Raw genomic sequence first — 55,792 nt, forward strand, 5'->3', positions numbered from 1 at the left:
GAAACGCGCGTTCGTCGAGCGTTGGCTCGAACGGCTGGACAGCGGTATCGGCGGCCTCGGCCGCCGTTTCCGGCGAGAATTCGTGTGCCGCTGCGGTCAGCAGTTTCGTGTCGCCGTCCAGACGCGCGTGTTCGACGAGGCTGCCGCCCCACCGCTGGCGCGACAGTTCGTACACGTCGCCCGGCTCGACGTCGAGGCAGTTGGCCGCCATCGGCAAGTCGCGTTTGGCTCCGACGTGGGCCAGTACCTCCTGTCCGCGGTCAGTCCCCGGTGCGACGACCGCCTCTGGATCAGTCGCGTCGAGCAACTGGACGATACTTTCCGCCCAGGCCTCGGGTGCGTAGGTATCCAGTCGCTCGTCGCCGACGCGGTGGACCGTCTCGACGCCGTACTCTCCGAGGTGGTCCTCGAGCGCCGACGCTTCAGCGCCGAACGCGACGGCGTCTACTGCTGTGTCGGTCGCCGTCGCCAGTTCCCGGGCCAGCGTGAGCGACTCCAGCGAGGCCTCTTCGGGGCTGCCGCCAGCGTGTTCGACAAAGCTCAGTATCACGGTCAGACCACCTCCAGGTCGTCACGAAGCAGGTCGACGACCGCGGGCACGGCGTCCGTTCCCTCGCCGAGAACCTCGGCTGCGCCGTCCGTGTCCGCCGGCGCTTCCAGCCGGACTTTCTCGATACCCCCGTCGAACTCACCGGCGACCGGGTCTCTGTGCTCGATGGATTGCTTGCGCGCCTGCATCTTGGCGCGCATGGAGGCGTAGCGGGGTTCGTTCATCCCTTCCTTCACCCCGACGGCCGCCGGGAGGTCGAGTTCGTACACCTCGGTCCCGCCGGTCACGTCGCGCTCGGCGACGGCTTTCCCGTCCGCAATCGTCAGATCCGTCACGCCCGCGACGAACGGGATGTCCAACTGTTCTGCGACGCGAATCCCCACCTGGTGGTTCGCCACGTCGGCCGACTCGTTGCCGAACAAGATGAGGTCGAAGTCAGGGTCGGTGTCGGAGTCACCACTCAGGGTGTCAGCGAGCGCGGCCGCCGTTTCGCGGGGCCGCCACTCCTCACCGTCGGTTTCTAGCAGCGTCGCCTCGTCGGCTGTCATCGCGAGCCCGGTCCGGAGCTGTTCCTCGGCATCCGCCGGTCCGAGCGACAGCACGGTTGCCGTGCCGTCGTGGTCGTCGGCCACCTGAATCGCTTCCTCGACGGCACACTCCTCGTGGGGCGATATCGTGAACCCCAGATGGCTCGTGTCTATGTGCTGTTCGTCGTCGGTCAGCGTTAGTTTCGCGCCGGTGTCCGGCACGCGCTTGATGCAAGCTACGGTGTCCATGTCCTGTCTCTCTTGATTGGGTGTGGTCGGTTCACTGGCTGTACTAGCTTCTGATACGTTCGTTCTCCGGATCGAACAGCGGCCGGCTCCCGACGACTTCGACCGTCACCGGATACTGCTGGCCCATGTATTCGACCTGGAGGCTCTTCCCCTCCTCGGCGTGGGACTGTGGGAGGTACGCCATGAGGAGGTGTTTGCCGACGCTCGGACCGGTCCCGGCGCTGGTCACGTAAGATCGACGGCCTTCGTCGTCGACAAGGACATCCCCGTTCTGGTCGAGGACCGGCTCGTTGCCGAGCATGAAGCGGCGCTCGCCGCCATCCGGGGCGTGATCGTCGACGGACAGCGTACACAGCGTGGCCACGTTCTCCTCGTCAAGTGCCTCGGCGTAAGCTTCTTTACCGATGAAATCAGCGTCCTTGACGCCGTGGAACGTCAGCCCGGCCTCTGCGGGGTTGTAGTCCAGTTCCAGTTCGTGTCCGAACAGGCGGTACCCCTTCTCGAGCCGTCCGGTGGTCCCGTAGACGCCCATGCCGGCCGGCCGGACATTGTGGTCCTGCCCGGCCTCCCAGAGCACGTCCCAGAGGCGTCGACCCTGGCCCATCGGGGCGTAGATCTCCCAGCCCTGCTCGCCGATGTAAGAGAGTCGCATCGCCCAGGCGTCGACCTCTCCGACCGTGATTTCCTGTGCCGTGTACGGTTCGAACGCTTCGTGGGACATGTCCTCCTCGGTGACGCTATCCACCATCTCACGGGCGTTCGGCCCCCAGACGCCGAGCGTACACAGCGATTCGGACTGGTCGATGAGGGTCACGTCGGCGTCGTCCGGAATGTGTTCGCCGAACCAGGCCCGGTCGCTCCCGCCCGCCGCGCCGCCGGTGATGACCCGGTAGTGTTCCGGGCCGAGGCGAGCGATGGTCAGGTCCGAGACGAAGCCGCCGTTCTCGGCGAGTATCGGGGTGTAGACGGTCTTTCCGACCTCGACGTCGACGCGCCCCACGGCCATCCGTTCGAGGTAGTCGACGACGTCCGACCCCCGGAAGTCGAAGATGCTGAAGCCCATGTCGCCGATCATCGACACGTGCTCGCGGGTGTGGAGATGCTCCGCGAGGATAATCGGCGACCACCACCGCGAGTCCCACTCGTTGGGCCGCTGGAACTCGGCGAGTTCGACCTCGTACCGGTCCAGCAGGTCGCTGTTTGACTCGTACCACTGTGGCCGCTCCCAGCCGGCCGCCTCGAAGAATTCCGCGTCGAGATCGGCCTGTTTCTCGTAGAACGGGCTCGTCCGGATCTCCCTCGCCGACTGGTACTGCTCGGCCGGGTGGACGATGTCGTATATCTTCTGGAACCCCTCGCTCGCCCGGTCTTTGACGAACGAGCGGGAGTTCCCGTACTCGTAGAACCGGTTCACGTCGGCCCCGTGGAGGTCGATGTCCGACCACCCACGCGTCATCCACTGGGCGACCGCCTCGCCGATGGCCGGGGCCTCCTTGATCCAGACCGCGGCGCACGACCACAGCCCGTCGACGTCCTGCAGCGGTCCCAGAAGCGGCCCACCGTCGGGTGTCTGGGAAAGCAGGCCGTCGATTTCGTGGCGGATACCGGCTTCTGGGTCGTCGAGGAGTTCCGGGACGATCTCCAGCGCATCGGCCATCGACTGCTCGAAGGCGTCCTCTGTCAGCGGTGGCTGCGTCGGCGACAGCGGCGCTTCGTCGATGGACGGGATATCCTCCACGTCCCAGAGTATCGGTCGGTGCTGGTACGATCCCACTTCGAGGTCGTTCCCGTGCTGGCGCTCGTACATCTGCGTGTCCATATCGCGGACGACCGGGAACGAGATCTCGCCCTCGTAGTCCTCGAAGAAGGAGATCGGCCCGACGCTGACCATCTGGTGAACCGCCGGTGTCAGTGGGATTTCCACGCCGGCCATCTCGGCGATTTTCGGACTCCAGAGACCGGCCGCGATGACTACGTCGTCGGCCCTGACAGTCCCGCGGTCGGTCTCGACCGCCTGTATCGAGTCGTTTTCGACGTGGAGGTCGAGCACTTCGGTGTTGGGCGAGACGTGCAGTCCGCCGTCGGTGTACTCGTCTGCCCGCGCCCGCATCACTTCGCCGGCCCGGAGCGGGTCACAGGTCCCCGCACCGGTGCTGTAGAACCCGGCTTCGATGAGGTCAGTGTTGACGTACGGGACGAGGTCTTCGACTTCCTCGGGAGTCAACAGCTCCGCCGGTTCGCCCCAGGCCTTCGCTGACTGGACACGCCGTTTCAGCTCCTCGACCCGTTCCTCGGTGCGTGCCACCTCGATGCCGCCGCTGTTGGTGAACGTGTCCATATCTTTGTACTGCTCGATACTCCGCTGGGTGAGGTGGGTCATCTCTTTCGAGTGTTCCACCGGCATCAGGAAGTTCGAGGCGTGACCCGTAGAGCCACCAGGGTCGGGTAACGGCCCCTTGTCCACAATCGCGATGTCATCTCGTCCCATCCGGGCGAGGTGATACGCGAGGCTGTTCCCGACGATACCGCCACCGATGATTACGGTACTGACCTGTGACGGCAGCGAGTTCGAACTCATCGTAGTCTCACCCGCGTGCTGGTGTCCCGAACCGTGCCCGCTACTTTCGTGCTAATAGCTCTCAACATCGTATCGTACGTGTTGAGGGTGGCGTGATTCCGGAATGAAGCAGCGTCCACAGTTCTGGGGTGGTTTAAGTATACCCACCCCGGTTTACACCTACTGGGTGGTCGCTACCCGGAAAGTAGCAACCTCGAAAGTCCTCGCTCGAACGTTGACCAAGCCGACTGGCCCAAGTTCGCGTTCCATGGCTGATGGTCCCGAAACAGTATCCTCAAAATATCGTGTTTCTAATATGTTGTGTTTTGTGCTGTCCAGTGATGACAAGCACTAGGTGGCAAAGGAGATACTGTGAGGGGTAGATCACTCGACTCGGCAACTGTGCCCACCGGGATACAGTTACTGGCACTCAGCGGCCGCTGGACCCACCGGCGTCCCGTCGAATTGCCTCCCGAAACTGCGTGCGGTCTTCCTCGCTGATCGTTCCGACGAGTTCTCTCGTGGTCGTTTTCGTCTCCGTTTCGACGCCTCGCATTACTTCACAGAGGTGGGTCGCCGTCACCTGGACGGCGACGCCGTGTGCGTCGAGTTCGTCGGCCAGGCCGACTGCGATGTCCCGCGTGAGCGTCTCCTGTGTCGTCAGCTGGCGCGATTGCCATCGGACGTACCGAATGAGCTTTGACAGCCCAACCATCTCCTCTCCGGGCAGGTACGCCACGTGTGCGACTCCGTGAAACGGGAGCATGTGATGTTCGCACATGCTGTGAAGTGCAATTCCCGTTTTGACGACGAGTCCGTCAGTCTCCGCATCGAAGGTCCGCATCACCGGCTTGGATTCGGAGCGGGAGCCTTCGGTCAGCGTCTGGAGCATATCCGGGACGCGGCGGCTCCACGTGTCCGAGATCCCCGCCGAGTCGGGATCACGTCCAGCCGCTTCGAGCAGGAGACGAGCACCGCGTCGCGCCTTCTCTTCGTCAAAGCTCTCTGTGGGTTGAGTCGCGGTATCGTGGTGGTGTGTATGCTCTTGCTCGCGTGAATCCATTGTGATTCTACAGGAGAACTGGTGCTAAAAATCCTCTGTCCCTTCCCCTCGTACGAGGCTCCCACCGATGAGATCGGTAATTCTTCCCTCAAAGTATCATCTGACCATACTATTGTGTTCGACAGTTGCTGATCTGGTGCAGGGACAGGGAAAACCAACAGAAGTGCGCCCGGATCGGCCACAGAGTCGGTTCGAAGGAAAAGTCAGTCCAACGTGGTTGCAGTTTCCGCTGCAATACCTGGGCGCTCCTGGACCAACTAACGTCTGTACATTTGTTATCGGTATGAACAACTATCCATTACTCGGCGACGGTTCGAGCGTACTGACGATGACGTGATCGGGTTTCGCTACGAGTGACTCAGGGCCGGCGTGGTGGGCGTCCCTCTGTGGCGGTTCGACCGATCGGCCTCTGGTGGACGGCGCTTCGCAATCGAAAAAACGTGACAGTCAGTGCCCAGCGCTCGCGGAGACCCGAGGCGGCCCCCGACCGCCAGAGCAATTGGTAGCAGACAGGAGTGGGCACCCGCTCGAGTGACCGCTTCAGTGCCGAGGTGCCGAGAACGCGGCCCGGTCCACCCACAACGGACCGTGAACTCGACTCATCAGGGATATCCTAATATAAGTATGCCGAACCAGCGATTGAAAAATAAGGTTTAATATTCAATGCTCCCAAAATAAATCTCCATGTTAACTTTATCTTCGTGTATTACTGATTGTGTTCGTATTCATCGAGGTTCGAGCTTCTTCTCGACCCGAACATCCGTCTGATGAGCTGAGACGGGAGACCTGGATGGGCCGTGCAGCCTCGGAGCACTACTGCTCGAAACGGTACCGCAACAGTCCCTCGACCCCCGCAGAACAGGACACCACGGTGGTGACGCTGGTGTGCTATCGTAACAGTTGGAACGAGTTACACACTGCTCGAACCGCCATCGTGTGATCATGCACAGGGATTCGAAGGCTACGAGACGCGTGCCGTCGGGCAGTGGATCGAATGGGCGCAGACGCGGGGAGCGATCCACAGCTGGCCGCGGACACCGACGACACTCGTCAGTCGAACGCGATTCTGCTCCTCGATGCGGACTGGTCTTAGTCTTCGCGTGCCTTCGCGATCGCGTCCCGCGGCGCACCGCAGTTCGGGCAATCGTCGGGCCGTCCGCCGTCGAGGTCGCCCATCTCGCCGCACTCGCTACAGCGCCACATGAGGTACCCCTCACCGAACTCGCTGCCGGGGACGTTCTCGTCGCTGTCGAACGATCCGTCGACGGTCGTCACCTCGTCGACGATGTCCACGGTGAACGTCCCAGAAGAGACGCTCTGGACGACGCCAACCACAGTGCCGTCTTCGTCGTGAATCGTTTCACCAGCTTCGACTGTCGGGCCGTCGGTTTCGGTCGGAATTTCGTTCGTCATGTTCGTGGGGTCGGACCGCGAGGCTTCCACGACTGTTGCTTGCCTGTGCAACGTCGCGGGGACGGCCGAACACGGGGACGTGGTCCGGGCGGAGTGCTCCGGCGAACCAGCTCGGACGGGAGCCCTTCTGCGATTCCGGGTCGGAGAGACCAGTTGTCGGCTTGAAATTATTATAAGGGTGGCTTCCGCACGTAGTGGTATGATAGACGAGACGGTGCGACAGATCGAGGAGATGGAGACACAGAGCTCCTCTATCGTCGCCGTCAAGGCCGCGAGGGCACTGCAGGAACTGACCGACCGCGAGTGCCACACGGTCGAAGACTTCGTCCGCCTCGTCGAGCGAAACAGCAGCGCGCTCCAGCGAGCGAACCGCTCGCACGCGCCGCTGTACACGACCCAACAGCGCATCGTCTCCGACCTGAAAGACGCCGACCCTGACACCGTCGAAGCGGCCAGGACGGCGTTGCTCGCCGCGATCGACGAGGTCGTGACGGAGGTGGAATCGAGCAAGGAACGGGCCGCAGAGCGCGCCGCGACGCTGATCGACGACGGGGACACGCTCCTGGTCCACGAGAACTCCTCGACGGTGATGGCGACGCTCACGCAGGCGCTCGACGACGGCAAGGTGTTCGACGTGTACGCGACGGAGTCCCGGCCGCACTTCCTCGGGCGACGGACCGCCCGGCAACTGGGAGCGCGCGAGGGCGTCGACGTGACGCTCATCGTCGACGGCGCGGCGGGCCACTACCTCCCCGAGTGCGACCGGGTGTTCACGGGCATGAACTGCCTCATCGAGGACACGGTGTACAACCGCATCGGGACCTACCCCATCGTGGCGACGGCCAACGACGTGGGCGTGCCGGCCACCGTCGTCGGGTCGTCGTCGAAGTTCATCGGCGGCGGGTTCACGTTCACGAACTCGTATCGCTCGGCCTCGGAGGTGATGCTCGAACCGGCAGAGGGGTTCGAGGTCGCGAATCCCGGCTACGACGCGACGCCGACGCGACTGCTCGACACTGTCGTCACGGAGAACGGCATCCTGGAGTTCTGAGCGCCGAAGCCGGGCATCGAGGATGAGGGCGTTCGGTCGGGCCGTCGCCGCGATAGAGAAAGGCGGGCAGGTCAAGTACGAGTACCGCAAGGATATCCCTGGCTTCATACTCGATCGCGCGCGCTACAGCTCGGTCACCTACCCGGGTGACTACGGCTTTTTCACGCAGACGGCTGGCGGCGACGGCGACCCGCTCGATTGCCTGGCACTGACCGAGGACGGGCTGTTCACCGGCTGCATCCTCGCCCTCCGACCGGTCGCGGTCATTCGTATGACCGACACGGGCGAGAAAGACGACAAGATCGTCGGCGTTCCGGCCGACGACCCGCGATTCGATCACATCGAGGCTCGAGAGGACATTCCCGCACACCAGCAGGACGTGATCGAGGAGTTCTTCCGCACCTACAAGAACCTCGAACCCGGCGACGCAGAGATCGTGATCGAGGGGTGGGACTCGCGTCAGGCCGCTCACGATATCCTCGAAGAAGGCCACCAGAACTGGGAGCGCCTCCAGCAGGGGAACGGCAACGGTAACGCCAGCTGAGCCACTGTAGAACAGTCCCGACGGTATCGGTTTCGGCGTGTCCAGGCGCGGCTGTCGGCCGAGTCCACACGAGAGACTCGAGGAGACGGCCCTCGCCGTGGTGCACCCATGGTATTGGCAGCCGCTACTGTCGCCAGCAGCCAGGTCACCGACCGGCGTCGAGGTGCACCGCTCCCTGCTGAACGCACGTCCTGGAGGCGTCCATGCTTCACCACGGTGCAATCACAATTTGACCGTCCACGGGATACTTATCCACACTCCGCGATAGTCGTGATATGAATCGCTCGCTCTCCCTCACGCAGGCCCACCGTGCTCTCAGTGTCACCGAGGGCGTCGAACACGTCACCACTCACCGCCGTTCCCCACGGGGAGTCGAGAGAAACCGCTGCCGTTCGGTGGGGCAGTGACTCACTCCCTCCGTCCACTCTTGCTCGCCGCCGCAGATCTCGGTATCGGCGGCCTGCTCTTCCAGCAGGTCTCTGCGGCCCTCGGCGTCGTGCTAGTCATCGTTGGGCTGTTGGTACTGTGTCGGGTCGTGTACCAGGCGCTGAGCCATGGTGGCTCAGTGCTCTGGCGTCACGTTCAGAGAGCACTCCCCAGCACGCTCTGATACGCATGTCTGGCCACGCTGTCCTCTTTCTGATGGTCGCATTCGTCTGGGGAATGGTGGCGTTCGCCATCGGCATCGACGCGAGCAGACGGGGACGGCACAGCGGCCTCTGGGCCGTGCTGACGTTTGTGACCGGTCTGTTCGGGGCCGTTCTGTACGGGGTGGTCGTCCTGACTACGAGCGACCCGTCCGACGGCGGGCAGTCCGACGACGAAACAGACTCGGCGGTGGTCCGCGTCTGTCCGTCCTGCTCGTCACAGTGCGACGCCGCGCAGAACTACTGCGGCGAGTGCGGGGCTGAACTTGGTCCCGAGGACGAATACCCGGTCGGACGGCGGCTCAAGTCCGGATCGAAACAGTACTGTAGCAACTGCAAGTCCGAGATCGATCGCGAGGCGAACACCTGCCCGAATTGCGGGGCCGTTTTCTAATCGGTTCGGGTGGCTTCGCCACTGCCTTCTACAATTCAGATCGACATTACCGGTCGGCAGCGGGCGAACGGGCCCTCGCCCCGCGCTCGGGGCGGTCGGGAACCGTCCGTCAGCGAATCGTTCTGTCGGTGACCTGTCGCAGGCGCTCTGCGATATCGGCGTCGAGACCGTCCTCGGTCACGCGCCACTGCCAGTTCCCCGTCGCCGTGCCCGGGACGTTGAACCGGGCGTCGCTGCCGAGCCCGAGCAGGTCCTGGACCGTCGTCATGGCGACGCCGGCGTTGGAGTTCCAGACGGCCTCGATGAGGTCCCAGTGGATCTCGCTCCCGTCGGTGCCGAGGTTGTAGTGGAGGCAGTCGCGCTGGCGGTCCGAGAGGTCCCGATAGTAGCCGACGACGGTGTCGGTGTCGTGTGTCGACGTGTAGCCGACGGACTGCTCGGGGTAGTGCATCGGCTGGTACATGTGGCCCTCCTCGCACCAGTCGGCGTACTGCGGGACTCGCATCCCGGGGAAGTCGAAGCGGTCGCGGAGCGCGACGATGCCCTCGTCGAGGAAGCCGAGGTCCTCGACGAGGAACGGGAGGTCGCCCAGTTCGGCCTCGACCGCCTCGAAGAACTGCGCGCCAGGGCCGTCGCGCCACTGCCCGGCGGCCGGGTCGTCGGCCTCGGCGGGGATCGACCAGAACTCGTCGAACCCCTTGAAGTGGTCGATGCGGGCGATGTCGACCAGGTCGAACAGTCGCTCGAAGCGGTCGAGCCACCAGCCGTAGTCGTCCTCGCGCAGAGCGTCCCAGTCGTACACCGGGTTCCCCCAGCGCTGGCCCTCGTCGCCCGTGTTCGGCGGGACGCCGGCCACCTCCGTCGGTCGTCGGTCGTCGCCGAGGCGGAACACCTCGGGGTTGGCCCACACGTCCGCGGAGTCGAAGCCGACGTAGATGGGCAGGTCGCCGACGAGGCCGACCCCGCGCTCGTGGGCGTAGTCGGCGAGGTCGCGCCACTGCTCGTCGAAGCACCACTGAACGAACGCGTGGTATCGGACTTCGTCGGCCAGTTCCTCGCGGTATCGCGCCATCGCATCCGGGTCGCGGGTCTGCACGTCGTCGGGCCACTCGACCCAGGCCGCGTCGTCGAACGCCGACTTCAGGGCAGTGAACAGCGCATAGTCCTCGAGCCAGCCCGACTCCCGTTCGCGGAACCGCTCGAAAGCGTCCTGGTCGGCGTCGCTCGCGCGTTCCTCGAAGCCCTCGAAGGCAGACCTGAGCCGGGCCGTCTTGAACTCGGTGACCCGGTCGTAGCGCACCTGATGGTCCGAGAGGTCCGCCGGCGGTTCCACCGCCGCGTCGTCGAGATAGCCGCGGTCGACCAGGTCGCGGAGGTCGACGAGCAGCGGGTTGCCCGCGAAGGCAGAGGCGGACTGATACGGCGAGTTCCCGTGGACGCTCGACGTGGGCCCGAGCGGGCAGAACTGCCACAGCGACTGGTCGGCCCGGTCGAGGAAGTCGACGAACGCCCGCGCTCCCGAGCCGAGGTCGCCGATGCCGTGGGGGCTCGGCAGCGACGTGTGGTGGAGAAAGACGCCACTCTGTCGTTGGAATCGCATACGCCACTGTTGCCCTGTCAGCTATTTCAAGACACGGGTGGACGCAAGGCCGGCGCGGCTACCGGGGTCACTACGTCCACACGAGCCGCAAACGCCGGACGCGCGGATCCGGGGCCACACAAACATATATACCGCCTCCTTCCGACGTTCGCGTAGGAGTGCCAGCCAGAGAGATGCCACCGAACGTCCTGATGCTCGGATGGGGATTCCCGCCGAACGTCACCGGCGGGCTCGACACCGCCGTCGGGGAACTGTTCGATCAGCTCGAACCGAGAGACGACGTGGAGTTCGAACTGGTACTGCCCGACGAGTACGCCCCGCCGGACAGGGAGGGCATCCACGGCGTCCCGACAGGGAACGGCGACATCATCACCCGGATCGGTCGGCTCGCCGGGGAGTTCGCCGACAGGGCGGCTGACGCCGACATCATCCACACGAACGACTGGTTCGGTTACAACCCCGGCTCGCGGGCCACGTCCGCCCACGACGTGGAGTGGGTGAGCACCTTCCACTCGCTGTCGGCCGACCGGAACGTCTCGCCGCCCCAGCGAGAGGTGGAGACGGAACAGCGGGTCGCCAACCGATCGGACCACGTCGTCGCCGTGAGCAAGTTCACCCAGCGCCGGATCCGCGAGCAGTACGGGGTCGACTCGACGGTCATCTACAACGGCTTCTCGTCCGTCGAGCCGACCGACAGGGACGTGAAGGCCGAACTCGGCATCGACGGGCCGATGCTGTTCTTCGTCGGCCGACACACCGACCAGAAGGGGATCTCGTACCTGCTGTACGCGCTCTCGAAGCTCCGCCGGGACGACATCACGCTCGTCCTCGGCGGGTCGGGACACCTCACCGACCAGCTCAAGCGATTCGCGGAGCTGCTCGGCATCGACGACCAGGTCGTCTTCCCGGGCTATCTCCCCCAGGAGGAACTCGGGGACTACTACGAGAGCGCCGACCTGTTCGTCTCGCCGTCGCTGGCCGAGCCCTTCGGCATCACCATCGTCGAGGCGCTGTCGGTCGGCACACGCGTCGTCGCCTGCGAGAGCGGGGCCGCGGAGCTACTCAACGAGGACTGCGTCACCGAGGTCGAACCCAACTCGGACTCCATCGCCGACGGCATCGAACACGCGCTGTCGCTGGAGACGCCCATCGAGTACGAGGTTCGGACGTGGGAAGACGTGGCCGACGAACACGTCGATTTCTACCACCAGGTGGTAGACGAGGCCTGAGTCCGGCGGCCGCCTCAGCGGAGAAAGCGCACGTCCGTGACCGGTTCCGGGTGGACGACGAGATAGCCGTCGGCGGTCGGTTCCATGCCCGTCACCGCGGTCGCGTCGGGATGGGTCTGGTACGGACTGTCGGCGGTCTGGCTGGCGGGCTGGTAGGGGCTGTCGTACGGCGACTGGCGGTCTTCGGGCTCGCGATCGAAGTCCTCCGGCGGCAGGTAGATCTTCTCGCCCGACGCGGACTCGACGACGACAGCCGTATCGCGGTCGCCGGTCACCTCGATCCTGGTCCGGCCGTCGTCGATAGTCATGTCGAAATCGACGGGTCTGGACTCCGAATCCGGCTCGTTGTCGGGTGCGCCGCTCATGTCGGACCCACGGCGGTATCGAACTTAATCCTTGGCCAGCGCCCGGTGCGACGCGTCGAACCCGCGTGTCAGCGGCCGGCTGACCGGCCGCGTCGGGACGTGTGTCCGTGACTGTCCGAACCGAGCACGACGGTCCCCACCTGACAACAAAAGCATACGTCGGTGGAACTATCAGCTAGGTATTAAATCTTGTAACAGCAGTACTGCTGTTAGACGTTACGCGGTATACGACCCGGAACGCCGCTTACACCCTGATATTCTCGTCACGGAAATCCCGCGAAGGTGCCCGACATTCGAGCGGTCGTCCCGAATACGGTTACATGTTGCATGGTATCACAGGACGCCATCGGTGTGCGCCGATCGCACCCGGTGGGCGCACCCGACAGCCGCCCGGTCACTTCTCGATGACGAGCGAGCGGGCCATGTCCAGGCCCTCGAGGGTCACGTTCTCGCCGAGGATCGTCTCGTCGAGGGCGCAGTCGCGCACCGTCGCGTCCGGGAAGATGATCGCCCGGTCGAGACTGGTGTCGACCACCTCCGCGCCGGCCATCACGTGGACGGTGTCGCCGATGTCGCAGTTCTCGACGGTCGCGTCGGGGTGGACGAGCGAGCCGCCGTCGAGCTTCCACTCGACCGTCTCGAAGTACGACTCCGGCGTTCCGATGTCGAACCAGACGTCGTCGAAGGTGAAGGCGTACACCGGCTCCTGAGCCTGGAGCCACTGGATGAACCAGCCGGGCTCGTCGGGGTTGTTGTCGTCCGAGAGGTACTCCTCGAAGCGGATCGAATCGGCCGGGAAGGCGTAGCAGGCGATGGAGACGAGCGTGCTGTTGGGGTGGTCGGGCTTCTCCTGGAAGTCGACGACCTGCTCGCCGTCGAGTTCGACCAGCCCGTAGGATTTGGCCTTCTCGCGGGAGCCCACGTCGTAGGCGGCGAGCGCCGGGGCGTCTCGCGCCTCGAAGAAGTCGAGGAACTCCGAGGGGTCGAAGCCGATGAGGTTGTCGCCGCCGATGACGAACAGGTCGTCGTCGATGCCCTCACGCTCGACGAGCTGGGCCAGCGCGCCGACGACGCCGAACTTCTCGGCCTCGCCGGACGTGTCCTCGACGGAGAGTCTGACCTTCTCGTAGCCCATCTCCTCGACGTGGGCCCTGAAGTCGTCGGCGAAGGCCTCGTTCGTACTCAGGTAGGTCGTCTCGACGCGCTCGTCGTCTTCGAGCGACTGGAGAACGCCGTCGATGACCGTCGTCTCGCCGATCGGCAGCAGCATCTTCGGACGACGACGGGTGATCGGCCACAGTCGCGTCGCGTATCCGCCGGCCAAGACTATCGCGTCCATACCCCCTCGTTCGGCGGTGATTGATAAAGTGGTATGGGACGATTACAGCCGAAGCCGCCAGACGGTCGTCCCGGCAACCTCCAGGTCCTCGTCGTCGGCGGCGGCGACGATGACCTGGTTCTCCCCGGGCTCGACGTCGAGCGCGACGCTGAACTCGCGGTCGTCGACGGTGACGAACGCGCTGTCGGCGGGCGTCTTGATGACGACGCAGACGCCGGTGGTCTCGCCGGAGACGACCAGTTCGTTGCCGCGGAACTGCGTGTCGACGCGCAGCGCCGGACTGCGGTCGGGCTGGTGGACGCCGTCCTCGCGGTAGCGCTCGCGGACGAACGCCGGCGTCTCGACCGGCTCGCCCGCGCTGACGCCGTGGGCCAGGCGGACGTACTGCGCCATCGACCACGCCAGCGGCGTCGCCGACCCGGTCCCCTCGGCGAACTCCCAGTCGTACTCGGTCGTGTGCTCGCGGTCCCAGATCTGCTCTGCGATCATCCGCCCGGAGTTCGCGACCTGCTGCATCATGCGGAGGCAGTCCTCGGGGCGGTCGTCCGGGTCGTCGCGGTGGAGTTCGTACTCGCCGCGCTCGCCGGTCAGCAGCGGCCAGAGGCGTCCCTTCCCCTTGTTCTCGACCGACCAGGGCGCGCCCTGGTCCTCCCGGTCGCGCTCGCCGTAGCCGTCGCCGTTGTACCGGTAGAACCCGGGGCCCCACTCGGTTTCGACGCGGATGGTCTCGTCGACCTCGGCGAGTGAGTTTCGGATCACCGCGTCCGCGTCGGGCTTGATGCCCAGGCGGACGAGTTCGAGGAAGCCGCCGTCGATGATGTTGCGCTCGTCGAGCGTCGGCCCGTCGTTGGCGAGCGTCCGGAGGTGGCCGGCCTCGGGGTCGCCGTCGAGCGTGATTCGCGGGTAGTACGGCGTGTTAGTGTGGCGCTCGGTCCCGGTCTCGGTCGCCGTCCAGTCGTCGACGTTGTTGGCCCAGTGGTCCGCGAGCGCGAGCCAGACCAGCGCGTCGTCGTCGTGGCCGGTGTCAATCGCGAGCTTCGCCGCACAGGCCAGCCCGGCGATCTCCGCCGCGATGGACGACGGCGAGAAGCCCGCTTCCTCCTCCCAGCGTTCCTGGGCGGTCTCGGGGCCGTTGCGGACGACGTAGTCGGCCGACCGGCGGACGTTCTCGTAGCCGTAGTCCACGTCCTCGAAGTCGACGCCGGCCTCGGCGAGGTGGTAGGCCATCACCTGCGGGAACGAGATGTTGTCCATCTGCTCGCCGCCCCAGCGCGTCGTGCCGTTCACGTAGGTGTTCTGCGGGATGAAGCCGGTCTCGTCTTGCTGGTAGCGGTAGATGTACTCCAGTTGCCCGGCAGCGATGTCGAGCGAGCCGATGGCGTCGAAGACCGTGAACACCTGATAGAGGTCCCGCGACCAGACGAAGTTGTAGCCGTACCCCTTTGGCTGCTCGGCGTTGACGGCCTCGCCCCACGGCACGGACGGCGAGGCGATGGACGCCCCGTGGTAGGTCTTGTCCTCGACGGCCAGGAGCGTCATGAGCGCGCTCCGGTACTGATTGGCGAGCCCTTCGTCGTCGGCCACCGAATCGGGCAACTGCTTGTCGTCGAGGAAGTCGTGCCAGCTCGCCGCGTACTCCGACTGGACGGTCTCGTAGCCGCGGTCGAGCGCGCCGTCGGCCTCGCCGAGCGCCGCGGCGGTGTCCGCGTGGCGCGCGAACCCGAGCGCCAGCGTCTCGCTGGTCCGGGTCCCGGTCCCGAGGCGACCGACGAGGACGACGTTCGTCCCGTCGACCGACTCCACCGGGTCGGGGAGGTCGCCCTTCGAGTACAGCGCGTCGAGTCGGTCGCTCCCGGCCGCGCCGACCGTCGCCCAGTCGAAGCGGCCGTCCGAGGCCAGCGCCACGGCGATGGAGTAGGCGTCGCCGTTCTCGTCGACCAGGAGGTCGTTGTCCGTTGCGTCGGTGTAGGCCCGCGGATTGCGGGCGACGAGGTGGTAGCTGCCAGGCTTCCCGTACCTGATGCCGCGGTCGTGGCGGTCGGTGCTGGTGAGGGCGATGTCGGCGACCGAGAACACGTCGTAGAGCTTGTCGTCCTCGGCCTCGAACGCTACGTCGGCGACAATGGCGTCGTGCTCGGGGTCGGTGGCGTAGTCGACGGTCAGCGTCCACCGGTGGCCCCGGCCGTCGCCCGTCTCGGTGAAGACGTGCCGGAACAGGAGCGACTCGTCGTCGACCGGTTCGACCCGGCGCTCGACGGTGTCGTCGACCCGGCGGTTCTCCCGGTGGGTCCGGACCGCGTAGTCGGTCTCGTCGACGCACCTGACGAGGAAATCCAGCGTCCGGAGGTTCAGCAGGTCGACCTGCGGGTACCGGGCCTCCGTCAGCGCCCCCTCGGTGAGGGTGAACCACACGCGGGAGGGGTCCGTCTCGCCGTGGTCGGCGACGGTGCCGACGCCGTACTTCTCGCCGGTGGTCCACGTCGGGTGCGCGCTCGGCCCCTCGGTCACCGACGAGGTCGTCGGGAGCGCGTTCAGGTCGTCGAGCAGCGCGGTCGCGTGGAGCCTGAGCGCGTGTGACCACCCGAGCGGCGCGGCGCTGTCGAGGGCGCCGTCGTCGAAGGCCTGCTCGGCGAGGTAGCCCGCCCCGGTCGTGAGCGGCCCGTCTTCCGAGAGCAGTTCGTACAGGTCGCTCGCGCGGTCGAGGTAGGCGTCGCCGCGCCGGCCGCGGTCGTTCAGCATCGACCCGACCCGGGCGGCGGCGAGCGCGCCCATCGCCGTCGTCACGGACCAGACCTTCTCTGTGTCCTGGTGAGCAGTTCGCCAGCGGTCGCCCTCGTAGCGGACGAGGCCCGCGACCTGACTCCCCGGGGGGTTCCGAAACAGGGTGTCGAGCGTCGTGCTCACGTGGTCGGCCAGCCGGGTGAGCTGTTCGTAGTCGAGCGACGCCGTCTCGATGCCGAGGTACTCGTCCATGGCGTCGGCGAGGTGCAGCCCCGCCGCGTCGATGCGGTGGTCGGGGTCGCCGTCGTGCAGCGCCATCAGATACACCTCCATGTCCTCGTCCCAGAGGTGGTCGAGCCCGTCGATCACGCGGTCGGCGGCGTCGCGGCCGCGCTCCCGAACCTCGTCCCGGAGCGGGGCGCGAGCCACCGCAGAGAAGGCCTCGATGAACGTCGCGGCGGTGTGGGTAAACTGCCCGACCGAGTCCTCCCAGACGTTCTGGCAGGGCGCGGGCAGGTCGTTGTCCGCGATGTCCGCGACGAGGGAGTCGACGGCCGTCTCGATAGTGCCGCGGATCTCGGCCGTCAGGTCGTCGTCCAGGTCGGCGCGGTGGGTCCGCAACAGGGCCGCGAGGAAGGCGGTGACGGTCGCGGTCTGGTCGGCCTGGTACTCCGGGGAGTCGTCGTGCTCGACCCTGGCGTTGGCCCAGCCCGGGGCGATCGAGCCGTCGTCCGCCCAGACGCGGTGTGGCCAGGTGCCGTCCGGTAGCTGGCTGTCACAGAGAAAGCGCGCGCTCTCGGCGAGGACGCCGAGCGTCTCGATGTCGATGCGGTTGCCTGCTTCGAGGAGGTGCCGGGAGACGGAGGCGTCGTCGCGGAACCAGACGTAGCCGTAGCCCCCGGAGTTGGCGTAGAACGGGTCGAACTCGGGAGCGGCGATGCGACCGCCCATCGGCGACGACAGCAGTTCCATCACCCGCAGGTCCGTCCGGACCGACTCCCAGCGCGGGGCCGACTCGGGCACAGTGACCCGGGTCCGATCGCGGGCGGCCCGTCGGAGGTCGTCTGCGCTCGCGTGCTCGCGCGCGCATGCCGTGAGATCGAGCAACGCCGTCTCGCGGTCCACCTCGTCGTGGTCGGAGAGCTGGCTGATGAGCGTCGTGCTGTTGCTCCGCCCGGAGCGCTCCAGGGGGGCGGTCACGAGGAAATCGCCGGTGAGCCGCGTCTGGTCGCGGCGCTCGGTCGGGGCGGACCGGGGGAAGGTCACCGGCTCGTCGGCCAGGATCTCGGCGAGGCGTTCCGGTCGCTGGCCGTCGACGCTGTCGAGCCCCGTGGAGGCGGCGAGGTAGTCGTGCTCGCGGCGGTGGAACACTTCGAGCACGCGCGAGTCCGCCGGCCCGCCGTCCTCGTGGATGAGCGAGCCGACGCCGCTCTCGGAAGCCTCGGGCGCCATCGTGACGAACGCGACGAGCTTCGCGTCCTGGGGCACGGCCCCGCGCATCTCGACGTGTGTCACGTGCGCCCGCCCGAGTGTCAGATCGTACTGATGGACGGTGAACGAGCCGGCGTCGTACTCGGTCTCGACGAGGCGCGTGTCGCGATAGTAGTGCTGTCTGATGGTCTCCAGATCGTAGAACCAGCGCGTCTCGTCGCCGATGAGGATGCCGAGCTGGGACCGGTCGATACCGGAGAGCCCCGAGAGGGAGTCGGAGTAGTCTCTCAGCGTGCCGTTCTCGCCGACGTGGACCAGGCGGTCGCCGTGTCCGGAGAACGAGCCCGAAATAGTTCGCCGTTCCTCCGGGAAGCGCTCGCGACGAGTCTTGAACTCGTTGAGCGCCGTCGTAAGCCGCATACATATCAAATCAGACCAATCTCTATAAACACCTGTGATTTCTGCAAATTAGTCGACCGCACCGGATCGACGGCCGGTATTTCCCAGATTTCCACTGTGAACGCCTGACACGGGGCTCGGCGACCGTTACCGGTCGATCCCGTCGGCGGCCGCCGGGAGCACGGCGACGCTGTCGACGGTCACCGCGCCGTCGTCGGCCGCGACGGACTCGCTCGAGACGGCGTCAGTCTCGCCCGCGACATCGGGCACCTCGACCGTCGCCGGGTCGGCCCCGAAGTTGAGGACTACCACGGCCGCGTCCGTCTCGGTCGCCCTGGCGAACGCGACCACGCGGTCGGACGCCCCCTCGCGCACGTCGTAGGGGACGCGGACGAGGTCGGCGTCGGTCGACAGTTGGGGCAGACCGTGCCTGGCAGCCGAGAGGTCCCTGACGAACGCCTGGAGCGACTCGTCGGCGTGGTCCCACGCGAGGGCGTCGCGGCGGCCGCGCTGGCCGAACTCCTGGCCGGCGTACAGCAGCGGCGACCCCGGCAGGGTGAACAGCGCGCCGGCGGCGGCCTCGGCGGCCGGCCGGCCGTAGTCGACGAGATAGCGCGTCTCGTCGTGGTTCTCGGCGTAGAGCATGAACGACGCGTGCTCCGGGAAGCCGATCCGCGCCCGCTCGTCGATGGCGTCGAGGACGGTCTCGGCGTCGTCGCCGCCGCCGGCGCGCCGGAGCGCCGCGTAGGTCGTCGAGTCGAAGTGCATGTCGAACAGGCCGGCCTGGAAGTCCGGGATGTACGGGATGGTCTCGTCGAGCAGGAGGAACTCGCTGTCGCGGTCCTTGCAGTAGTCGTGGATCTCGCGCCAGAAGCCGTCGGGCACGGCCCACGCCATGTCACACCGGAAGCCGTCGACCAGTTCGGCCCACTGGGCGACCGCGTCGAGCAAGTGCCGGCGGACCGGGAGGTGGTCGAAGTCGAAGTTCGCGATGTGCTCCCACTCGAAGTACGTCTCCGGTTCGGTCTCGGTGCGCCACTCGTACCAGTCGCGGTACTCGCTGTCCGGGTCGTCGCGGGCGGCCTCGAAGTACGGGTGGGTGCGCGCCGAGTGGTTACAGACGAGGTCGAACAGGACCCTGAAACCGCGGTCGCGCGCGGCCTCGACGAACCGCTCGTAGTCCTCGCGGGTGCCCAGGTCCGACGCGATGGCGAAGAAGTCCGTGATGTTGTAGCCGTGGGGCGCGTGGTCGTTCTGCAGGACCGGCGTGAGCCAGAGCACGTCGACGCCGAGCGAGTCGAGGTAGTCCAGTCGGTCGACGATGGCGTCGAACGGCGATTCCTCGCCGTCGCCGGCGAACGTGCGGACGTAGATCTCGTAGATGAGCGCGTCCTCGGCCCACTCCGGCGCGTCGTAGGGTCGCCCCGGAACGACCGCGCTCCCGCCGTCGGTGGCGGTGCGGGTGAACTCGGCCTGGTCGGGCACGCTGTAGCCGTCCGCGCCGACTGCCACGGCGTGGACGCGGGTGCGGTCAGGGAGCGCGTCCAGCGGAATCCGGAGTTCGCGCTCGCCCTCCGTCACCGCGTCGGGATCCACGTCGTCGCGGTCGTCGAGCAGGAACTCGACATCGAGGTCGCTCGCCGTCTCGCTCGCGTCAGGATGCGGGCTCACGTCGGCCCGGACCACGGCCTCGTCGCCCTCGACGGCGGGCCGGAGAGTGAGCCGTGGCCGGCCGCCGCCGTCGCCGGACTCGGTGCCCGTCCCGCGCCCGCTCCCGCCGAGGCCGGACCCGCTCCGTCCGCCCGAGCCGCCGGGGCCGCTCCGCCCGCCGGACGCACCGGAGCGCCCCGAGCGCCCCGATGTGTGGGCGTCGCTCGCCCGGAGCGCGCCCGGGAACGCGCGGACCGTGGTGTCGTGCTCGCCGTCCGGCGTGGAGAGCCGGGCGACGTATCTGCCCGGCGCGTCGGGGACGAGGTGTTCCACTGGATCGTCCCCGAGCGTCGCGGTCGAGCCGTCCGGGACGCGCGTCAGTCGCCAGGAGTAGGTCGCCGACGGGTCGGGGTCGCGAGGCGCGAGTTCGACCTCGTCCCCCGTCGCGACGAACTTCGGCGGACCAGGGTGCTGCATAGGGTCACTGCGATTGACACTGCCTTGATAGTTGTGGTGGCCGTGATATTCGGTCCACGGCGGACCTGGAATCGCAGTGCGCGTCTCCATCAGAGAGAGCCGATTCCAGCGGCATCGAAACGTAGTTAGGTGCGTTTCAGTCGTGGATAGAGTCCATTTGGCTTCGATAGTCGGCGGGTGGATCAATATCTCTGAGAGTGGTTCTCTCACCGACCGTGTTGCGATTCGTTCGTGAGATGGATCGGTATCTCGGGCGTTCCAGAGCTATCGGTCGCCACACTGTGCGGGCAATACCGTTATGTCGTCGGGCCGTGCAGCCATTCGCCAACGGGAGATTCATGGAAGACTCGGAGGACCCGACGGCCGCCGACCGACTCGCCGCCCTCGTCGAGCGGGGCGACCACGAATCGGCGGCCGAGCGCATTGCCGACCTCGACGCGGCGTCGGCCGACGAGCGGAAAGCGGCGCTGCGGTCGCTGCGGACCCTCGCCGACGCGACGCCTGCGGCAGTCTCTCCGCTGATCGAGTCGCTCGCGCCCTTCCTGACCGACGCGGAGCGGTCGGTGCGGCTCTCGACCGCGAAGTTGTTCGTCGCCGTGGCCGAGCGCGACCCCGACGCCGTCGTGCCGGCGGTTCGCGCCCTCGCGTCTCGACTGGGAGACGACGAGGAGTTCTACTACGTCCGCGCCCGGGCGGCCGAGGCGCTCGGCTACGTCGCCGTCGAGCGCCCCGACGAGGTGGCGTCGCCAGAGGTGCTCGCCGACCTGCGCGTCGGGCTGGCGTTCGACGAGCCGGAGGTCCGTGAGAAACTGGCGAAGGCCCTCGAATGCGTGGCGCTCGGCGACCCGGACAGGCTTCGCCACCGGGTGGCGGACATCGCCGATCACCTGACGGACGACCGGGAGCTCGTCCGGTATCACCTGGCGACGGCGCTCGTCGCCGTCGGCTGTGAGCACCCCGACCGGCTCCGAGACGCGCAGGATGCGCTCCGCGAGCGCCTCGACGACGAGAGCGCGCACGTCCGAGGGCGAGCGGTGGAGGCGCTCGGGCTGGCGGCCCGCGCCGCTTCAGAGGAAGGAATGGCCGCCGACGCGCTGCCCGCCCGCGACGACGCGGACCCGTTCGTGGCCGAGCGCGTCCGGTTCGCCACTCGCTCGGACGGGAACGCGCCAGCGCCCGACGGCGAACCGGCCACGGAGGACAGCGACGACGACAGCGACCGGAGCGTCGGGACCCTGGCGACGGTCCGCGCGACGACAGAGGAGGCGGCGGCCGACATCGCGTCGGGCGGCGACGCCGAGTGTTCCAACTGCGGCCTCGGACTGCCGGCCGACGGCCCGCCGATGTGCCCGCGCTGTGGCGCGCCGCGAGATTTTTAGGCCCGCCGAAATATCGTAACCGCTATATTCCTTTAGGCGGGCCTAATCCGCATGGATGACGATCGAAGCGGCGATTCGACGCGGCGACAGTTCATCGCGACCGGCCTCGGAGCGGCAGCGACCGGCGCGCTCGCGGGCTGTTCAAGTTCCGGCGGGAACGAACCGTCGGAGACGACGACGCGAGAACCGACCGACGCCGGACCGACCACCGACGCGACCGACGGGCCCCAGACGCCGACCGACGGCGAGCGCTACACGGTTTCGATGCAGCCGATGGGCGAGGTGGCCTTCGAGTCGGTCCCCGAGCGGTGGCTGGCGTACTTCAGCACGTACGGCGACATGGGAATCGCGCTCGGCCAACTGGACGGGCTGCAAGGGCTCGTCTTCACCGAGAACTGGCCGCTCGCGTTCTACGATTACCTCCCCGGCGTCGACGTGTCCTTCGACGGCGTCACCCAGCTCATGGGCGAGAACGGGCTGGACAAGGAGACGTTCTACGAACTGGGCTGTGACGTGCACCTGTTCGATCCGAACTTCCTGGGCCGCCTCGCCGACGGTATGGACGTGGCGGACTTCGAGGAGGTCGACGCGAACGTCGGCCCCGTCGTCGGCAACTCGATCCGGCGTCGCGGCGGCGACTGGCACGACTACCGCTACTACTCGCTGTACGAGGCCTTCGAGAAGGTCGCGGCGGTGTTCCAGGAGCGCGAGCGCTACGAGGCGCTGAAGGCGGTCCACGACGACTTGCTGGCGACGATTCGGGCCGACCTCCCGCCGGCTGACGAGCGCCCGACCGTCGGGCTGCTCTCGGTCAACTCCGACTTCGAGAACGGGGCGTTCTACGCGTACCCGGTCCACGACGGCAACGGGCACAAGCAGTACCGCGACCTCGGGATGCGCGGGGCGTTCGACGACCACATCGACGGCAGCTACGCCGAGTGGGATTACGAGACGATCCTCGAAATCGACCCCGACGCACTGGTGTTCCAGTACGGCTTCTCGCACGTCTCGACCGAGGAGTTCGAGCGGCGGATGGACGCGATGCGCGAGGACCCCGTCGGCCAGCAGCTCTCGGCCGTCGAGAACGACCGGCTGTACCGCGGCGGGACCTCCTATCAGGGGCCGATCGTCAATCTGTTCCAGACCGAGGCCGCCGCCAAGCAGTTCTACCCCGAGGCGTTCGGGGCCTGGGACGGACTGGACACGCTCGCCGACGCGGACGCGCGGCTGTTCGACTACCAGCGCGTCGCCGACGCCGTCAACGGGGCGCTCTGACATGGCCGAGAGGGACGGGCCCGGCGACTCGGCTGACGCGGAGGAGCGCGGCGACTCGGGCGGCGCGTTCGACTACGACGTGGCCGTCGTCGGCGGCGGCCCGGCCGGCTGTTCGGCCGGCGTCTTCACCGCCCGCGAGGGGCTGTCGACGGTCGTCTTCGACCGCGGGCGCTCCTCGCTCAAACGATGTGCCCACCTGGAGAACTACCTCGGCTTCCCCGCCGGCATCGACGTGGAGACGCTGTACAACCTGTTCCACGCTCACGCCGAGACGGCGGGCTGTACGCTCGTCTCAGACATGGTGACGACGGTCGACCGGGCCGACGGCGCGGGGTTCGCGGTGGAGTTGCAGGAGGGGGACCCGGTCACCGCCCGCCGGGTGGTCGCGGCGACGCGCTACGACGGGACGTACCTCCAGGGCCTCGACGGCGATGCGATGATCGAGACGAACGAGCACCACGGGGAAGAACACGAGCGCTTCGCCCGGGACTACGCCGACCGCGACGGGACGACGCCGGTCGACGGGCTGTACGTCGCCTCGCCGTCCGCGGGTGCGGATAGGCAGGCCATCCTCGCGGCGGCCCGCGGCGCGCGCGCCGGCCGCAGAATCGTCGCCGACGCCCGCCGTGGCGACGGCTGGTGGGAGAGCGTCGCCGAGGACGTGGACTGGGTCCGGCGCGAGGCCGAACTCGACGACGAGTGGACCGACCGCGAGCGGTGGGTGGAGTGGTTCGACGAGCGCTACGCCGCGGATGCGCCCGTCGACACGGACTCGGAGCGGTATCGGCAGGTCCGGGAGGCGGCCGTCGAGCACGTCCGATCGGCGTACATCGACCCGGACGAAATCGAGGAGCGAGCGGAGCAAGGACAGGAAGCGCTGGCCGCGCACCTCGACGCCGAAGCGGTGGTCGACGGCGTCGGCGAACGCGCCCTGCTGGAAGCGATAGACGACGACGCGATTCGCAGCCACGTCGAGGCCGGTGAGACACCGAGCGGCGACGGCGTTTAGGGCGGCCAAAACATCGAAGCGTTTAGGTAGTGTTAGGGCGGCCTAAACCACATGGTACCAGAACCGACGCGACGTGACGGACCGACGAGGCGAGAGTACGTGAAGTACGGCGGCGCGCTCGTCGGCGGCGGCCTGCTCGCCGGCTGTGCCGGTGACAGCGAGGGCGGGTCGGCGTCGACGGCCACCGACGCGGGACCGACCGAGACGGAGGCGGAGAGAGCGACGGAAACGGACTCCGAGACGGCGACGGCGACCGACGACGGCCCGTACTCGGTGTCGATGGAACCGGTCGGCGAGGTGACCTTCGAGTCGGCCCCAGAGCGATGGGTCGCGTACTGCGGCGAGTACGCCGACATGGCCGTCGCGCTGGGCCAGGCCGACGGCTTCGCCGGCATCGGCGGCGCGGACCGGTTCTACACTTACGTGTACGACGACCTCCCGGGCGTCGATATCGACGAAGCGACCCTCGAACAGTACGGGGAAGTGCGGACGAAAGAGGTATTCTACGAACTCGATGCCGACGTGCACTTCTACGACCCGGAGATGCTCAAAAACTGGTTCGACTGGGGGCAAGAGGACGTCGACGAGATCGCGTCGAACGTCGCGCCCTTCTTCGGGAACCTCCTCTTTCGGCGCTCGGACACGTGGCACGACTACCAGTTTTACACCCTCTACGAGGCCTTCGAGAAGGTGGCGCAGGTGTTCCAGGAACAGGCGCGCTTCGAGGCGTTCCAGTCACTTCACGACGAGTTCATCGGCGGCCTGCAGGAGCGGCTCCCGCCGGAAGACGAGCGCCCAGAGGTCTTCCTGACCTTCGAGGGGACGAACGAGCCGGCGACGTTCTCGCCGTATCGGCTCAGCGACAAGGGGACGAGCAAGAAGCAGTGGCGGGATCTCGGCGCGAAAGACGCCCTCATCGGCACCGACATCGAGAACCTCAGCACGACGAACCGCGGCGAACTCGACTACGAGAACCTCCTCGAAATCGACCCCGAGGTCATCCTCGTGCGCGGCCACGAGCGCAAGTCCGCCACGGAGTTCCGCGACGTTGTGCTCGGGTACATGCGGGACCACTCCGTCGCGAGCGAACTCACGGCCGTCCAGAACGGCCGGGTGTACCGCGGCGGCTACCTCCACCAGGGGCCGATTCACAACCTCTTCCTGACCGAGCGGGCGGCGAAGCAGCTCTACCCCGACGAGTTCGGTGAGGTGACCGGCGACGAGGAGCTGTTCGACCGCCAGCGCGTCGCCGACATCGTCACGGGGGCGTTCGACGAATGAGCGGCGACGGCCCGACCGAGAGCGGGGGCCCGACGCGCCGGGACGCGCTCAAGTTCGGCGGCGCGCTCGTCGGCGGCGGCCTGCTCGCCGGCTGTACCGGTGACGGCGACAGCGCGACGCCCGCGGCGACGGACGACGAGTCCGGAACTGCGACGACGACAGAGACGGACGCCGCGGCGACCGAATCGGCCACTGGCGACGGCTCCTACGCGGTGACGATGGAGCCCGTCGGAACCGTCCAGTTCGACGCTGTGCCGGAGACGATCGCGCCGTTCACTGCCGACTACATCGACATGCTGGTCGCGCTGGGCCACGGCGACGCGGCCCAGTCCATCTGGTACCGCGGGCGGTACAAGACGACCCACTACGAGGAGCTCGACGGCGTCTCCATCGACCTCTCGCGGCTCACCCAGCTCTGGAACGACGGCATCTCGAAGGAGCCGTTCTACGAGATGGACGCCGACCTGCACCTCATCGACCCCAACGCCCTGACGGACTGGTTCCAGGCGTGGTCAGAGCAGGACGTCGACGAGATCCGCGAGAACGTCGCGCCCTTCCTCGGGAACGTCATCTTCCGGCAGACCGACTCGTGGCACGACTACCGCTACTACTCGCTGTACGAGGCCTTCGAGAAGGTGGCCCAGGTGGTTCAGGAGCAGGCACGCTTCGAGGCCATCCGGGCCATCCACGATGACCTCGTCGCGACGGTCCAGTCTCGGCTCCCCGCCCCGGACGAGCGTCCGAACGCGGCGCTCATGTTCGCCGGCGAGGAGCCCGAGGAGTTCACGCCCTACCGCCTCTCCGGCACCGGCGCGAACAAGGAGCACTTCCACACGCTCGGGCTCTCGGACGCCTTCGCCGACAGCGGCGTCGAGGGGCTCTCGACGAGCGAGTCGGGGACCGTCGACTACGAGACGCTGCTGGAGATCGACCCCGACTCGCTGCTCCTTCGCTACCACCGGGAGGGCAAGACCCGCGAGGAGTTCGAGGCGTCGGTGCTCGACTATATGAAGGACCACGAGGTGGGCAGTCAGCTGACCGCCGTCCAGAACGACATGGTGTTCCGCGGCGGTCCCATCTACGCCGGGCCGCTGCACAACCTCTTCATGATCGAGCGGTACGCCACGGCGTACTTCCCCGACGCGTTCTCGGCGGACCGGCTGTTCGACCGCGAGCGCCTCGCCTCGATCATCACGGAGGGGGTCGAGGAATGACCGACGACGCGGACTCGCGACGCTCGCCGACGCGGCGGGACGCGCTCAGATTCGGCGGCGCGCTGCTGGGCGGCGGTCTGCTCGCCGGCTGTTCCGGGAGCGGAGACAGCGCGACGCCGTCTTCCCAGTCGACGGCCGACGGCGACGGGGCGTCCACCTCGACCGCGGACGCATCCGGCGACGGACAGCCGACCACGGCCGAGGGCTACTCGGTGTCGCTGTCACCCGCCGGGGAGGTGACCCTCGACGCCGTCCCGGAAGACGTGTTCACCGTCTACCCGCAGTACCTCGACATGGCCGTCGCGCTGGGCCACGGCGAGGCCGTGAACTCGGTGTACGTCCCCGAGATGTCGGGGACGACGATGAACCACTACTACCACCACTTAGACGGCGTCTCGCTCGACTGGGAGGGACTACACGACCCGCTCACCGACGGCTTCTCGAAGGAGTCGCTCTACGAGCGCGACAGCGACGTGCACCTCGTCGACCCCGCGTGGGTGTCGACACAGGAGGGGTGGAGCGCCGACGACGTGGCCGAGGTGGCCTCGACGCTCGCCCCCTGGGTCGGGAACTTCTACAGCGGGACCCACGACGACCCGCCGGAGGGCTACGCCGACTACGAGTACTACACCCTCTGGGAACTGTTCGGCAACGTCGCCGAGGTGTTCCAGGAGCAGGCTCGCTACGAGGCGCTCGCGCAGGTCCACTCGGACCTGGTCTCGCACGTCCAGTCGAACCTCCCGCCGCGGGAGGAGCGCCCGACCGCGGTGCGCGCGACGCTGTCGAGCGACGGCTCGAAGTTCTGGACGTACCACCTCAACGAGCCCGGCTACTGGCTCGCGGACACGCGGCCGCTGGGGGCGACCGACGCGTTCGGCGACGAGGAGTGGAACGGGCTCTGGGGCACGGTCGACTACGAGGTGATGCTGGAGGCCGACCCGGACGTGTTCCTCCACCTCTGGGGGCTCACCCCGAGCTACAGCATGGCCGACACCCGCTCGACGCTCGAAGCCAACGCCGCCGGCAGCCAGCTGACCGCGGTGAAAGAGGGGCGCGTCTACCCCGCCGGGATGCGCTATCAGGGTCCCATCATGAACCTCTTTCAGATCGAAATGGGCGCGAAGCAGCTCTACCCCGACATCTTCGGCGCGTGGCCCGGCTACGAGGACGGGGACCACTACCCCGAGATTCCCGAAGACGAACGGCTGTTCGACCGCCAGCGCGTCGCCGACATCGTCACCGGAGGGAGCTGACCATGGACGACACCACCGCGTCACCGACCCGCAGAGACTACATCAAGTACGGCGGCGCTGTCGTCGGCGGCGGTCTCCTCGCTGGCTGTGCCGACAGCGGACCTCAGTCGTCACCGACCGACGGACACCCGGCGACCGACAGCCAGACGGACCGCGCGACGACCGACGACGGGTACTCGGTGACGATGTCGCCGATGGGCGAGGTGACCTTCGACGCCGTCCCGGAGGACGTGTTCACGATACTGACCCACCACGCGGGCATGGCGCTCGCGCTGGGTCGCGCCGACGCGATCAACGCGATGCACGCGCCGGAGTACTACCAGTCGCTGTGGAACAAGTTCCTGCACCGCCTCGACGGCGTCGCCGTCGACTGGACCGGCCTGTACTCCTCGTGGCCGCCGTCGAAGGAGAAGCTCTACGAACTCGACAGCGACGTGCACCTCGCCGACCCGGCGAAGGTCGACTCGGCTGAAGGGTGGAGCACCGACGACGTGGCCGAGGTCACGGCGAACGTCGCGCCGTTCTTCGGCAACACTTTCAGCGCGACCCACCAGCAACCCCCCGAGGCGTGGGCCGACGGCTACGAGTACTACACGCTCTGGGAGATATTCGAGAAGGTCGCGCAGGTGTTCCAGGAGCAGGCCCGCTACGAGGCGCTCGCCGAGGTGCGCGCCTCGATGCTCGACCGTATCGAGTCGGGGCTTCCGCCCGAGAGCGAGCGCCCGAGCGCGGCGCTGGTGCTCTTTTCGACCTCCGACGACCAGATGTGGGGGTACAAGCTGAACTATCCGGGATACTACGCCGCGCACACGCGGCCGCTCGGCGCGACTGACGCGCTGGCGGCGGCCGTCGGCGAGGGCTACGGTGACGACGGCCGGAATCTCACGCTTGACTTCGAACTGCTCCTCGACGCCGATCCCGACGTGCTCCTCGTCCTCGGCCCGATGACGGACTACCACGACATCGACGAGATCCGATCGACACTCGCTGACCACGACGTGGCCAGCGCGATGACCGCCGTCGAAGAAGGGCGGGCCTACACCCAGGGGACGCGAAACCAGGGCCCCATCGTGAACCTCTTCCAGACGGAGATGGCCGCGAAACAGCTCTATCCCGACGCCTTCGGCGAGTGGCCGGGCTACGAGGACGGCGAGCCCTACCCGAAGATACCGGAAGACGAACAGCTGTTCGACCGCCAGCGCGTCGCCGACATCGTCAATGGAGCGTTCGAACAGTGAGTGACGACACCACACCGACGCGACGGGAGTGCCTGAAGTACGGCGGCGCGGTCGTCGGCGGCGGCCTCCTCGCGGGCTGTACGGGGGGCGAAGCGGACACCGAAGCACAGCGCACCAGCGCGGGCGGGACAGCGACAGCGAGCGAGGCGGAACCGACACCGACAACGCCGAAGACGACCACCGACACGGCGTACGACGTGACGATCGAGCCCGCGGGGACGGTCACGTTCCCGTCCGTTCCGGACATCTGGGTCGCCGAGAACGCGAGCTGGGCCGACATGGGCGTCGCACTCGGGCTCGGAAAGCCGAGCGCCGTGGTCCTCACCGGAGAGTACCGGACGTGGCACTACGAGGACGTTCCGGGGCTTTCGGCGAGCAAGGACGGGATGACCTCGCTGTGGCAGGACGGCATCGCGAAGGAGTTGCTGTACGACATCGACGCCGACGTACACTTCATCGACCCGAACTACCTGGTGAATCTCATCCCGAACTGGGAGCGCGCCGACGTCAAGGAGATCGCCGAGAACGTCGGCCCCGTCTGTGGGAACACCAGCTTCTCCACCTATCCCTGGCACGAGGGGTACCCGTACTACGACCTGTACGAGGCCACCGAGAAGGTCGCACAGGTGTTCCACCGAACAGATCGGTATCGAGCCCTCAAGACCCTGCACGACGAGACCATCTCGGGAATCCGGGACCGGCTTCCGCCGGAAGGCGACCGGCCAGAGGTCGCGCTGCTCTCGCCCGGCTCCCCCGAGCCCGAGAAGTTCTATCCCTATCGAATCGGCGAGACGACGGCCTACAAGCACTGGCGCGACCTCGGCGTGAGCGACGCGCTCGCCGACACCGACATCCAGAGCTTCACGTCCGACCGCGGGACAATCGATTTCGAAGCGCTGCTGGAAATCGACCCGGAAGTGCTGCTGTTTTACACCGACAGGCACCGGACGCCCGCTGCGTTCCGGGAGACGTATCTCTCTCACCTCCAGGGGCACGATACCGGACAGACCCTCACCGCGGTCCAGAACGGCGAGGTACACCCGGCCGGTGGGATGTATCAGGGCCCGATACTCAATCTCTCGAAGACCGAGCGCGCCGCGAAGCAGCTCTACCCCGGGGAGTTCGACGCGGACGAACAGCTCTACGACCGCCAGCGCGTCGCGGACATCGTCGCCGGGAATATCTGAGGGGTACCCGGGACAGCACAACGGATTTACCGCGGTCGCCCCATCTATCGACGATGGGGTCAGACGGGTCGAACAGCGGGAGGCGGTCGAAGGTCGCGCAACTCATCGAGTCGTACGAACTGGGCGCGATGGGCTCTGAGCTAGAGGCCGCGTGGCTCGGCGACGGCCAGGAACGCCAGGGCCTGCGAACGCTGGCCGACCGCTTCAACCGGGCGCTGCTCATCGCCGAGATCCGCGACGCCACCATGGACGTGGTCGACGGCGAGCCCGAGAACTTCTATCGGCTGCTGACCGCCGACGGCGTGAGCGCTGGCAAGCGAATCGAGGCCGAGAACCGCCTCGAACGCGCCGGCGTCGACGTGGACGGCCTGCGAGACGACTTCGTCACGTACCAGGCCATCCGCCACTACCTCACCGAGGTGCGCGGTGCCACCTACGAGTGCGACACGGACAGCGGCCAGGTCGAGCGCGAGCGCGGGAGCATCGACCGCCTGCGCAGCCGCGTGGAGACCATCGTCCGCGACACGGTCGACCGGCTGAACGCTGCCGGGAAGCTCTCGGTCGGCGAGTACCGTGTCTTCGTCACCGTCGACATCCTCTGTTCCGAGTGCGGGTCGCGATACAGCGTCAGCGACCTGCTCCGGCGCGGCGGCTGTGACTGCGAGTAGCCGACTCAGATCTCGTCGACGCGGTCGTACCGCTCCGGGAGCGCCTGCGCGTCCTCCGGGAGCAGCGCGACGACGAGGAACGCGGGGAAGTCGGCGAAGTACTCCACCAGTTCGGCGATGCGCTCGGCGTCGATGGCCTCCAGCGAGTCGAGCAGCATGAACGGCACGTCCTCGTACACGTCGTGGACGAGGTAGCCGGCGAGCGCGAAGACGAGGCCGGTGACCTCGCGCTCGCTCTCGCTCAGGTGGTCGACCGTGTCCTCGTAGACCGTGCCGCCCTCGGTGCTGCGGACGACGTGGAGGTCGAACGTCGAACCGGCGTCGCCGTCGTCGACGCCCTCGGTCGGCGTGTCCGTCCGTTCGAGCCAGATGCGCTCGATGTTGGCGTATTCGAGGAGGTCGAGGACCTCGGCCATCTTCTCGTTGAACTGCTCGGTCGCCTCGGCCTCCAGGCGGTCGATCCGCGACCGGAGGTCGACCAGCTCGTCGACGACCGCCTCGCGCTCGGCGACCAGTTCGTCGTCGCGCCGGATCTCCGCCTCCATCTCGGTGATCTCGTCGGTCACCTCGTCCAGTTCGGATTCGAGGCGGTCGAGTTCCAGTTCCAGTTCGTTGGCTTCCGTGTGGAGTTCGAGCACCTCGTCGAACCCCTCGGTCCGGAGCTCGGTCACCCGCTCTTCGAGGGCCGCGACGCGGTCGGAGAGGTTGTCACGCCGCTGGCGGAGGTCGGTCACCGTCGACTGTCGACGGTCGATCTCGTCGTCGACGCCGTCGATCGTCTCGCGCAGGTCACGCGTCCGAGAGAGGGTGTCGCTGATGTCCCGGCGCTGCTCCAGCAGGTCGTCGAGTTCGGCCTCGATGTCGTCGATGTCGTCGAGGGTCTCCTGGCGGTGCTCCCGCATGCGCTCGATGGTCGACTCGATCCGCTCGGCCTTGACGTGCGAACCGCAGGTCCAGCAGGTCGTCTTCGAGCCCTGGTAGAGCTGGTCGGTGATGTCGCCGACGCTCTCGGGCTTCCCGGCTATCGCGTCGGTGATCTGGGAGTGTTCGCCGGCCAGCAGTTCTTCGTTGAATCCGATGACGTTCTGGAGACGGGTGGTGTACTCGGAGAGCTCTCGCTTTCGCTCCCGGAGCCGTTCGACGTCCGCTTCGATCGCGTCGAGGCGGTCGTCGGGCGCGTCCGGGAGGCCGGCCAGTTCGGCGGCGAGGCGACCCCGCTCGTCGCGCAGCGCTGCGATGCTCTCCTGTTCCGATTGGATCTCGTCGCGCACGCGCTTGAGTTCGGAACGGGTCGCCTGGAGTTCGTCCAGCGCCGTCTCCAGTTCGTCGCGGTTCTCGCGGGTCGTCTCCAGATCCAGGTCGCGCTCGTCGATTCGCTCCTCGACGCGTTCCAGGTCCGCTCTGACGTCGGTGACCTCCTCGCGGAGGTCCGCGCGCCGGCGTTCGAGGTCGGGGAGGTCGCGTTTGAGCGACGCGATGTGGTCGAGTTCGTCGTCGATCTCCTGCTTTCGCTCCTCCGCTTCGCTGATCTCCCGGCGGATGGCGGTCACGTCGATCGGCCGCATGATGATCTCCCGGAGGTCGTCGCCGCGCTCGACCGCGCGGCGGGCCTCGTTGTCCTCCAGGAGGAACGCGAACAGGTCCGCCATCGTCGCGTCGGCGAGCAGTCCGGCCCCGGAGCCGACGACGCCGTCCTGGGTCCGCGTGACCGTCCGCTCGTAGGTCTCGCCGGAGAGTTCGAGTTCGACGCGGCCCCTGTCGGCGTCGCCCTTGACGCTCGCCCACTCGCTGCCGTGGGCCGCCATCACGGCCTGGAGAAACGAGGTCCGGTTGGTCGCGTTCCGGCCGCGGAGGACCGTCACGCCGGGGGCGACCTCGACCGTCGTCTCGTCGATCCCACCGATGTTCTCGACGGAAAACGTGGCTGTCCCCTCGGTCACCGGGAGTGAGCCCATGGTCCCATCTGTGCGAGTCACCGGCATAAGCACTGTGACGCGCGCGGCGGCGACCGAGCGGACGACCGGAGCCGACGCGCGAAAAGGCTAACAAGCATATGTCTGTTAGTCCATGGCTCGGCGGGGACTGGTTCCGATCATCAACAATCGTGCAAATCCATATTTCGAACAGAATCGATAGCGATCGGTCACAAACGCGTACACTTATCTATGCCCTTCTATGTAGCTGTCACCGTCGGACACAATGGCATCAAACAGAGCAGAGAGCGCCCTGCGCTCTCACGTGACCTCCGTCAAGGAGGACCTGATGACGGGCGTATCGTTCATGATTCCCTTCGTGACCATCGGCGGGATCTTCCTGGCCGTCGCGTACGCGGTGGGAGACACGCAGGCGGTCTTCGACAACACCGGGTCGGCCGGCTGGTTCCTGGCCCAGATCGGCGTCGCGGGGCTGACCATCATGGTCCCGATCCTCGGTGGCTACATCGCGTACGCCATCGCAGACCGCCCGGGGCTCGCACCGGGCTTCCTGCTGGCGTACATCCTCCAGCAGGGGACTGTCGTCTCGGAGGCGGCGACGGTCATCGGCCTCTCGGGCGGCGAGGCCGGGGCGGGCTACCTCGGCGCGATCGTGGCCGGGCTGCTCGCGGGCTACGTCGCGCGCTTCTTCAAGAACCTCGACGTCCCGGAGTTCATCCAGCCGATGATGCCCGTGTTGCTCATCCCGGTGGCGACGATGGCCGTCCTGACGCCCATCATGCTGTTCGTGCTGGGCGTCCCGGTCGCGCTCGCTAACGAGGCGCTGACCTCCTTCCTCCAGTCGATGCGCGGCGGACAGGCGATCGTCGTGGGCCTCGTCCTCGGCGGCATGATGGCCTTCGACATGGGCGGTCCCGTCAACAAGGTCTCCTACGTGTTCGCGACCGGGCTCATCACCGAGGAGATCTACGCGCCGATGGCCGCGGTCATGATCGGCGGGATGATCCCCCCGATCGGCCTGGCGCTCTCGAACTTCATCGCGCCCCACAAGTACGCGGCCGAGATGTACGAGAACGCCAAGAGCGGCGTCGTGCTGGGCTTCTCGTTCATCACCGAGGGCGCAATTCCGTACGCGGCCGCAGACCCGCTCCGCGTCATCCCGGCCATCGTCGCCGGTAGCGCCGTCGGCGGCGGGATGTCCATGGCGCTGGGCGTGACGATGCCCGCCCCTCACGGCGGCATCTTCGTCATCCCGCTGTCGAACAAGCCGCTCATGTTCCTCGCGAGCATCCTCGTCGGCTCGCTGGTCACGGCCGTCATCGCGACGGTCATCAAGCCCGACTTCGAGGACCGCGTCGACACGGGCGCGGAGACGAGCGCCGCACAGCCGACCGACGACTGACGACAGATTACACCAATGACAGACGCACTCGAAGCCGACGACATCGACGAACTGATCCCGGCGAGCCACATCTCGCTGTCGGAACCGCCCGCCGAGAAGGAGGCCTGCATCGAGTACCTGCTCGACCTGCTGGTCGAGGCCGACCGGGTCGAGGACCGCGAGACGGCGCTCGACGCGCTGCTGGAGCGCGAGTCCGAGACCACGACCGGCGTCGGCATGGGTATCGGCATCCCCCACGCGAAGACCGACGCGGTGAGTCGCCCCTCGCTCGCGTTCGTCCGCTCCGAGGACGGCGTCGACTTCGGCTCGATGGACGGCGAGCCGGCGACGCTCATCTTCATGATCCTCGTGCCGGCTTCGGGCAGCGAAGACCACCTCAAGATCCTCAGCTCCCTCTCGCGAGGACTGATGCACGACGAGGTCCGCGACGACCTGCACGCGGCCGAGGACGAGGCCGCCGTCCAGGACGCGCTCCGGGAGGCCATCGCATGAGCCCCGAGCGCGTCGTCACCATCGTCCCCGAGGCGGGCCTGCACGCCCGCCCGGCCTCCGCGTTCGTCCAGGCCGTCACCGACCACGACGCCGAGGTCTCGGCCGGGCCGCCGGACGGCGACCTCGTCCAGGCGGGGAGCATGATCGCCGTCACCAGCCTCGGAGCCGGCCAGGGCGACGAGCTCAAGCTGGTCGCCGAGGGCCCCGACGCCGAGGCCGTCCTCGACGAACTGGAGCGGATTCTCACCACGCCGGAGGAGGAACTGGACGCCTGACGATGGCCGAACGCACGCTCCGGGGGACCGGCGCGACGCCCCGCTCCGGCGTCGGGACGGTCGTCTGGTACGGCCGCGACATCTCGCTTCCGGACCCCGACGGCGAGGTGGACCCCGAGGCCGAAACCGAGCGGTTCGCCGACGCTGTCGAGACGGCCCGCGCCGAACTGGAGGCCGAGCGCGAAGCGACGGCCGAACGGGTCGGCGAGAGCGAGGCTGCCGTCTTCGACGCCCACATCCAGTTCCTCGAAGACCCGACCATCGAGGACGCCGTCGAGACGAGCATCGGCGACGGCGTGGACGCGGCCAACGCCGTCGACGACGCCTTCGGCGGACACATCGAGCAGTTCGAGGGCATGGACGGTCGGATGGCCGAGCGTGCGGACGACCTCCGGGACGTTCGCGACCGGCTCCTCCGACTGCTGACCGACGGCGAGCGCGTCGACCTGAGCGACCTGCCCGAAGGGAGCGTCGTACTCGCCGAGCGGCTGACGCCCAGCGACACGGCGCAACTCGACCCCGAGCGTGTCGCCGGCTTCGCGACGGTCACGGGCGGGCGGACCTCCCACGCGGCCATCTTCGCCCGCTCGCTCGCGCTGCCGGCCGTCGTCGGCGTCGGTGACGAACTGGAGAGTATCGAAGAGGGAACCGAGGTCGTCGTCGACGGCGACGCGGGGACGCTGCTGATCGAGCCGGACGACGACGAGCGCGAGGCGGCCGCGGCCGATTCGGGTGCGGCGGTCGTCGAGGCTGCGGTCGAGACGGCCGACGGCCGCGAGATCGAGATCGCGGCCAACGTCGGCCGCCCGGAGGAACTCGAACCCGCAGCCGACCGCGGGGCCGACGGCGTCGGCCTGTACCGGACCGAGTTCCTCTTTCTCGACCGGGAGACGCCCCCCTCCGAAGACGAGCAGTACGAGGCCGTTCGCGAGGCGCTCGACACGTTCCCCGAGGGCCGCGTCGTCGTCCGCACGCTGGACATCGGGGGCGACAAGCGCATCCCCTACCTCGACCTGCCCGAGGAGGAGAACCCCTTCCTCGGCGAGCGGGGCATCCGACGCTCGCTCGACCCCGACACGGACCTGTTTGCGACGCAACTGCGCGCGCTCCTGCGCGCCGCCGCCGACGGCGCTGGCGACCTCGCGGTCATGTTCCCGCTCGTCGCCACCGTCGAGGAACTCGACGCCGCGCTGGCGGCGCTCGACGACGCGGTCGCCGACCTCGAAGACCGCGGCGTCGCCGCTGAGCGGCCCGAAGTCGGCGTGATGATAGAGACGCCGAGCGCCGTGTTCATGGCCGACGAACTCGCCGCGCGCGTGGACTTCCTCTCCATCGGGACGAACGACCTCACGCAGTACGTGATGGCCGCCGACCGGGAGAACGAGCGCGTCGGCGACCTCCACGACCCGACGCATCCGGGCGTCCTGCGGGCCATCCACCGCACGGTCGAGGCGGCCCACGACGGGGACGCCTGGGTCGGGATGTGCGGCGAGATGGCCGGCGACCCGGACCTGACGGAACTGCTGGTCGGTCTCGGCCTCGACGAACTCAGCATGAGCGCCGTCACGATTCCCGACGTGAAAGCCGCCGTTCGGGAGACGGAGTACAGCACCGCGAGCGAGCGCGCCGACGCCGCTCGTCTCGCCGCAACGCGCAGCGCGGTACACGACACGATAGATACATGAAACTCGTCGCAGTCACGTCCTGCCCGACTGGGATCGCCCACAGTCAGATGGCAGCCGAGAACCTGGAACAGACAGCCGAACAGCTGGGCCACGACATCAAGGTCGAGGTCCAGGGCGCGATGGGCGCGGAGAACGAGCTCTCCGCGGCCGACATCGAGGCCGCCGACGCGGTCATCATCGCGGCCGACACGGCGGTCAACCGGGACCGCTTCGAGAACGTCCCGCTCGTCAAGGGGACCGTCAAGGACGCGGTCAACGACGCCGAAGGCATGATCGAAGAGGCCCTCGCCGCTGCCGATGGCGACGCCGACACCAGTAGTGCGAGTGCGGGCGGTGCCGGCCAGTCAGACGCCGGCAGCGATGGCGACGGCGGCCAGCAACGCCGTCGCGGCGGCGACCGCTCGAAGAGCCTCGTCGCGCGGCTGAAGCGACTGTTCAGTTGAACGCTCGCGAGTAGTTCGCCGACACACGCGTCCGAACGCGGACGCGAACGAATCCGATCAGCCGACCACAACTTCGCCACTTTCTCTACGGGGTGCCGAGCGTATCCAGACATGGCAGGGTCGAGTACGGACACGCGATACGGGATCTGGTTCGCCGTCGAAACGCTCGTGACGCTGACCATGGCCACGGTCGTCATCGTCCCGCTGGGACGAATCGAACCGCTCGTCGGAGCCGCGGCGCTGATCGCCGTCGTCGGCTTCCTGGCCGTTCGCCTGTTTCGCTACGTCGAAGCGTACGTGGACGACAGGCTCGAAGAAGTCGGCGCATAACGATGCAGCCCCGTCGCACGCCCGGTCACGAACTGGTGACGACGAACGTTTCGAGTCGGTACGTGTCCTCACCGGTTGGATCGCCCGGATTGACGCCGACCACCGACCTGCTGCTCCAGTAGATCGTGAGCCGAACCCCGTCCGCGCTCCCCGCCGGGTCCACGTAAACGGTTTCGCCGGCGTCCCACGTCGGCCCGATACCGACCTGCGGTGGGTTGTTCCCCGCCGACTCCGTGAACTTCTCCAGGCGACTCGCGTAGGCGTCGTTGGCGGGCGTCCCGCTGTCGGGCGATCCGCCGATGTCGGTGTCCGTCGAGCCGGTCACGTAGAGTTGCTCGGTCTCGGCCGCGTCCCCCGCGACGAGCGTGATCGCGACCGTCTGTTCGCCGCCGTCGGGGACGAGATCGTACGAGAGTTCCATCACCGGAGCGGTCGACTGGAGGCCGGCTCCCAGGTCGAAGACGAAGACGGTCATCGTCGCGGCCAGCACCACCGTCACGGCGACCAGCAGGATGACGCTGAGAATCGAGGAGACGCCGCGACGGTGCCTGGCGTTCATCTCTTCGTAGAGGGGGGGATGAGCGGCAAATATGTTTCGGGGGACTCACGTCTCGTCTTCGAGCCGGTAGTCCTCGCAATGCGAGCATCGTGACCGCACCGCACGAGCGGTGGCCGTTTCGACTCGGAGGGCGACCGCATTTCGACGCCACCGGCCGGGACGAATTGGGAAACATACGCGAGTCGAGGGAGGGCTATATAGCACACAGTAGACACCCTCCGAAACGGTCTGAAAGAGGTCGGTAAAGAGTCTCGTCGGTTTTCAGCCGGTCTCACGCAGTCGTGAAACGTCGCGAAAAACAGCTAAAACGACCCGCGGCCTGGGAAATCGTGCTGAATCGACGCCAAGGGTCTGGCCGTTATATGCAGGTAGGGGGACATGGACTGAACAAGAACGCACCCATGTCGACCTCCACGCCCTCCTCCAGAGAACGCCCGAACGCCGTCGCGACCGGTCACGAACTGGCGTCGGACACCGTCGGCACGGTCGCCGCGGCCGTCCGAGCGCTGGCCTTCTGGCTGACCATCCCGCTGCCGGCCGTCCTCCTCGTCACGCTCGTCTCGGGGATCGTCGCGTCCGCGCCGCTGGCCGTCGCCGGCCTCGTCGGACTGAACGTCGCCTGCGCCGTCGTCGGCCGGAACCACTCGCCGGAGGCATGACGCTCGAAGCACCTCCCGCGCGAGTCGCGGCCGACGGGCGGACGAAGCGGACCCTGTTCTGTCCGACGTGCGGCCACGAGAGCGCGATGGACGGCGACTGGATCGCCGACGACGGGACCGAGCGCCGTCGGCTGCTCTGTCCGGCCTGTGGCGGTGCGGTCGTCGACCGCCCCCAGCCCTGAGCCCGCCGCCACCGTTTTGCGGGCTCGGGCCCCACTCATCTCCGTGCCGAATCTCCGCCGCGACGCCGCGTTCGCCGGACTCTGTGGCGTCTGTCTCACCGGATATCTGTTCCTGACTGGCGAAGCGGCCGCGCTGGGTTCGTTCCCGGCCGCCGCCGTCGGCGTCGGGGCGGCGCTCGCCCTTGAAGCGGTGTTCGTCGCCGACACGCCCGTCCGGACGCTGTGGGAGCGCCGGGGGGTCCGGCTCGCGAGCGCGGCGGCGCTCGTCCTCGGTGCGCTCGGCCTCGCGGCGGTCAGCGGTCCGCTCGTCGTCGCCGCGGCCTGCTGGGGACTCGCGACGTACTTCGTCCTGCTGGTGCTCGTGCTCGGAGGGTACTGGGGCGAGGCGGAGAGCGAGTGACGCCGGCGACCGTTCGGTGCCTCAGTCCTCCGACTCGGGTTCGAAGGACGCGGTCCCGTCCGCGAAGGTGAGCGACTCGCGGGCGACGACTTCCGCCGCGTCGGGGAGGTCGTCGACGACGGCCGCCGAGACGCGCAGGTCGGCGAGGTCCTGCGTGTTGGCGATCCAGACGACGCGGACCGTCTCGGGGTCGTAGCCGCCGAGGGCGGTCAGCGCCGTCCGGAGGGCGAACTCGTCGTCGGGCGCGACCACGGGGAGCTTCGCCTTCGCCAGCGAGCCGCTGGTGAGCACGTTCGCGTAGGTCTTCTCCAGGTCGAGCTGGTCGATCGCCGCCTGCCGCGTGAGGTCCGCGAGGCCGATGCCGGCCCCGTTGCCCTTCGTCGCCTCGGTGAGCCCGCGGGCGTACAGCAGCTTGACGGCCGGTTCGTCCGGGTCTGGCGCGTTGAGGACGCGGTAGCGCCCGACGACGTTCGTGTCCATCCCCGCGCCGGAGATCTCTTTGCCGAGTTCGTCGACGACGAGCAGGTCGATGTCGTCGACGGGGAGCGTCGCCATCTCGTCGTAGGCGCGTGCTAACAGCGCTGGCTCGCGGTCGAGGAACGACCCGGCCGGGACGGCCTCGACGTGGGCGGTCTCCTCGTGGAAGTTTTCAACGAGGGCGAGGCCGCCCAGCAGGGGCAGCGCGGATTCGACGACGGGGAGCGCGGCGTCCAGCGTCTCGACGTACCCCTCCTGAATGGCCGTCGAATGGAACGCCTTCGCGCCGCGTTGCTTCCCCAGGCCGACGACGGTCATCTTCGTCAGCCCGCTCTCGACGCGGCCGCTGTAGTTAGTGTGTGCCTTCACGCGGTTCACCGCGAGGACGGCGTCCGCTTCCAGGGCCGCCGTCGAGACGTGGACCGTCATCTCGGTGTCGCCAACCGTCACCGAATCGAGTTCCTCGGTGCCCATCCGGGCGTCGATCGGGGCGTCGAGTCGCACCTCGGTGATTCCGAGCGACTCCAGTACCTCACGCTGACCCGCGGCCGTCGCGCCGCCGTGGCTCCCCATCGCCGGGACCACGACCGGCTCGAACCCCCGATCGCGAATCGACTCAACGACGGCCTCGGCGATGTCGTCGATCCGGTGGATGCCGCGACTGCCGACGGCGACGGCGACGGTTGCCCCCGCGTCGAGCCGGTCGAAATCGAGGGCGTCGAGTTCGGCCCGGGCAGCCGCTACCGGATCCGCAACGCGTGCGGTCTCCGGATCGTATCTGACCCGAGCGAACGCGGGAAGCGGCTGTGGCTCGATGAGGTCGTCCACGGCCGCGCGGTCGGGGAAGTCCATATCGGTCGAACGGCGGCGCGCCATACAAAATCCGCGGTCGGGCTCACTCGAACGCCGAGATGCCGGTCAGGTCGTGGCCGAGCACGAGCGAGTGGATGTCGTGGGTTCCCTCGTAGGTGTAGACGGTCTCCATGTTCGTCAGGTGGCGCATCGGCGGGTAGTCGGCGGTGATGCCGTTGCCGCCGAGCATCTCGCGGGCGACGCGGGACTGCTCGCGGGCCATCCGGGCGTTGTGTCGCTTGGCCATCGACACCTGCGCCGGCCGGAGGTCGCCCCGTTCCTTGAGGTCGGCCAGCCGGTGGGCGAGCAGTTGCCCGGTGGTGATCTGGGTCGCCATCTCCGCGAGCTTCTCCTGCTGGAGCTGGAAGCCGGCGATGGGGCGGCCGAACTGCTCTCGGTCGGTCGCGTACGCGCGGGCGGTCTCGAAACAGTCCCTCGCGGCCCCGACCGTTCCCCAGGCGATGCCGTAGCGGGCCTGCGTGAGACAGGAGAGCGGCCCCTTCATCCCCTCGACGCCCGGGAGGACGCTCTCTTCGGGGACGCGGACGTTCTGGAGTGCGACCTCGCCGGTGATCGAGGCGCGAAGCGAGAGCTTCTCGTCGATCTCGGTCGTCGTGACGCCGTCGCGGTCCGTCTCGACGAGGAAGCCCCGAACGGGGTCGCCGTCGGCGGAGCGGTCGCGCGCCCACACCAGCGCGAGGTCGCTGATCGGTGCGTTCGTGATCCAGGTCTTCGACCCGGTGAGCACGTAGCCGTCGCCGTCGCGCTCGGCCGTCGTCTCCATGCTCGCGGGGTCCGAGCCGTGTTCCGGTTCGGTCAGCCCGAAACAGCCCACCCGTTCGCCCCGTCCGAGGGCCGGGAGCCACCGCTCTTTCTGGGCCTCGCTGCCGAAGGCGTGGATCGGGTACATGACGAGCGCGCCCTGGACGCTGGCCATCGAGCGGACGCCGCTGTCGCCCGCCTCCAGTTCCTGCATGAGGAGGCCGTACGCCGTCTCGCTGACGCCCGGCAGCCCGTACCCCTCGATCGTCGGGGCGTAGAACCCCAGTTCGCCCATCTGAGGGATGAGATCGGTCGGAAACGTCCCGTCGAGCCAGTGGGTCCCCACGTCGGGCCTGACCTCTGATTCGACGAACTCTCGGGCGGTGTCGCGGACCATCCGCTCCTCCTCGCCGAGATCGGCCTCCAGGCCGAGATAGTCCATCATACCAACAGAACGGCTGCGTCTCAGGTAAGGATTACCCCGAGGTTCCCCGGGCGAGAGCGGCGGCAGACGCGAAATCGGGTTCCGGTCGAGGTTGCAGGATAGCGGAACCGGTAGTGTTTCCCAGACAGACAGGTATGGGATCGCAATACACAAATTTGTATACACGATGGTAGTTCTAGCCGTCATATATCCAGTAAAGAATCCATATTCCCAAAATAGGATCTGTTTTCGACAATTATGTATCTATATCTGCCATAATGGGCCTACACATCCAGTGTATCAGTCACCGATATTTTGACGCCAAACGTAGCGGAGATGGTGTTGCACAGTCAGATATGGAAACGTATTTCTACAGGTGTGCACACATTGGCTACTATGAGCGACGAAGACGACATCGAAGACGAGAACGTTACGGTATCGATGGAGATTTCCGGGGATTACGAAGAAGTCATGTCGAAGCTATCGATGGAAGAGTCGGGGACGACGTCGCTCGCGCCACTCCTCGACGACCTCGAGACGCTGCTCGAAACCGTCGTTCGGATGGACGGCGGCACGCGAAGCGCGATCGCACAGCAGCTCCCCGACACGATGAGCGTCAATTTCGACGCGCAGGCGGTCGTGGACACGCTGCAGGTACTCGAACGATACGATCTCGTGGTTCTCGAAGGGAACACCTGGAAGCCCGGCCCCCAGCTCACGATCGAGGAGTGAGCGGCTATCGTCGACGCTGACTCCGCGGTCAGCGTCGGCTGGTGGCCGAGAAAGAGGCGTATAACAAACACCCGATAGCATGACTATCCAGTGCGGGCACGAAGCGTGCTCGTACGCTCCCAGCGGCCGTGTTCCCTTGCTCCCCTGTACGGGAGGACGGCTGCCACGCCGGGTGTCACCCACCCGGTCTTGTTCCCCATTGACCCGCTCGACCGGTAGCTCAGCGCTCGCTCACGCCAGCCAGGTCCTCGACTGCCAGTTCGACGTTCCACTTGTTCGCCTTCCAGACGGCGTCGAACAGCGCGCCGAGGACGGGGACGGACCCGCCGACAGCGTCGACCGAGACGTTCGCGAGCATCGCGAGCAGCGTGCCGTAGGAGACGCCTAGCCGCGCCGATTCGAGGACGATGTACAGCGAGATGCCGGCCGCGACGGCGTCACCGGCCCCGGGCACCACGCCGAGCAGCGGATCGATTCCGACGCGGTAGTCGGTGCCTGGAATGTCGACGCTCTCGTCGAGCAGTGCGGCGACGGCGGCCATCCGTCGGACCGCGGCGCGGTCGACCGTCGACGGTAACTCGCCGTGGATTTCGGCGTCGAACGCGTCTTCCAGACCAGATATCGCGGATTCGTCGGGGTCGCCGTCGGACGACGCGATGGGGCCGTCGTCGACGGGAATGTCGACCCCGTCGTCGTGATCGATTTCGGTGTCGCTGTCGGTGGCCTCGTCTCCGGCGTCGCGCTCGTCCGAGTCGTCAGTGGACATAGCGACACGTCGCGGCACAGACGCATAGTGACGCGGCCTGCATAGGCCACCGCACTGTCGCGCCTCGAGTCGACGGCGTGACCGACGCCGTCTCTGGGCTTTCACATGCAGGCTATGGCCTTGAACGTCCGAGCGGCGTATCCCAGGTGCAATGTCATCAGTCGAACCGCTCGCCGACGCGGACCACCTGAGCGAGCGCGAACGCGAGTGTCTGGAGCTGTGTCAGCAAGCGACGGAAGTGTGCGAGTGGTGCGCCGACGAGTGCGCGCGCATCGACGGGATGACCGACTGCGTCAGACTGTGTCGCGACGTGTCCGACATCGCGTCGCTCCACGTCAAGTTCCTCGCGCGCGGGTCGGATCACCGTGAGGCCCTCGCCGGCGTCTGTGCGACGGTCTGTCGAGACTGCGCCGAGGAGTGCGAGAACCACGAGCACGATCACTGCCGCACCTGTGCCGAAGTCCTCCGCGAGTGTGCGGAGGCCTGCGAGTCGATGGTCAAGTAACGACCCACGGCGAACGGGCCGGCGCGAACTCGCCCCTTCGGTACAGTTCTGAAACTGAGAACAGCTATCGAGCCACGGTGACGGGTCGGCGCGGACTCGCCTCTCGGCCGGTAGCGCAACTGTGCTACGAGATCAGCGTTCGAAGAATGTGACGGCGAAGCCGTCAGCTCGTCGCTCCCGACGGAACCGAACTGGCGCTACAGGTTCGAGTGGAGTCGGATCTCGTCGTCGGTGACGGTGTCGACAGCCTCTTGCTGGAGCGGATAGCCGTCGTCGTCGTCGGTGTCTTCCCAGCCGAGTTTCGTCTTGAGTTTCGTCGTCAGGCCCGGGTCCGGGTCGACGTACGCGGTCCCGTATCGGTAGCCGCTGACGATTCCGATCTCTGTACCATCTTCGGCGACGACAGTCTTGCCGACGTCGTCGTCGGTGATCTGAGCAGTTGACATCGCAACTCACGGTAGCGGTGTCCCGAGTATCACCCCGCTGCTTGCATAGGCAGCAACCACGTGGCGGTCCGACGGAGAGTTCGGTTCGACGATTCCGACGCGAGCCGGACCAAAACCGTCCACAGCCGCGGTTGCCGTGGATAGGTCAACAGAAAAACATAAGCGCGTGCCATTCGCACGACAACTATTGATGCCCACCATCGTTTCGGGATCGGTTCCGGCGAGCGACCTCGCGCTCGCGTACTCGCTCGAACAACTCCCAGAGCTGCAGTTCGAAATCGAACGGATCGTCACCAGCGGCGGCGACGCACTCATGCCGATGCTATGGGTCCGTGGCAGTACACGCGAGGAAGTCGAAGCGACGCTGGAGGAGGATCCCACCGTCGATAAGGTCGAACTCCTCGGCGACTTCGACGACGAGTGGCTGTTCAGAATGGAGTGGATCGCACACATCGATCTCCTCGTGCAGATGATCACCAACTCGGAGGCGACCATCCTCGACGCGGTTGGACAGGGCGACCGCTGGAAGCTGCGCGTGCTCTACCCTCGCCGGTCGCTGTTCTCGAAGACCCACGACTTCTGTGAGAGCCACGGTCTCGACTTCGACGTGGCCTCGATCCGCGAACTAGACGAAGAGCCCGCGGGCCGCTACGGTCTGACGACCGCGCAGTACGAGATCCTCTCGGAGGCCTCGAAGCGCGGCTACTTCGAGGTCCCGCGCGGAGTGAGCCTGGAGGCGCTCGCGGACGACCTCGACATCTCGCATCAGGCGGCGTCCGAGCGACTCCGGCGCGCGACCGACGCGCTCGTCGAGGACGCGCTGTTCGTCGGCTTCGACGGCTTCGACTGAGCCGCGACGGGCATCACTCCTCAGACGAGGATGAGGACCTGCGACGACGGCGCAGGTACGCCAGCAGCGCGACGACGCCGACTGACAGGGCTCGGCGTGACCGGAGTCGGCTCGCAGCACTGGAACTCGACTGGTCGGCCGCCTCGTCAGTGGTGTCCGCGTCGGCGGTATCCGTGGCGTCGAGGTCCGCCGGGTCCACGTCGATCTGACGGGACTCGGCCGAGGCGTCGTCCCGACCACTCTCGTCGCTCTCCTGCTGAACGCCTTCCGCGAGCGCCTCCCTGACGGCCTCTTTGACGGGTCGTTTGATCGCTGCTTCTACGCTCGACTGCAGTCGCCCGGGGGACCGGGACTGCAGCGACGGTGAATCACTCATGTGACATCTACGTGCAGGAGCGTGGGAGAGAGGTAGATGGTGCTTGCCAGTGCAACGGTCCGAACCGCGCCTGCCACGTCGGCTTACCAGTCCAGCGTGGCGTTGACGACCACGCCGAGCAGCAGGACGTTCGCGGCCAGATACAGCGCGGTGACGAACAGGAGGATCGCCCCGATGAGCCCGTAGGCAGCGTACTCGCCGGCAGTGCCGGTGTAATAGACGAAGCCGACCTGGATGACGACCCACCCGACGGCGGCGACGACCGTGCCGGGCAGGACGTGCCGGATGGAGGTGTCGACCGGCGGGAGGACGTAGTAGACGGGGAGGAATCCGACCGTGAGGACGGCCAGCGCCGTGGCGGTTCCGACCAGCCGCGGGTACGGAACGGCGAACTGGACGTACGTGAGCGCGATGCTGGTCGCCGAGAGGAGCCCGACCGCCCCGAGGAGCACCCCCATGACGAGCAGGCTGCGGGCGATCTGTGCGGGCATCGAGATGGACGCGACGGCGTCGTACACCTGGGTAAAGGCGATCGAGAGCCCGCGGAACACCTTGCTCCCGCTCCAGACGACGAACAGGAGGCCGAGCACCCCGGCGGTCCCGTGGCCACGCGCGTTCTCGATCAGTCGCTCCAGCACCGCCTGCGTGCTCGCCGAGACGACCGATCGCAGCGCGTCGAGAAGCGTCGCGGTCGCGCCGACCGCCGAGAGGACGGCCAGCGCGACGACGAGCAGCGGGACGATGGATGCGAAGGCGTAGTAGGCGATGCTCGCGGCCATGAAGGGGACGTTCTCCTCGCGGACGGTTCGGACGATTTCACGCCCGGTCGCGAGCGCGCTCATCGGCGGCGGTCCCGCCGACACGGCGTCTCGCTGCGGCGGTTCAGCGTCGGGTCGGAAGCCACACTCATGGTAGTGCGTCGACAGCCAACTGGAAAAGAACGCTAGCCTGCGCTGGCAAGGCTCTCGCTCGCGCGACGGCCCGCGACGCGGGCCGACAGTATTTGTTCCCCTGTCACCTGTCCGTTCGTATGACACAGCCGTTTCGCTACGATGGCGAGGTCGCACCGGGCGAGGTCAGACACCTCAGGTACGAGGTCGGCGAGACGTACCTCGGCGACCCCGTCGAGATTCCGGTGACGATTCTCAACGGCGAGCGCGACGGCCCGACCGTCGGCCTGACCGCGGCGCTCCACGGCGACGAACTCAACGGCGTCAAGGTCCTCCAGGAGGTGGCAGACCGCTACGACCCGGACGACATCCACGGGACGGTCGTCTGCTGTCACGTCCTGAACGTCCCCGGCTACCTCGCACAGACGCGGGACATCCCCATCTACGATCAGGACCTCAACCGCGCGTTCCCCGGCAAGCCCCGGAGCAACACCGCCGAGCGAATGGCCGACCGGATCTACCGGACGTTCGTCGAGAAGTGCGACCTCCTGCTCGACTTCCACACCTCGACGCGGAACCGGACCACGATGTTTCACACGCGCGCGGACACGACGAACGAGCAGGTCGAGCGCCTCGCACGAGCGTTCGGCGCGAACGTCGTCATCTCCGGGCCGGGCGACGCGGGGTCGCTCCGACGGACGGCCACCGAGCACGACATCCCGGCGGTCACCGTCGAGATGGGGAAGGCCCACCGCTTCCAGCCGACGCTCATCGAGCGTGCGCTCGACGGTGTCGCGAGCGTCTTCGCCGAGTTCGGCGTCGACCCGACGGCGACAGTCGGCTGGCCCGGATGGTTCCGGGTTGTCCCCGCCGACCAGGGCGACAAGACCTGGCTCCGGGCGGACACCGGCGGCCTCGTCGAGATGCGGTGGGGGCCGTACCCGCTCGTCCGCGAGGGCGAGACCATCTGTACGATCACGGACCACTTCAAGCACAGCGAGAAGGTGGTCGAGGCACCGTTCACGGGAATCCTCGTCGGCGTCCTGGAGAACCCCGTCGCCCAGCCCGGTCACCCGCTCTGTCACCTCGTCCGCATCGACGAGACGACGCGCGACGAGATTCAGGCCGAGATCGACCGGGGCGAGTTCGACGGCTACCGCCAGCGCGGCCTCCGCTGGCGCGGGGAGCGCTCGGAGCTCGACTAGCCGTCAGACGAGTGAATCATTCCTGATACGAACGATCGCGAAACCTCTCTGTTTTCGTATGTTTCTGTTCGCGTTTACGGTCAGTTTTCGTATGTGAAATGGGAGACGTAGCCTGGTCGAATAGAGTTCTCTGACTGACGATGATGGTCGATGTCCTGTCTGACAGATGCCAGTAAAACACATATGGAAGCCGACAGAACCGAAAGGAGAAAACGTTACCAGCGGTGGTGGACCGCGTCGAAGACGTGCTCCTCGTAGGCGTCCCGGACCGCGCCGTGGACCTGGTTCGACAGTGGGTCCATCTCGCTGACCGCCGCGTTGTCCTGGACGTGGTCGGGGTCGGTCGACCCGGGGATGACCGTCGACACGGCGTCGTGGTCGAGGATCCAGCGCAGCGCCATCTGGGCCATCGTCATCCGCTCGGGGACGTGCTCGCGGAGGTCGTCGACGGCGTCGAAGCCCGCGTCGACGGGGAGGCCCGCGAACGTCTCGCCACGGTCGAACACCTCGCCCTCGATGTTGAAGTTCCGGTGGTCGTTCTCGGGGAACTCCATGTCTCGCGAGAGCTTCCCGGTGAGCAGGCCCGAGGCCAGCGGCACGCGAACGATGACGCCGATGTCGCGGCGCTTTGCCTCCTCGAAGAACCGTTCGGCTGGGCGCTGGCGGAACATGTTGAAGATGATCTGGACCGTCTCGACGCCGGGGTACTCGATGGCCTTCAGCGCCTCCTCGACGCGCTCGACGCTGACGCCGTAGTGGGCCAGCTTCCCCTCGTCTTTCAGCCGCTCCATCGCCTCGAACGTCTCGGGCTGATAGTAGGCGTCGGTCGGCGGGCAGTGCAGTTGCACCAGTTCCAGCGTGTCGGTCCCGAGGTACTCGCGAGAGCGGTCGACGAACCGCGAGAGGTTCTCGTAGTTGTACCGCTCGGCCGTGTGGGGGTCCAGCCGACGGCCGGCCTTCGTCGCGACGGTTACCTCGTCGCGGACCTCGCGCTCGTCGAGCACCTCGGCGATGCGCTGCTCGCTGAAGCCGTCGCCGTACACGTCGGCCGTGTCGAGGAAGTCGATGCCGGCGTCCAGCGCGGTCCGCACCGCCTCGCGGCCCGCCTCCTCGGAGACGTCGCCCCAGTCACCGCCGATGTTCCAGGTGCCGAGGCCGACCTCCGTCACGTCGAATCCCGTCGAGCCAAGCTGTCTTCGGTTCACGAACGTCCGTATCACTGGGACGCACTTGGGGGCTACGGTATCTCACAGGGAAATCCGTGAACGATGAAAGGGCACCGTGCCCGATAGGTGGCTGCCAGGTTGGCGCGCCACGTCGTCTCCGGGGCTATTCGACCCACTTCGTCCGGCGGACGTCGTACGCCCCACACTCCGGACACGAGTGGTACTGTAGCTCAAACGACGCCTGGCACACCAGACAGGTGTACCGGCATCTCGACTCCTCCCCTCTGTGGGAGTCCGTGCGTACTCTGTTGAACAGCCCCATCGACGACCACTCCCACCTTGGTCGGACGAAGATAAAAACAGGCGAGATCGTTCACACAGTCCGCAACGCCGCCGTCGTGCGGTTTCCGCTACTGTCACTCGGCTATAACGACCGGCGCGCCCGCCAGCGGTGGCGCTGTCCGGGCATCAGCCACCGCGGGACTTAATGACTGTCCGTGAGGAATCACCAGCCATGGACGGACCACCGACCGTCGAGGAGCTGACACCGCCGGAGCGAACGCTGATGGGACCGGGACCGAGCGACGTGCACCCGCGCGTGCTCAGAGCCATGAGCACGCCGCTCGTCGGCCACCTCGACCCGTCGTTCGTCGATATCATGGACGAGGTCCAGGAGCTGCTTCGCTACACGTTCCGGACCGACAACGAGTGGACGATCCCGGTCTCTGGGACCGGCTCGGCAGCGATGGAGGCCGCCATCGGGAACGTCGTCGAACCGGGCGACACGATGCTCGTGCCGTCGAACGGCTACTTCGGCGACCGGATGGCCGACATGGCCCGGCGCGCCGGCGGAGAGGTCGCCACCGTCGACGCACCGTGGGGCCGACCGCTCGACCCCGCGGCGGTGGCCGACGCCTTCGACGAACACAGCCCAGACGTGTTCGGCTTCGTCCACGCCGAGACCAGCACCGGCGTCCTCCAGCCGTCGGTTCCCGAACTCACCGACATCGCCCACGAGAACGACGCGCTGGTCGTCGCCGACACCGTCACCTCGATCGGCGGCGTCGAGCTCCGCGTCGACGAGTGGGACATCGACGTGGCCTACGCCGGCCCGCAGAAGTGCCTCTCGTGTCCGCCCGGCGCGAGCCCGCTGACCCTCAACGACGACGCGATGGACAAGGTCCTCTCTCGCGAGGCGGACCCCCGGTCGTGGTACCTCGACCTCTCACTGCTCGAAGGCTACTGGGGCGAGGAGCGAGCCTACCACCACACTGCCCCCATCACGAACGTGTACGCGCTGCGCGAGGCGCTCCGCCTGGTTGCCGAGGAAGGCATCGAGTCGCGCTGGGACCGCCACCTGCGCGTCGCGAGCGCGCTGAAAGCCGGCGTCGAGGGCATGGGACTGGAGATGAACGCCCCCGAGGAGTTCTGGCTCCCGAGCCTGAACACCGTCCGCGTCCCCGACGGCGTCGACGATGGTGCGGTCATCCAGTCGCTGCTCGACGAGTACGACCTGGAGATCGCGAGCGGCCTCGGCGCGCTCTCGGGCGACATCTGGCGCATCGGCTGTATGGGCCACTCCGCCCGCCGCAAGAACGTCAGCTATCTGCTCGCGGCGCTCGGCGACGCGCTCACGGAGCAGGGCGCGGCCGTCGACGTGGACGCCGGACTCGCGGCGATGAGCGAACGGTTCTGAGACCGCGTTTCGACGGCGACGTGGCGGACGCTCTCGATCACAGTTCGGCTGAAAACCAAGTCCGCCCTCTCCGATTGTGAACAGATGGGAGACGTTCCGGGCATGCGGCGCGTCGCGCCGTTCCGGGACTACGACTCCCATGTTCAAATCGGGTCGTGTGTGAATACACACACGGCGCTCGTATTCGAGCGCCGCGAGAAGTATCCGCCCTCCCCGATTTGAACGGGGGACAAGTCGATCTACAGTCGACTGCTCTACCAGTCTGAGCTAAGGGCGGTCTGCACCCGAAAATACCCCGCCGTCCAGACTTAAGGGTTGTTATTCGCGAGAGGTGCGTCGGTCGGTCACACGTCTCGACAGCCCCGGAACCGCCATCCGACGCCGCCCTCCCGAACGGCATCACCACTCGTCAGCTGACTGACGGGTGTCAGACATCGCGGGAAGATTGAAATACCCTGATGATAATGTGCATAGTGAGTCGGATGAGTAAGATCACGTTCCGTGCGGACGACGACCTCATCGAGCAGTTGGAGGCGTTCGACGCCTCGAAGAGTGAGGTCATGCGCGAGGCCCTCCGTGAGTACCTCGGAGAGTCGGAGACGCAGTCGTCCGACGCGGCGGACTCGGTCGCGGATCCCGAGACGATCGACGAGCTCATCACGGAACGCGTCGACAGCATCATCTCCGAGCGTCTGGAGGAGCGGGTGCCGACGCGGCCCCGCCAGCCCCAGGATGTCAACGTAAACATCACGCTCGACGGCGCGGCACAGGGTAATCTGTCGGGCGAAACCACCCGACAGCACGTGTCTGACACCGGTGCAGACGGCGATGACGAGCGCGCGCACGCCGAGAGTCAGACTCAGAGCACGGCCGAGCGTAAGACAGGTGGCGACCGGCGTGCCAAGACCGGCGAGAAGCCGCGTAAGACGTGCGCGCAATGTGGCGAAAACGTCGGCTCAGACCACGTGTACTGCCCGAATTGCGGTGAGAAATCGTCCCGGCGCGTGTTCTGTGATTGCGGCGACGAGCTCCGGTCGGACTGGGGCTTCTGTCCGAGCTGCGGGAGACGGACGCCGGCTGCCGACGTGCTGGATCAACCCTGAAACGACGTTTACGCCCGATAGAAGTTCTGTACGGCCGTAAACGAGGTAGTGTATGACACTGCCCGTAAGTTTTAATACATCAGGGTCAGTGGTACATCTTGCGTAAGACGGTCGTCTTACACAACGGAGGGAGCGAGGGGATGACGCCCTCGTACTGCGGTTCCGCTGTGTAAACGGACGGGCGGGCCGTAAACGCGGCCCGGCCGCGCCGTCTTACCCAAGGGGAACTACCAAATATGGAGCGTGTGACACTACGGATTCCGAAGCAGCAGATCGAAGAGGTCGAACAAATGGTCGAGACGGGCGAGTACCCGAACCGTAGCGAAGCGATTCGCGCGGCCGTCCGGGAGATGCTCGCCGAGGAAGGCTCCGAACGTGCCTCCGAGAAGCAAAAGCGGTCCTGGGCCAAGGTGTAACGATGCAGGACATCGTCAACGAGGCCCTCGAACGCGACGAGCAGGAACAGAAACAGCTGTCCGACGAGGACGTCGACGGGTTCGGCGACCCGCGCATCGTCATCGTCGGCTGTGGCGGGGCCGGTAACAACACGGTCAACCGCCTGTACAACATCGGCGTCGAGGGCGCCGACACCGTGGCCATCAACACGGACAAGCAGCACCTCAAGATGATCGAAGCCGACACGAAGATTCTGGTCGGCAAGTCCCTCACCAACGGCCTCGGTGCCGGCGGTGACCCGTCGATGGGCGAGCGCGCCACGGAGATGGCACAGGGGACGATCAAGGAGGTCCTCGGCGACGCGGACCTCGTGTTCGTCACCGCTGGCATGGGTGGCGGAACCGGGACCGGCGCGGCCCCGGTCGTCTCGAAGATCGCCAAGGAACAGGGCGCCATCGTCGTCGGCATGGTGTCGACGCCGTTCAACGTCGAGCGAGCGCGGACGGTCAAGGCCGAGGAAGGACTAGAGAAGCTCCGCAACGAAGCGGACTCCATCATCGTCCTCGACAACAACCGCCTGCTCGACTACGTCCCGAACCTCCCGATCGGCAAGGCGTTCTCCGTGATGGACCAGATCATCGCCGAGACCGTCAAGGGCATCTCCGAGACCATCACCCAGCCGAGCCTCATCAACCTCGACTACGCCGACATGACCTCCATCATGAACCAGGGCGGCGTCGCGGTGATGCTCGTGGGTGAGACCCAGGACAAGAACAAGACCGAGGAGGTCGTCAAGGACGCGATGAACCACCCGCTGCTGGACGTGGACTACCGCGGCGCGAGCGGCGGTCTGGTGCACATCACCGGCGGCCCCGACCTCACGCTGAAGGAGGCCGAGGGCATCGCCCAGAACATCACCGAGCGCCTGGAGGCGAACGCCAACGTCATCTGGGGCGCGCGCATCCAGGAGAACTACAAGGGCAAGGTCCGCGTCATGGCCATCATGACCGGCGTCCAGTCCGCACAGGTGCTGGGCCCGACGACCCAGAAGCAGGCCAACAAGTCCCGGCAGGCGATCCAGGAGGTCGACGACGACACCTCCTTCGACGCCTCCGACAACGTCGAGAGCTTCGACAGCCCGTCCGCGAACGGCGGCCGAAGCGGCGGCCGCAACACCGGCTACGGCGAGACCGACGGCGGACAGGACCAGCACGAGAAGAACAACGGCCTCGACGTCATCCGGACGAACGAGTAACTCGGCCGCGACCCTTCTTCGCTTTCACCGTTCGGATAGCGGTTCGCTCGCCCGGCGATGGGCGCGCGTGACAGCCGACGCGAAACGGGCGTCAGACCGCTTCGAGTGCGTCCAGCAGATTGCACTTCCGACAGCGGTCGCGCGCGGTCGGCGCGCCGCAGTTCTCGCACTCGCCGTAGTCCCTGTCACCGTTCTCGCCGCCGTAGGTGTCGGCGGCCAGCGCCGCGAGCTTCTCGTAGCCCGCCATGATCGAGTGGCGGGTCCCGGGGTGGTTCTCCTCCAGGCCGAGCATGAGTTCCTGTATCTCGCCGCGGTAGGCCTCCTCGGCGTGGGGACACTCGGTGATGTGGGCCGGCAGCTCCTGAAAGCGAGCGTATAGCGCGACCTCCTTCTCGGGGATATCCCGAAGCGGCTTGGCCCGCGGGATGTGGTGGTCCTGTGACTCGCGCGTGCGCTCGGTCGGCGCGTCGGCGCGTTCATCGAACGGGCCGAGCGACGCCTCGAAGTGCTTCGCGATCTGTTCCACGTCACCCTCGAGGAAGTTCATCAGCGCCGTCTCGGCCTCGTCGTCTAAGTTGTGGCCGGTCAGCAGCTTGTCCGCGTCGAGTTCCTCGGCGTAGCGCGAGAGGAGGTCGCGCCGGAACACACCGCAGTACGCGCAGGCGGCCATGCCCTCCGGGTCGTCCTCGACCACGTCGTCCATCTCGACGCCGAACTCCTCGGCGTAGGAGACGACCTCGTGGCGGATGCCGAGGTCCTCGGTCAGTTCCTCGCAGGCGTCGAGGCTGGCGTCGCGATAGCCCTCGATGCCTTCGTGGATAGAAAGCGCGACGAGTTCGATGCGGGGGTCCTCGGCGAAGGTGTCGTGGAGGATCTGCGTGAGGACGACGCTGTCCTTGCCGCCGGAGAGCCCGATGACCCACGTCTCGGGGTCCTCGACGGTGGCGTCGTCTGACACCAGCCCGTCCTCGCGGATCCGCCGGCGGACCCGTTTCGTGACCGTCCGGCAGAGGTGAGACTCACAGAGGTAGAGCCCGGAGTAGGCCGCGTGTAGCACCGCGTTCTCGCCGCACTTGTCGCACTCCATCTTTGCAGGGACTCGGTCCCGCAGCGGTGAGAGGGTTTCGCCTCGGGACCGTCGGCCGACAGGTCGGACGCGTCGCGACACCGTCCCACCGCGGCCGCCGACTGTCGAACCGGACCAGCGAGCCCCTCAGAGCGCGCGCGGTCCGTGACGCAGGACCTCGACGACCGCCTCGACGGTCTCCTCGCGGCCGGTCGAGGAGAACAGCTCGTGGCCGCCGTCGTAGAGGCGGATGCGGTCGGCCGGGAGCCGCGCGCCGACGGCCCGTGGGTCCACCACGGTGTCGGTGAGCGAGCAGAACGCGACGGCGTCCTCGCGGCCCGGCGGAAGTGATTGCTGTGCGCGCATGACCGTCCGAACGAACGCGGGCGAGTACGCCGACGGGGCCTCCACGACCTGTCGCTCGGTGGCGAGGTCGCCCAGCGCGTCGCGCTCCAGCGCTCCGACGGGGATGAACGGCCGCGAGACCGGCAGCGCCGCGACGGCTTCGAGGACCGGTCGCGGTATCGGCAGGTCGCTGTCCCACCAGGGGCTCAGGTACACGCGGGTGCCGAGGCCGTCCGCGTCGAGGTGGGCCGTCGTCAGCCCGCCGGCGCTGTGGGCGAGCAGGTCGAACGTGTCGAGGCCGGCGGCGTATTCCGCGACCGGCGCGAGCCACTCCCGCTCGAAGTCGGTGATGTGCGTCGGCAGTTCGACGGCGTGGACGCGGTACTCGCGGGCGAGTCGGTCGACGAGCCACCGGACGTTCTCGTGGCGACAGCGGTTCCCCCACCCGAGGACGAGCAGGCAGTCGCGGTCGGCCCCGTCGTCGAAGACGCGGATCTGCATGGGCGCGCTTGCAGCGGTGGTGTGAAAAGTTTCCACCCGCTTCAGGCCCGCCAGACCAGCCACTCGGCGTGTGGCTGGTAGTCGACGAGGTGCGTGGTCCGGACGCCGGCCCCGTCCCGGCGTTTCCAGTTGAGGCGGACCGACTCGCCGCCGGTCAGCACCCGCTCCCCCGTGAGCCAGTGCAGCGGCCGGTCGGCCATCCGCGCTTCGAGCAGGTCCGTCAGCGCCGCGCTCACCGACTCGGGGACCTGGTACAGCACGAGCGTGTTGAACACGCAGACCGGCACGTCGTCGGGGATCTCGTCGAGAACGGCGGGCAGGTCCTCGACCATGTCTCCCTCGACGAGTCGCGGCGGGTCCTCACGAGCGACACCGAGGGCGGCGTCGAGGACGCTCCGGCGCGACTCGTGCTCCGGCCAGACGAGCGCTCGGAGCCAGTCCGCGTCGGCGTCGTCCGTCACGGCCAGCGGATTGCGGTCGATGCCGACCCGGGAGCGAATCGCGGGCGGCGTCTCGGGCAGCGGCGGGTCCCCCGAACGGACGTGGCTCTCGATGGTGACCGGCGAGTCGCGGTCGCCGACGACGCGGCCGTCGTAGTCGTAGCGATAGCGGTCGAACAGGAGATTCAGCCCGGCGCTCGGCCCGAGTTCGACCAGGGCCAGCGGCCCGTCCGTCGCCTCGGCGACCGTCGCGACGGCGGGATACAACACGGCGCTCCGACGGACCGCGTTGGTCTGCGTGCGGCGCGTTCGCAGGAGCGGGTGGAGGTCGTCGGCTCGGTCGAGACAGAACTCGCGGAAGGCGGGGAAACACTCGCCGTCGGGGTCGCGCGCCTCGGCGGCGATGCTCGGGTAGTACTCGGCCAGTCGGTGGCCGGGGTTACGCGCGAGGAGGTACTGGACGGCGGC

At 67.2% G+C, this 55,792-nt stretch carries 52 protein-coding genes and 1 tRNA gene (2 of these 53 only partly in view); 30 read left to right on the forward strand and 23 right to left on the reverse strand.

All coding sequences use genetic code 11. From position 1 onward, the window contains the following. The 5 genes from ACOZ4I_RS13475 to ACOZ4I_RS13495 all read right to left on the reverse strand — a co-directional run. Positions 1–550: the 5' portion of an electron transfer flavoprotein subunit alpha/FixB family protein gene (locus tag ACOZ4I_RS13475; protein ID WP_424000370.1), read on the reverse strand. It extends 419 nt beyond the left edge of the window; the window shows 550 of its 969 coding nt (coding positions 1–550); the start codon lies at positions 548–550; the stop codon falls past the left edge of the window. 2 nt (positions 551–552) lie between these two features. Continuing rightward, positions 553–1,326: an electron transfer flavoprotein subunit beta/FixA family protein gene (locus tag ACOZ4I_RS13480; RefSeq protein WP_424000372.1), complete on the reverse strand. Its 774-nt coding sequence runs from the start codon at positions 1,324–1,326 to the stop codon at positions 553–555. Between the two features lie 43 nt (positions 1,327–1,369). Next, positions 1,370–3,904 carry a GcvT family protein gene (locus ACOZ4I_RS13485; protein WP_424000374.1) on the reverse strand — a complete coding sequence of 845 codons (2,535 nt, stop codon included), beginning with the start codon at positions 3,902–3,904 and terminating at the stop codon, positions 1,370–1,372. Between the two features lie 409 nt (positions 3,905–4,313). Continuing rightward, entirely contained in the window at positions 4,314–4,946 is a 633-nt protein-coding gene (gene folE / locus ACOZ4I_RS13490) for a GTP cyclohydrolase I (RefSeq protein ID WP_424000376.1), read from the reverse strand. A gap of 1,089 nt (positions 4,947–6,035) precedes the next feature. After that, entirely contained in the window at positions 6,036–6,359 is a 324-nt protein-coding gene (locus ACOZ4I_RS13495; protein WP_424000378.1) for a DUF7130 family rubredoxin-like protein, read from the reverse strand. A gap of 199 nt (positions 6,360–6,558) precedes the next feature. Here ACOZ4I_RS13495 and ACOZ4I_RS13500 point away from each other — a divergent pair, with 199 nt between their 5' ends. From ACOZ4I_RS13500 to ACOZ4I_RS13510, 3 genes are all read left to right on the forward strand, one after another. Beyond that, positions 6,559–7,410: a translation initiation factor eIF-2B gene (locus ACOZ4I_RS13500; RefSeq protein ID WP_424000380.1), complete on the forward strand. Its 852-nt coding sequence runs from the start codon at positions 6,559–6,561 to the stop codon at positions 7,408–7,410. A 22-nt stretch (positions 7,411–7,432) separates the two neighbouring features. Continuing rightward, complete coding sequence (locus tag ACOZ4I_RS13505) at positions 7,433–7,954, forward strand: inorganic diphosphatase (RefSeq protein WP_424000382.1); 522 nt, start codon at positions 7,433–7,435, stop codon at positions 7,952–7,954. Between the two features lie 642 nt (positions 7,955–8,596). Further along, positions 8,597–8,995: a zinc ribbon domain-containing protein gene (locus ACOZ4I_RS13510; RefSeq protein ID WP_424000384.1), complete on the forward strand. Its 399-nt coding sequence runs from the start codon at positions 8,597–8,599 to the stop codon at positions 8,993–8,995. A 109-nt stretch (positions 8,996–9,104) separates the two neighbouring features. On the opposite strand, the gene malQ is transcribed toward ACOZ4I_RS13510, so the two are convergent. After that, complete coding sequence (malQ, locus tag ACOZ4I_RS13515) at positions 9,105–10,595, reverse strand: 4-alpha-glucanotransferase (RefSeq protein ID WP_424000386.1); 1,491 nt, start codon at positions 10,593–10,595, stop codon at positions 9,105–9,107. Positions 10,596–10,768: 173 nt separating this feature from the next. Between malQ and ACOZ4I_RS13520 the strand changes: the two genes are divergently transcribed. After that, on the forward strand, positions 10,769–11,824 hold the full coding sequence (locus ACOZ4I_RS13520; protein WP_424004815.1) for a glycosyltransferase family 4 protein: 1,056 nt from the start codon (positions 10,769–10,771) through the stop codon (positions 11,822–11,824). A gap of 14 nt (positions 11,825–11,838) precedes the next feature. Here the strand turns inward: ACOZ4I_RS13520 and ACOZ4I_RS13525 are convergent, their stop codons facing one another. The 4 genes from ACOZ4I_RS13525 to malA form a co-directional block, all read right to left on the reverse strand. Then, the gene (locus ACOZ4I_RS13525) at positions 11,839–12,189 is read right to left on the reverse strand and encodes a DUF7510 family protein (RefSeq protein ID WP_424000388.1); all 351 of its coding nucleotides are present in this window, start codon (positions 12,187–12,189) and stop codon (positions 11,839–11,841) included. 394 nt (positions 12,190–12,583) lie between these two features. Beyond that, on the reverse strand, positions 12,584–13,528 hold the full coding sequence (locus tag ACOZ4I_RS13530) for a sugar phosphate nucleotidyltransferase (protein ID WP_424000390.1): 945 nt from the start codon (positions 13,526–13,528) through the stop codon (positions 12,584–12,586). Between the two features lie 42 nt (positions 13,529–13,570). Continuing rightward, a complete protein-coding gene (locus ACOZ4I_RS13535; RefSeq protein WP_424000392.1) occupies positions 13,571–18,100 on the reverse strand; it encodes a glycoside hydrolase family 15 protein in 4,530 nt (1,509 codons plus the stop codon). A gap of 126 nt (positions 18,101–18,226) precedes the next feature. Then, positions 18,227–20,206 (reverse strand): alpha-amylase MalA, encoded by a 1,980-nt coding sequence (malA, locus tag ACOZ4I_RS13540; protein ID WP_424000394.1) that lies wholly within the window; start codon positions 20,204–20,206, stop codon positions 18,227–18,229. 338 nt (positions 20,207–20,544) lie between these two features. On the opposite strand from malA, the gene ACOZ4I_RS13545 reads away from it, so the two are divergent. Genes ACOZ4I_RS13545 through rdfA form a run of 9 tightly spaced genes read left to right on the forward strand, consistent with a single transcriptional unit; the run spans position 20,545 to position 30,710 of the window. Further along, positions 20,545–21,585, forward strand: coding sequence for a HEAT repeat domain-containing protein (locus ACOZ4I_RS13545; protein WP_424000396.1), 1,041 nt, complete (start codon positions 20,545–20,547; stop codon positions 21,583–21,585). 51 nt (positions 21,586–21,636) lie between these two features. Beyond that, positions 21,637–22,860 (forward strand): ABC transporter substrate-binding protein, encoded by a 1,224-nt coding sequence (locus tag ACOZ4I_RS13550; protein WP_424000398.1) that lies wholly within the window; start codon positions 21,637–21,639, stop codon positions 22,858–22,860. Position 22,861: 1 nt separating this feature from the next. Further along, complete coding sequence (locus ACOZ4I_RS13555) at positions 22,862–23,869, forward strand: NAD(P)/FAD-dependent oxidoreductase (protein ID WP_424000400.1); 1,008 nt, start codon at positions 22,862–22,864, stop codon at positions 23,867–23,869. A 51-nt stretch (positions 23,870–23,920) separates the two neighbouring features. Continuing rightward, positions 23,921–25,150 (forward strand): ABC transporter substrate-binding protein, encoded by a 1,230-nt coding sequence (locus tag ACOZ4I_RS13560; protein WP_424000402.1) that lies wholly within the window; start codon positions 23,921–23,923, stop codon positions 25,148–25,150. Continuing rightward, positions 25,147–26,364 carry an ABC transporter substrate-binding protein gene (locus ACOZ4I_RS13565; protein WP_424000404.1) on the forward strand — a complete coding sequence of 406 codons (1,218 nt, stop codon included), beginning with the start codon at positions 25,147–25,149 and terminating at the stop codon, positions 26,362–26,364. Before ACOZ4I_RS13560 ends, ACOZ4I_RS13565 begins: the two co-directional genes overlap by 4 nt. Further along, positions 26,361–27,617 (forward strand): ABC transporter substrate-binding protein, encoded by a 1,257-nt coding sequence (locus ACOZ4I_RS13570; RefSeq protein ID WP_424000406.1) that lies wholly within the window; start codon positions 26,361–26,363, stop codon positions 27,615–27,617. The genes ACOZ4I_RS13565 and ACOZ4I_RS13570 overlap by 4 nt, the downstream gene beginning before the upstream one ends. Before the next feature lie 2 nt (positions 27,618–27,619). After that, positions 27,620–28,855, forward strand: a complete 1,236-nt coding sequence (locus ACOZ4I_RS13575) for an ABC transporter substrate-binding protein (RefSeq protein WP_424000408.1) — start codon at positions 27,620–27,622, stop codon at positions 28,853–28,855. Next, complete coding sequence (locus ACOZ4I_RS13580) at positions 28,852–30,042, forward strand: ABC transporter substrate-binding protein (protein ID WP_424000410.1); 1,191 nt, start codon at positions 28,852–28,854, stop codon at positions 30,040–30,042. The genes ACOZ4I_RS13575 and ACOZ4I_RS13580 overlap by 4 nt, the downstream gene beginning before the upstream one ends. A 53-nt stretch (positions 30,043–30,095) precedes the next feature. Continuing rightward, a complete protein-coding gene (gene rdfA / locus ACOZ4I_RS13585; protein WP_424000412.1) occupies positions 30,096–30,710 on the forward strand; it encodes a rod-determining factor RdfA in 615 nt (204 codons plus the stop codon). Positions 30,711–30,715: 5 nt separating this feature from the next. Here rdfA and ACOZ4I_RS13590 read toward each other — a convergent pair whose 3' ends face one another. Then, on the reverse strand, positions 30,716–32,665 hold the full coding sequence (locus ACOZ4I_RS13590) for an archaea-specific SMC-related protein (RefSeq protein WP_424000414.1): 1,950 nt from the start codon (positions 32,663–32,665) through the stop codon (positions 30,716–30,718). 244 nt (positions 32,666–32,909) lie between these two features. On the opposite strand from ACOZ4I_RS13590, the gene ACOZ4I_RS13595 reads away from it, so the two are divergent. From ACOZ4I_RS13595 to ACOZ4I_RS13620, 6 genes are all read left to right on the forward strand, one after another. Then, entirely contained in the window at positions 32,910–34,046 is a 1,137-nt protein-coding gene (locus ACOZ4I_RS13595; RefSeq protein WP_424000416.1) for a PTS fructose transporter subunit IIC, read from the forward strand. Positions 34,047–34,061: 15 nt separating this feature from the next. Beyond that, on the forward strand, positions 34,062–34,538 hold the full coding sequence (locus ACOZ4I_RS13600) for a PTS sugar transporter subunit IIA (protein WP_424000418.1): 477 nt from the start codon (positions 34,062–34,064) through the stop codon (positions 34,536–34,538). Continuing rightward, the gene (locus ACOZ4I_RS13605) at positions 34,535–34,813 is read left to right on the forward strand and encodes an HPr family phosphocarrier protein (protein WP_424000420.1); all 279 of its coding nucleotides are present in this window, start codon (positions 34,535–34,537) and stop codon (positions 34,811–34,813) included. Before ACOZ4I_RS13600 ends, ACOZ4I_RS13605 begins: the two co-directional genes overlap by 4 nt. A 2-nt stretch (positions 34,814–34,815) precedes the next feature. Continuing rightward, on the forward strand, positions 34,816–36,498 hold the full coding sequence (ptsP, locus tag ACOZ4I_RS13610) for a phosphoenolpyruvate--protein phosphotransferase (protein WP_424000422.1): 1,683 nt from the start codon (positions 34,816–34,818) through the stop codon (positions 36,496–36,498). Further along, the gene (locus ACOZ4I_RS13615; protein ID WP_424000424.1) at positions 36,495–36,941 is read left to right on the forward strand and encodes a PTS fructose transporter subunit IIB; all 447 of its coding nucleotides are present in this window, start codon (positions 36,495–36,497) and stop codon (positions 36,939–36,941) included. Before ptsP ends, ACOZ4I_RS13615 begins: the two co-directional genes overlap by 4 nt. Positions 36,942–37,052: 111 nt before the next feature. Then, entirely contained in the window at positions 37,053–37,271 is a 219-nt protein-coding gene (locus tag ACOZ4I_RS13620; protein WP_424000426.1) for a hypothetical protein, read from the forward strand. 25 nt (positions 37,272–37,296) lie between these two features. Here the strand turns inward: ACOZ4I_RS13620 and ACOZ4I_RS13625 are convergent, their stop codons facing one another. Then, on the reverse strand, positions 37,297–37,830 hold the full coding sequence (locus ACOZ4I_RS13625; RefSeq protein ID WP_424000428.1) for a type IV pilin: 534 nt from the start codon (positions 37,828–37,830) through the stop codon (positions 37,297–37,299). A gap of 401 nt (positions 37,831–38,231) precedes the next feature. On the opposite strand from ACOZ4I_RS13625, the gene ACOZ4I_RS13630 reads away from it, so the two are divergent. The 3 genes from ACOZ4I_RS13630 to ACOZ4I_RS13640 are packed head-to-tail and all read left to right on the forward strand — an operon-like array spanning position 38,232 to position 39,071. After that, positions 38,232–38,489, forward strand: coding sequence for a hypothetical protein (locus ACOZ4I_RS13630; protein WP_424000430.1), 258 nt, complete (start codon positions 38,232–38,234; stop codon positions 38,487–38,489). After that, positions 38,486–38,671, forward strand: coding sequence for a hypothetical protein (locus ACOZ4I_RS13635; protein ID WP_424000432.1), 186 nt, complete (start codon positions 38,486–38,488; stop codon positions 38,669–38,671). Before ACOZ4I_RS13630 ends, ACOZ4I_RS13635 begins: the two co-directional genes overlap by 4 nt. 43 nt (positions 38,672–38,714) lie before the next feature. Beyond that, positions 38,715–39,071, forward strand: coding sequence for a hypothetical protein (locus tag ACOZ4I_RS13640; protein WP_424000434.1), 357 nt, complete (start codon positions 38,715–38,717; stop codon positions 39,069–39,071). A 21-nt stretch (positions 39,072–39,092) separates the two neighbouring features. Here the strand turns inward: ACOZ4I_RS13640 and ACOZ4I_RS13645 are convergent, their stop codons facing one another. Together ACOZ4I_RS13645 and ACOZ4I_RS13650 are read right to left on the reverse strand one after the other, a co-directional pair. After that, positions 39,093–40,400: a DUF362 domain-containing protein gene (locus tag ACOZ4I_RS13645; protein WP_424000436.1), complete on the reverse strand. Its 1,308-nt coding sequence runs from the start codon at positions 40,398–40,400 to the stop codon at positions 39,093–39,095. A 43-nt stretch (positions 40,401–40,443) separates the two neighbouring features. After that, complete coding sequence (locus ACOZ4I_RS13650; RefSeq protein ID WP_424000438.1) at positions 40,444–41,607, reverse strand: acyl-CoA dehydrogenase family protein; 1,164 nt, start codon at positions 41,605–41,607, stop codon at positions 40,444–40,446. Between the two features lie 375 nt (positions 41,608–41,982). On the opposite strand from ACOZ4I_RS13650, the gene ACOZ4I_RS13655 reads away from it, so the two are divergent. Beyond that, positions 41,983–42,318, forward strand: a complete 336-nt coding sequence (locus tag ACOZ4I_RS13655) for a hypothetical protein (protein ID WP_424000440.1) — start codon at positions 41,983–41,985, stop codon at positions 42,316–42,318. 220 nt (positions 42,319–42,538) lie between these two features. Here ACOZ4I_RS13655 and ACOZ4I_RS13660 read toward each other — a convergent pair whose 3' ends face one another. Then, positions 42,539–42,940 carry a DUF4112 domain-containing protein gene (locus tag ACOZ4I_RS13660; protein WP_424004816.1) on the reverse strand — a complete coding sequence of 134 codons (402 nt, stop codon included), beginning with the start codon at positions 42,938–42,940 and terminating at the stop codon, positions 42,539–42,541. A 295-nt stretch (positions 42,941–43,235) separates the two neighbouring features. Here ACOZ4I_RS13660 and ACOZ4I_RS13665 point away from each other — a divergent pair, with 295 nt between their 5' ends. After that, a complete protein-coding gene (locus ACOZ4I_RS13665; protein WP_424000442.1) occupies positions 43,236–43,589 on the forward strand; it encodes a four-helix bundle copper-binding protein in 354 nt (117 codons plus the stop codon). Between the two features lie 197 nt (positions 43,590–43,786). On the opposite strand, the gene ACOZ4I_RS13670 is transcribed toward ACOZ4I_RS13665, so the two are convergent. Continuing rightward, positions 43,787–44,035 carry a PRC-barrel domain containing protein gene (locus ACOZ4I_RS13670; RefSeq protein ID WP_424000444.1) on the reverse strand — a complete coding sequence of 83 codons (249 nt, stop codon included), beginning with the start codon at positions 44,033–44,035 and terminating at the stop codon, positions 43,787–43,789. Positions 44,036–44,225: 190 nt separating this feature from the next. Between ACOZ4I_RS13670 and ACOZ4I_RS13675 the strand changes: the two genes are divergently transcribed. After that, the gene (locus ACOZ4I_RS13675; RefSeq protein WP_424000446.1) at positions 44,226–44,885 is read left to right on the forward strand and encodes a helix-turn-helix domain-containing protein; all 660 of its coding nucleotides are present in this window, start codon (positions 44,226–44,228) and stop codon (positions 44,883–44,885) included. Between the two features lie 13 nt (positions 44,886–44,898). Here ACOZ4I_RS13675 and ACOZ4I_RS13680 read toward each other — a convergent pair whose 3' ends face one another. Next, positions 44,899–45,261: a hypothetical protein gene (locus ACOZ4I_RS13680; protein WP_424000448.1), complete on the reverse strand. Its 363-nt coding sequence runs from the start codon at positions 45,259–45,261 to the stop codon at positions 44,899–44,901. 83 nt (positions 45,262–45,344) lie between these two features. Beyond that, positions 45,345–46,103 (reverse strand): YihY/virulence factor BrkB family protein, encoded by a 759-nt coding sequence (locus tag ACOZ4I_RS13685; RefSeq protein ID WP_424000450.1) that lies wholly within the window; start codon positions 46,101–46,103, stop codon positions 45,345–45,347. Positions 46,104–46,291: 188 nt separating this feature from the next. On the opposite strand from ACOZ4I_RS13685, the gene ACOZ4I_RS13690 reads away from it, so the two are divergent. Further along, the gene (locus ACOZ4I_RS13690) at positions 46,292–47,356 is read left to right on the forward strand and encodes a succinylglutamate desuccinylase/aspartoacylase family protein (RefSeq protein ID WP_424000452.1); all 1,065 of its coding nucleotides are present in this window, start codon (positions 46,292–46,294) and stop codon (positions 47,354–47,356) included. Positions 47,357–47,571: 215 nt separating this feature from the next. Here ACOZ4I_RS13690 and ACOZ4I_RS13695 read toward each other — a convergent pair whose 3' ends face one another. Next, positions 47,572–48,561, reverse strand: coding sequence for an aldo/keto reductase (locus ACOZ4I_RS13695; RefSeq protein WP_424000454.1), 990 nt, complete (start codon positions 48,559–48,561; stop codon positions 47,572–47,574). Positions 48,562–49,036: 475 nt separating this feature from the next. On the opposite strand from ACOZ4I_RS13695, the gene ACOZ4I_RS13700 reads away from it, so the two are divergent. Beyond that, positions 49,037–50,218 carry a pyridoxal-phosphate-dependent aminotransferase family protein gene (locus ACOZ4I_RS13700; RefSeq protein ID WP_424000456.1) on the forward strand — a complete coding sequence of 394 codons (1,182 nt, stop codon included), beginning with the start codon at positions 49,037–49,039 and terminating at the stop codon, positions 50,216–50,218. Between the two features lie 203 nt (positions 50,219–50,421). Here ACOZ4I_RS13700 and ACOZ4I_RS13705 read toward each other — a convergent pair. Beyond that, a tRNA-Tyr gene (locus ACOZ4I_RS13705) sits at positions 50,422–50,495 on the reverse strand. Positions 50,496–50,700: 205 nt separating this feature from the next. Here ACOZ4I_RS13705 and ACOZ4I_RS13710 point away from each other — a divergent pair. The 3 genes from ACOZ4I_RS13710 (at position 50,701) to ftsZ (ending at position 52,972) form a co-directional block, all read left to right on the forward strand. Further along, complete coding sequence (locus tag ACOZ4I_RS13710) at positions 50,701–51,321, forward strand: double zinc ribbon domain-containing protein (RefSeq protein ID WP_424000458.1); 621 nt, start codon at positions 50,701–50,703, stop codon at positions 51,319–51,321. A gap of 236 nt (positions 51,322–51,557) precedes the next feature. Continuing rightward, entirely contained in the window at positions 51,558–51,737 is a 180-nt protein-coding gene (locus ACOZ4I_RS13715) for a ribbon-helix-helix domain-containing protein (protein ID WP_162414631.1), read from the forward strand. A 2-nt stretch (positions 51,738–51,739) separates the two neighbouring features. Beyond that, complete coding sequence (ftsZ, locus tag ACOZ4I_RS13720) at positions 51,740–52,972, forward strand: cell division protein FtsZ (RefSeq protein ID WP_424000460.1); 1,233 nt, start codon at positions 51,740–51,742, stop codon at positions 52,970–52,972. A 91-nt stretch (positions 52,973–53,063) separates the two neighbouring features. Here the strand turns inward: ftsZ and ncsA are convergent, their stop codons facing one another. From ncsA to ACOZ4I_RS13735, 3 genes are all read right to left on the reverse strand, one after another. Next, positions 53,064–54,059: a tRNA 2-thiolation protein NcsA gene (gene ncsA, locus ACOZ4I_RS13725; RefSeq protein ID WP_424000462.1), complete on the reverse strand. Its 996-nt coding sequence runs from the start codon at positions 54,057–54,059 to the stop codon at positions 53,064–53,066. Positions 54,060–54,185: 126 nt separating this feature from the next. Continuing rightward, on the reverse strand, positions 54,186–54,884 hold the full coding sequence (locus ACOZ4I_RS13730) for an alpha/beta hydrolase (protein WP_424000464.1): 699 nt from the start codon (positions 54,882–54,884) through the stop codon (positions 54,186–54,188). Positions 54,885–54,925: 41 nt separating this feature from the next. Further along, on the reverse strand, positions 54,926–55,792 hold the 3' portion of the coding sequence (locus ACOZ4I_RS13735; RefSeq protein WP_424000466.1) for a DUF2332 domain-containing protein. 159 nt of this gene lie beyond the right edge of the window; the window shows 867 of its 1,026 coding nt (coding positions 160–1,026); its start codon lies off the right edge, out of view; it ends in the stop codon at positions 54,926–54,928.

The organism is Haloarcula salina (genome assembly GCF_049603855.1).
GTDB classification, from domain to species: Archaea; Halobacteriota; Halobacteria; order Halobacteriales; family Haloarculaceae; genus Haloarcula; species Haloarcula salina_A.

Bases quoted from the DNA above. Each gene is read 5' to 3' on its own strand.
- ACOZ4I_RS13595 (WP_424000416.1), top strand. From the start codon at position 32,910: ATGGCATCAAACAGAGCAGAGAGCGCCCTGCGCTCTCACGTGACCTCC.
- ACOZ4I_RS13635 (WP_424000432.1), top strand. From the start codon at position 38,486: ATGACGCTCGAAGCACCTCCCGCGCGAGTCGCGGCCGACGGGCGGACG.
- ACOZ4I_RS13630 (WP_424000430.1), top strand. From the start codon at position 38,232: ATGTCGACCTCCACGCCCTCCTCCAGAGAACGCCCGAACGCCGTCGCG.
- ACOZ4I_RS13525 (WP_424000388.1), bottom strand. From the start codon at position 12,189: ATGAGCGGCGCACCCGACAACGAGCCGGATTCGGAGTCCAGACCCGTC.
- ACOZ4I_RS13500 (WP_424000380.1), top strand. From the start codon at position 6,559: ATGATAGACGAGACGGTGCGACAGATCGAGGAGATGGAGACACAGAGC.
- ACOZ4I_RS13530 (WP_424000390.1), bottom strand. From the start codon at position 13,528: ATGGACGCGATAGTCTTGGCCGGCGGATACGCGACGCGACTGTGGCCG.
- ncsA (WP_424000462.1), bottom strand. From the start codon at position 54,059: ATGGAGTGCGACAAGTGCGGCGAGAACGCGGTGCTACACGCGGCCTAC.
- ACOZ4I_RS13645 (WP_424000436.1), bottom strand. From the start codon at position 40,400: ATGGACTTCCCCGACCGCGCGGCCGTGGACGACCTCATCGAGCCACAG.
- folE (WP_424000376.1), bottom strand. From the start codon at position 4,946: ATGGATTCACGCGAGCAAGAGCATACACACCACCACGATACCGCGACT.
- ACOZ4I_RS13690 (WP_424000452.1), top strand. From the start codon at position 46,292: ATGACACAGCCGTTTCGCTACGATGGCGAGGTCGCACCGGGCGAGGTC.
- ACOZ4I_RS13680 (WP_424000448.1), bottom strand. From the start codon at position 45,261: ATGAGTGATTCACCGTCGCTGCAGTCCCGGTCCCCCGGGCGACTGCAG.
- ACOZ4I_RS13605 (WP_424000420.1), top strand. From the start codon at position 34,535: ATGAGCCCCGAGCGCGTCGTCACCATCGTCCCCGAGGCGGGCCTGCAC.
- ACOZ4I_RS13570 (WP_424000406.1), top strand. From the start codon at position 26,361: ATGACCGACGACGCGGACTCGCGACGCTCGCCGACGCGGCGGGACGCG.
- ACOZ4I_RS13665 (WP_424000442.1), top strand. From the start codon at position 43,236: ATGTCATCAGTCGAACCGCTCGCCGACGCGGACCACCTGAGCGAGCGC.
- ACOZ4I_RS13600 (WP_424000418.1), top strand. From the start codon at position 34,062: ATGACAGACGCACTCGAAGCCGACGACATCGACGAACTGATCCCGGCG.
- ACOZ4I_RS13675 (WP_424000446.1), top strand. From the start codon at position 44,226: ATGCCCACCATCGTTTCGGGATCGGTTCCGGCGAGCGACCTCGCGCTC.
- ACOZ4I_RS13615 (WP_424000424.1), top strand. From the start codon at position 36,495: ATGAAACTCGTCGCAGTCACGTCCTGCCCGACTGGGATCGCCCACAGT.
- ACOZ4I_RS13545 (WP_424000396.1), top strand. From the start codon at position 20,545: ATGGAAGACTCGGAGGACCCGACGGCCGCCGACCGACTCGCCGCCCTC.
- ACOZ4I_RS13710 (WP_424000458.1), top strand. From the start codon at position 50,701: ATGAGTAAGATCACGTTCCGTGCGGACGACGACCTCATCGAGCAGTTG.
- ACOZ4I_RS13505 (WP_424000382.1), top strand. From the start codon at position 7,433: ATGAGGGCGTTCGGTCGGGCCGTCGCCGCGATAGAGAAAGGCGGGCAG.
- ACOZ4I_RS13480 (WP_424000372.1), bottom strand. From the start codon at position 1,326: ATGGACACCGTAGCTTGCATCAAGCGCGTGCCGGACACCGGCGCGAAA.
- ACOZ4I_RS13510 (WP_424000384.1), top strand. From the start codon at position 8,597: ATGGTCGCATTCGTCTGGGGAATGGTGGCGTTCGCCATCGGCATCGAC.
- ACOZ4I_RS13715 (WP_162414631.1), top strand. From the start codon at position 51,558: ATGGAGCGTGTGACACTACGGATTCCGAAGCAGCAGATCGAAGAGGTC.
- ACOZ4I_RS13730 (WP_424000464.1), bottom strand. From the start codon at position 54,884: ATGCAGATCCGCGTCTTCGACGACGGGGCCGACCGCGACTGCCTGCTC.
- ACOZ4I_RS13590 (WP_424000414.1), bottom strand. From the start codon at position 32,665: ATGGGCTCACTCCCGGTGACCGAGGGGACAGCCACGTTTTCCGTCGAG.
- ACOZ4I_RS13650 (WP_424000438.1), bottom strand. From the start codon at position 41,607: ATGATGGACTATCTCGGCCTGGAGGCCGATCTCGGCGAGGAGGAGCGG.
- ACOZ4I_RS13495 (WP_424000378.1), bottom strand. From the start codon at position 6,359: ATGACGAACGAAATTCCGACCGAAACCGACGGCCCGACAGTCGAAGCT.
- ACOZ4I_RS13700 (WP_424000456.1), top strand. From the start codon at position 49,037: ATGGACGGACCACCGACCGTCGAGGAGCTGACACCGCCGGAGCGAACG.
- ACOZ4I_RS13560 (WP_424000402.1), top strand. From the start codon at position 23,921: ATGGTACCAGAACCGACGCGACGTGACGGACCGACGAGGCGAGAGTAC.
- ACOZ4I_RS13565 (WP_424000404.1), top strand. From the start codon at position 25,147: ATGAGCGGCGACGGCCCGACCGAGAGCGGGGGCCCGACGCGCCGGGAC.
- ACOZ4I_RS13520 (WP_424004815.1), top strand. From the start codon at position 10,769: ATGCCACCGAACGTCCTGATGCTCGGATGGGGATTCCCGCCGAACGTC.
- ACOZ4I_RS13685 (WP_424000450.1), bottom strand. From the start codon at position 46,103: ATGAGCGCGCTCGCGACCGGGCGTGAAATCGTCCGAACCGTCCGCGAG.
- ACOZ4I_RS13485 (WP_424000374.1), bottom strand. From the start codon at position 3,904: ATGAGTTCGAACTCGCTGCCGTCACAGGTCAGTACCGTAATCATCGGT.
- ACOZ4I_RS13550 (WP_424000398.1), top strand. From the start codon at position 21,637: ATGGATGACGATCGAAGCGGCGATTCGACGCGGCGACAGTTCATCGCG.
- rdfA (WP_424000412.1), top strand. From the start codon at position 30,096: ATGGGGTCAGACGGGTCGAACAGCGGGAGGCGGTCGAAGGTCGCGCAA.
- ACOZ4I_RS13625 (WP_424000428.1), bottom strand. From the start codon at position 37,830: ATGAACGCCAGGCACCGTCGCGGCGTCTCCTCGATTCTCAGCGTCATC.
- ACOZ4I_RS13620 (WP_424000426.1), top strand. From the start codon at position 37,053: ATGGCAGGGTCGAGTACGGACACGCGATACGGGATCTGGTTCGCCGTC.
- ACOZ4I_RS13670 (WP_424000444.1), bottom strand. From the start codon at position 44,035: ATGTCAACTGCTCAGATCACCGACGACGACGTCGGCAAGACTGTCGTC.
- ACOZ4I_RS13655 (WP_424000440.1), top strand. From the start codon at position 41,983: ATGAGCGACGAAGACGACATCGAAGACGAGAACGTTACGGTATCGATG.
- ACOZ4I_RS13555 (WP_424000400.1), top strand. From the start codon at position 22,862: ATGGCCGAGAGGGACGGGCCCGGCGACTCGGCTGACGCGGAGGAGCGC.
- ACOZ4I_RS13535 (WP_424000392.1), bottom strand. From the start codon at position 18,100: ATGCGGCTTACGACGGCGCTCAACGAGTTCAAGACTCGTCGCGAGCGC.
- malQ (WP_424000386.1), bottom strand. From the start codon at position 10,595: ATGCGATTCCAACGACAGAGTGGCGTCTTTCTCCACCACACGTCGCTG.
- ACOZ4I_RS13575 (WP_424000408.1), top strand. From the start codon at position 27,620: ATGGACGACACCACCGCGTCACCGACCCGCAGAGACTACATCAAGTAC.
- ftsZ (WP_424000460.1), top strand. From the start codon at position 51,740: ATGCAGGACATCGTCAACGAGGCCCTCGAACGCGACGAGCAGGAACAG.
- malA (WP_424000394.1), bottom strand. From the start codon at position 20,206: ATGCAGCACCCTGGTCCGCCGAAGTTCGTCGCGACGGGGGACGAGGTC.
- ptsP (WP_424000422.1), top strand. From the start codon at position 34,816: ATGGCCGAACGCACGCTCCGGGGGACCGGCGCGACGCCCCGCTCCGGC.